The 56,810-nt window shown below is 71.1% G+C and carries 50 protein-coding genes and 2 tRNA genes (2 of these 52 cut by a window edge); 20 read left to right on the top strand and 32 right to left on the bottom strand.

Going from position 1 to position 56,810, the window contains the following annotated elements:
- On the top strand, window positions 1-669 hold the 3' portion of the coding sequence (locus ACZ6TB_RS40190; RefSeq protein ID WP_465564231.1) for an NUDIX hydrolase. The gene continues 204 nt to the left of window position 1, outside the view; the window shows 669 of its 873 coding nt (coding positions 205-873); the start codon falls outside the window, past its left edge; the stop codon is at window positions 667-669.
- On the opposite strand, the gene ACZ6TB_RS40185 is transcribed toward ACZ6TB_RS40190, so the two are convergent.
- The 4 genes from ACZ6TB_RS40185 to leuC form a co-directional block, all read right to left on the bottom strand.
- Window positions 626-1,072, bottom strand: coding sequence for a hypothetical protein (locus ACZ6TB_RS40185; protein WP_465564228.1), 447 nt, complete (start codon window positions 1,070-1,072; stop codon window positions 626-628). The two genes, ACZ6TB_RS40190 and ACZ6TB_RS40185, sit on opposite strands and share 44 nt — an antisense overlap.
- Before the next feature lie 110 nt (window positions 1,073-1,182).
- Window positions 1,183-1,977 carry an HU family DNA-binding protein gene (locus ACZ6TB_RS40180; protein WP_465564225.1) on the bottom strand — a complete coding sequence of 265 codons (795 nt, stop codon included), beginning with the start codon at window positions 1,975-1,977 and terminating at the stop codon, window positions 1,183-1,185.
- Between the two features lie 243 nt (window positions 1,978-2,220).
- On the bottom strand, window positions 2,221-2,808 hold the full coding sequence (gene leuD / locus ACZ6TB_RS40175) for a 3-isopropylmalate dehydratase small subunit (protein ID WP_465564222.1): 588 nt from the start codon (window positions 2,806-2,808) through the stop codon (window positions 2,221-2,223).
- Window positions 2,809-2,826: 18 nt separating this feature from the next.
- Window positions 2,827-4,272: a 3-isopropylmalate dehydratase large subunit gene (gene leuC, locus ACZ6TB_RS40170; protein ID WP_465564219.1), complete on the bottom strand. Its 1,446-nt coding sequence runs from the start codon at window positions 4,270-4,272 to the stop codon at window positions 2,827-2,829.
- A gap of 49 nt (window positions 4,273-4,321) precedes the next feature.
- Here leuC and ACZ6TB_RS40165 point away from each other — a divergent pair, with 49 nt between their 5' ends.
- From ACZ6TB_RS40165 to ACZ6TB_RS40150, 4 genes are read left to right on the top strand one after another with little or no spacing between them, the layout of a single operon-like run.
- On the top strand, window positions 4,322-5,008 hold the full coding sequence (locus tag ACZ6TB_RS40165; protein ID WP_465564216.1) for an IclR family transcriptional regulator: 687 nt from the start codon (window positions 4,322-4,324) through the stop codon (window positions 5,006-5,008).
- 4 nt (window positions 5,009-5,012) lie between these two features.
- Window positions 5,013-7,745, top strand: a complete 2,733-nt coding sequence (locus tag ACZ6TB_RS40160) for an AAA family ATPase (RefSeq protein WP_465564213.1) — start codon at window positions 5,013-5,015, stop codon at window positions 7,743-7,745.
- A 52-nt stretch (window positions 7,746-7,797) separates the two neighbouring features.
- Entirely contained in the window at window positions 7,798-8,586 is a 789-nt protein-coding gene (locus ACZ6TB_RS40155) for an alpha/beta hydrolase (RefSeq protein WP_465564211.1), read from the top strand.
- Entirely contained in the window at window positions 8,562-9,326 is a 765-nt protein-coding gene (locus tag ACZ6TB_RS40150) for an MBL fold metallo-hydrolase (protein WP_465564208.1), read from the top strand. Before ACZ6TB_RS40155 ends, ACZ6TB_RS40150 begins: the two co-directional genes overlap by 25 nt.
- On the opposite strand, the gene ACZ6TB_RS40145 is transcribed toward ACZ6TB_RS40150, so the two are convergent.
- The 8 genes from ACZ6TB_RS40145 to ACZ6TB_RS40110 all read right to left on the bottom strand — a co-directional run bounded on the left by ACZ6TB_RS40145 (window position 9,275) and on the right by ACZ6TB_RS40110 (window position 14,215).
- Window positions 9,275-9,958, bottom strand: coding sequence for an N-acyl homoserine lactonase family protein (locus ACZ6TB_RS40145; protein WP_465564317.1), 684 nt, complete (start codon window positions 9,956-9,958; stop codon window positions 9,275-9,277). The genes ACZ6TB_RS40150 and ACZ6TB_RS40145 overlap by 52 nt on opposite strands.
- Window positions 9,959-10,228: 270 nt before the next feature.
- Window positions 10,229-10,301: transfer RNA gene (locus ACZ6TB_RS40140), tRNA-Glu, on the bottom strand.
- A 101-nt stretch (window positions 10,302-10,402) separates the two neighbouring features.
- Window positions 10,403-10,474, bottom strand: a tRNA-Gln gene (locus ACZ6TB_RS40135).
- Between the two features lie 64 nt (window positions 10,475-10,538).
- A complete protein-coding gene (locus ACZ6TB_RS40130; RefSeq protein WP_465564205.1) occupies window positions 10,539-11,351 on the bottom strand; it encodes an NAD(P)H-binding protein in 813 nt (270 codons plus the stop codon).
- Window positions 11,348-12,142 carry a fumarylacetoacetate hydrolase family protein gene (locus ACZ6TB_RS40125; protein WP_465564203.1) on the bottom strand — a complete coding sequence of 265 codons (795 nt, stop codon included), beginning with the start codon at window positions 12,140-12,142 and terminating at the stop codon, window positions 11,348-11,350. Before ACZ6TB_RS40125 ends, ACZ6TB_RS40130 begins: the two co-directional genes overlap by 4 nt.
- A gap of 36 nt (window positions 12,143-12,178) precedes the next feature.
- Window positions 12,179-12,433 carry a helix-turn-helix transcriptional regulator gene (locus ACZ6TB_RS40120; RefSeq protein ID WP_465564200.1) on the bottom strand — a complete coding sequence of 85 codons (255 nt, stop codon included), beginning with the start codon at window positions 12,431-12,433 and terminating at the stop codon, window positions 12,179-12,181.
- 7 nt (window positions 12,434-12,440) lie between these two features.
- Window positions 12,441-13,283 carry an ABC transporter permease gene (locus tag ACZ6TB_RS40115; protein WP_465564197.1) on the bottom strand — a complete coding sequence of 281 codons (843 nt, stop codon included), beginning with the start codon at window positions 13,281-13,283 and terminating at the stop codon, window positions 12,441-12,443.
- The gene (locus tag ACZ6TB_RS40110; RefSeq protein ID WP_465564194.1) at window positions 13,280-14,215 is read right to left on the bottom strand and encodes an ABC transporter ATP-binding protein; all 936 of its coding nucleotides are present in this window, start codon (window positions 14,213-14,215) and stop codon (window positions 13,280-13,282) included. The genes ACZ6TB_RS40115 and ACZ6TB_RS40110 overlap by 4 nt, the downstream gene beginning before the upstream one ends.
- A gap of 47 nt (window positions 14,216-14,262) precedes the next feature.
- Between ACZ6TB_RS40110 and ACZ6TB_RS40105 the strand changes: the two genes are divergently transcribed.
- Both ACZ6TB_RS40105 and ACZ6TB_RS40100 read left to right on the top strand, forming a co-directional pair.
- Entirely contained in the window at window positions 14,263-15,024 is a 762-nt protein-coding gene (locus ACZ6TB_RS40105; RefSeq protein ID WP_465564192.1) for an alpha/beta fold hydrolase, read from the top strand.
- Window positions 15,025-15,065: 41 nt separating this feature from the next.
- The gene (locus ACZ6TB_RS40100) at window positions 15,066-16,007 is read left to right on the top strand and encodes a 3-methyladenine DNA glycosylase (protein WP_465564191.1); all 942 of its coding nucleotides are present in this window, start codon (window positions 15,066-15,068) and stop codon (window positions 16,005-16,007) included.
- On the opposite strand, the gene ACZ6TB_RS40095 is transcribed toward ACZ6TB_RS40100, so the two are convergent.
- From ACZ6TB_RS40095 to ACZ6TB_RS40085, 3 genes are all read right to left on the bottom strand, one after another.
- Window positions 15,994-16,155, bottom strand: a complete 162-nt coding sequence (locus ACZ6TB_RS40095; protein ID WP_465564189.1) for a hypothetical protein — start codon at window positions 16,153-16,155, stop codon at window positions 15,994-15,996. The genes ACZ6TB_RS40100 and ACZ6TB_RS40095 overlap by 14 nt on opposite strands.
- Window positions 16,156-16,280: 125 nt before the next feature.
- Entirely contained in the window at window positions 16,281-17,153 is an 873-nt protein-coding gene (locus tag ACZ6TB_RS40090) for an MBL fold metallo-hydrolase (protein WP_465564187.1), read from the bottom strand.
- 222 nt (window positions 17,154-17,375) lie between these two features.
- Window positions 17,376-18,278: a serine hydrolase gene (locus ACZ6TB_RS40085; protein ID WP_465564185.1), complete on the bottom strand. Its 903-nt coding sequence runs from the start codon at window positions 18,276-18,278 to the stop codon at window positions 17,376-17,378.
- Window positions 18,279-18,293: 15 nt separating this feature from the next.
- Between ACZ6TB_RS40085 and ACZ6TB_RS40080 the strand changes: the two genes are divergently transcribed.
- A complete protein-coding gene (locus ACZ6TB_RS40080) occupies window positions 18,294-19,250 on the top strand; it encodes a LysR family transcriptional regulator (RefSeq protein ID WP_465564182.1) in 957 nt (318 codons plus the stop codon).
- Between the two features lie 215 nt (window positions 19,251-19,465).
- Here ACZ6TB_RS40080 and arfB read toward each other — a convergent pair whose 3' ends face one another.
- Window positions 19,466-19,894, bottom strand: coding sequence for an alternative ribosome rescue aminoacyl-tRNA hydrolase ArfB (arfB, locus tag ACZ6TB_RS40075; protein WP_465564179.1), 429 nt, complete (start codon window positions 19,892-19,894; stop codon window positions 19,466-19,468).
- Window positions 19,895-19,954: 60 nt separating this feature from the next.
- Here arfB and ACZ6TB_RS40070 point away from each other — a divergent pair, with 60 nt between their 5' ends.
- The 5 genes from ACZ6TB_RS40070 (at window position 19,955) to ACZ6TB_RS40050 (ending at window position 25,224) form a co-directional block, all read left to right on the top strand.
- Entirely contained in the window at window positions 19,955-21,304 is a 1,350-nt protein-coding gene (locus tag ACZ6TB_RS40070; protein ID WP_465564176.1) for a M16 family metallopeptidase, read from the top strand.
- Window positions 21,301-22,644 carry a M16 family metallopeptidase gene (locus ACZ6TB_RS40065; protein WP_465564173.1) on the top strand — a complete coding sequence of 448 codons (1,344 nt, stop codon included), beginning with the start codon at window positions 21,301-21,303 and terminating at the stop codon, window positions 22,642-22,644. The genes ACZ6TB_RS40070 and ACZ6TB_RS40065 overlap by 4 nt, the downstream gene beginning before the upstream one ends.
- Before the next feature lie 18 nt (window positions 22,645-22,662).
- A complete protein-coding gene (locus ACZ6TB_RS40060) occupies window positions 22,663-23,649 on the top strand; it encodes an endonuclease/exonuclease/phosphatase family protein (protein WP_465564171.1) in 987 nt (328 codons plus the stop codon).
- Between the two features lie 73 nt (window positions 23,650-23,722).
- Window positions 23,723-24,703, top strand: a complete 981-nt coding sequence (locus ACZ6TB_RS40055; protein ID WP_465564315.1) for an endonuclease/exonuclease/phosphatase family protein — start codon at window positions 23,723-23,725, stop codon at window positions 24,701-24,703.
- An 8-nt stretch (window positions 24,704-24,711) separates the two neighbouring features.
- The gene (locus tag ACZ6TB_RS40050) at window positions 24,712-25,224 is read left to right on the top strand and encodes a GNAT family N-acetyltransferase (RefSeq protein ID WP_465564168.1); all 513 of its coding nucleotides are present in this window, start codon (window positions 24,712-24,714) and stop codon (window positions 25,222-25,224) included.
- On the opposite strand, the gene ACZ6TB_RS40045 is transcribed toward ACZ6TB_RS40050, so the two are convergent.
- A complete protein-coding gene (locus ACZ6TB_RS40045) occupies window positions 25,199-26,077 on the bottom strand; it encodes an arginase family protein (protein WP_465564165.1) in 879 nt (292 codons plus the stop codon). The two genes, ACZ6TB_RS40050 and ACZ6TB_RS40045, sit on opposite strands and share 26 nt — an antisense overlap.
- Before the next feature lie 193 nt (window positions 26,078-26,270).
- Here ACZ6TB_RS40045 and thrS point away from each other — a divergent pair, with 193 nt between their 5' ends.
- Window positions 26,271-27,503, top strand: a complete 1,233-nt coding sequence (gene thrS / locus ACZ6TB_RS40040) for a threonine--tRNA ligase (protein WP_465564162.1) — start codon at window positions 26,271-26,273, stop codon at window positions 27,501-27,503.
- Here the strand turns inward: thrS and cimA are convergent.
- Window positions 27,470-29,056: a citramalate synthase gene (gene cimA, locus ACZ6TB_RS40035; protein WP_465564159.1), complete on the bottom strand. Its 1,587-nt coding sequence runs from the start codon at window positions 29,054-29,056 to the stop codon at window positions 27,470-27,472. The genes thrS and cimA overlap by 34 nt on opposite strands.
- Window positions 29,057-29,251: 195 nt before the next feature.
- Here cimA and ACZ6TB_RS40030 point away from each other — a divergent pair, with 195 nt between their 5' ends.
- A complete protein-coding gene (locus tag ACZ6TB_RS40030; RefSeq protein ID WP_465564156.1) occupies window positions 29,252-30,001 on the top strand; it encodes a tyrosine-protein phosphatase in 750 nt (249 codons plus the stop codon).
- 6 nt (window positions 30,002-30,007) lie between these two features.
- Here the strand turns inward: ACZ6TB_RS40030 and ACZ6TB_RS40025 are convergent, their stop codons facing one another.
- From ACZ6TB_RS40025 to ACZ6TB_RS40015, 3 genes are all read right to left on the bottom strand, one after another.
- Complete coding sequence (locus tag ACZ6TB_RS40025; protein ID WP_465564153.1) at window positions 30,008-31,021, bottom strand: caspase family protein; 1,014 nt, start codon at window positions 31,019-31,021, stop codon at window positions 30,008-30,010.
- Between the two features lie 77 nt (window positions 31,022-31,098).
- Complete coding sequence (locus ACZ6TB_RS40020; protein WP_465564150.1) at window positions 31,099-32,196, bottom strand: branched-chain amino acid aminotransferase; 1,098 nt, start codon at window positions 32,194-32,196, stop codon at window positions 31,099-31,101.
- A 123-nt stretch (window positions 32,197-32,319) separates the two neighbouring features.
- The gene (locus ACZ6TB_RS40015; RefSeq protein WP_465564147.1) at window positions 32,320-33,351 is read right to left on the bottom strand and encodes a 3-isopropylmalate dehydrogenase; all 1,032 of its coding nucleotides are present in this window, start codon (window positions 33,349-33,351) and stop codon (window positions 32,320-32,322) included.
- Window positions 33,352-33,695: 344 nt separating this feature from the next.
- Here ACZ6TB_RS40015 and ACZ6TB_RS40010 point away from each other — a divergent pair, with 344 nt between their 5' ends.
- On the top strand, window positions 33,696-34,058 hold the full coding sequence (locus ACZ6TB_RS40010; protein ID WP_465564145.1) for a hypothetical protein: 363 nt from the start codon (window positions 33,696-33,698) through the stop codon (window positions 34,056-34,058).
- 7 nt (window positions 34,059-34,065) lie between these two features.
- On the opposite strand, the gene serA is transcribed toward ACZ6TB_RS40010, so the two are convergent.
- From serA to ACZ6TB_RS39980, 6 genes are all read right to left on the bottom strand, one after another.
- Complete coding sequence (gene serA / locus ACZ6TB_RS40005) at window positions 34,066-35,664, bottom strand: phosphoglycerate dehydrogenase (RefSeq protein WP_465564143.1); 1,599 nt, start codon at window positions 35,662-35,664, stop codon at window positions 34,066-34,068.
- 77 nt (window positions 35,665-35,741) lie between these two features.
- Complete coding sequence (mpgS, locus tag ACZ6TB_RS40000) at window positions 35,742-36,983, bottom strand: mannosyl-3-phosphoglycerate synthase (RefSeq protein ID WP_465564140.1); 1,242 nt, start codon at window positions 36,981-36,983, stop codon at window positions 35,742-35,744.
- Window positions 36,984-37,139: 156 nt separating this feature from the next.
- Window positions 37,140-38,153 (bottom strand): ketol-acid reductoisomerase, encoded by a 1,014-nt coding sequence (gene ilvC, locus ACZ6TB_RS39995; RefSeq protein ID WP_465564138.1) that lies wholly within the window; start codon window positions 38,151-38,153, stop codon window positions 37,140-37,142.
- A gap of 58 nt (window positions 38,154-38,211) precedes the next feature.
- Window positions 38,212-38,727, bottom strand: coding sequence for an acetolactate synthase small subunit (ilvN, locus tag ACZ6TB_RS39990; RefSeq protein ID WP_465564135.1), 516 nt, complete (start codon window positions 38,725-38,727; stop codon window positions 38,212-38,214).
- Window positions 38,727-40,553 carry an acetolactate synthase large subunit gene (locus ACZ6TB_RS39985; protein ID WP_465564134.1) on the bottom strand — a complete coding sequence of 609 codons (1,827 nt, stop codon included), beginning with the start codon at window positions 40,551-40,553 and terminating at the stop codon, window positions 38,727-38,729. The genes ilvN and ACZ6TB_RS39985 overlap by 1 nt, the downstream gene beginning before the upstream one ends.
- Window positions 40,554-40,710: 157 nt before the next feature.
- On the bottom strand, window positions 40,711-43,065 hold the full coding sequence (locus tag ACZ6TB_RS39980) for a putative bifunctional diguanylate cyclase/phosphodiesterase (protein WP_465564132.1): 2,355 nt from the start codon (window positions 43,063-43,065) through the stop codon (window positions 40,711-40,713).
- A gap of 111 nt (window positions 43,066-43,176) precedes the next feature.
- Here ACZ6TB_RS39980 and ilvD point away from each other — a divergent pair, with 111 nt between their 5' ends.
- The gene (ilvD, locus tag ACZ6TB_RS39975; RefSeq protein ID WP_465564129.1) at window positions 43,177-45,024 is read left to right on the top strand and encodes a dihydroxy-acid dehydratase; all 1,848 of its coding nucleotides are present in this window, start codon (window positions 43,177-43,179) and stop codon (window positions 45,022-45,024) included.
- A gap of 11 nt (window positions 45,025-45,035) precedes the next feature.
- Here ilvD and ACZ6TB_RS39970 read toward each other — a convergent pair whose 3' ends face one another.
- Window positions 45,036-45,608: a TetR family transcriptional regulator gene (locus tag ACZ6TB_RS39970; protein ID WP_465564313.1), complete on the bottom strand. Its 573-nt coding sequence runs from the start codon at window positions 45,606-45,608 to the stop codon at window positions 45,036-45,038.
- Window positions 45,609-45,687: 79 nt separating this feature from the next.
- Between ACZ6TB_RS39970 and ACZ6TB_RS39965 the strand changes: the two genes are divergently transcribed.
- Entirely contained in the window at window positions 45,688-46,569 is an 882-nt protein-coding gene (locus ACZ6TB_RS39965) for an SDR family oxidoreductase (protein ID WP_465564127.1), read from the top strand.
- A 94-nt stretch (window positions 46,570-46,663) separates the two neighbouring features.
- On the top strand, window positions 46,664-49,207 hold the full coding sequence (locus tag ACZ6TB_RS39960; RefSeq protein WP_465564124.1) for an MFS transporter: 2,544 nt from the start codon (window positions 46,664-46,666) through the stop codon (window positions 49,205-49,207).
- A gap of 664 nt (window positions 49,208-49,871) precedes the next feature.
- Here the strand turns inward: ACZ6TB_RS39960 and ACZ6TB_RS39955 are convergent.
- The 4 genes from ACZ6TB_RS39955 to ACZ6TB_RS39940 are packed head-to-tail and all read right to left on the bottom strand — an operon-like array spanning window position 49,872 to window position 55,500.
- The gene (locus tag ACZ6TB_RS39955) at window positions 49,872-52,334 is read right to left on the bottom strand and encodes a glycoside hydrolase family 2 protein (RefSeq protein WP_465564121.1); all 2,463 of its coding nucleotides are present in this window, start codon (window positions 52,332-52,334) and stop codon (window positions 49,872-49,874) included.
- On the bottom strand, window positions 52,334-53,188 hold the full coding sequence (locus tag ACZ6TB_RS39950; RefSeq protein WP_465564118.1) for a carbohydrate ABC transporter permease: 855 nt from the start codon (window positions 53,186-53,188) through the stop codon (window positions 52,334-52,336). Before ACZ6TB_RS39950 ends, ACZ6TB_RS39955 begins: the two co-directional genes overlap by 1 nt.
- Entirely contained in the window at window positions 53,185-54,165 is a 981-nt protein-coding gene (locus tag ACZ6TB_RS39945; protein ID WP_465564115.1) for a carbohydrate ABC transporter permease, read from the bottom strand. Before ACZ6TB_RS39945 ends, ACZ6TB_RS39950 begins: the two co-directional genes overlap by 4 nt.
- A gap of 60 nt (window positions 54,166-54,225) precedes the next feature.
- The gene (locus tag ACZ6TB_RS39940; RefSeq protein ID WP_465564112.1) at window positions 54,226-55,500 is read right to left on the bottom strand and encodes an ABC transporter substrate-binding protein; all 1,275 of its coding nucleotides are present in this window, start codon (window positions 55,498-55,500) and stop codon (window positions 54,226-54,228) included.
- Window positions 55,501-55,831: 331 nt separating this feature from the next.
- On the opposite strand from ACZ6TB_RS39940, the gene ACZ6TB_RS39935 reads away from it, so the two are divergent.
- Window positions 55,832-56,810: the 5' portion of a LacI family DNA-binding transcriptional regulator gene (locus ACZ6TB_RS39935; RefSeq protein WP_465564109.1), read on the top strand. Its footprint extends 32 nt past the window's final position; 979 of the gene's 1,011 nt are visible here — the first part of the coding sequence; its start codon is at window positions 55,832-55,834; the stop codon falls past the right edge of the window.

Raw genomic sequence — 56,810 nt, 5'->3', positions numbered from 1 at the left:
CCGCAGGTCGCCTACGGCCTGCCCGACGGCACCCCGAAGACCGTCGACTTCTGGCTGATGCGGCTGGCCACCGACGGCCCGGTGCAGGACACGTCCGAGGTCGACGAGCTCGCCTGGCTGCCGCCGGCCGAGGCCGCCGCCCGGCTCAGCTACGCCGACGAGCGCCGGGTGCTCGAGCAGGCGGCCGCGCTGCCGCCGGTCACCGCCGTGGTGGCCCTCGTGCGGCACGCGCACGCCGGCGAGCGCAAGGAGTGGAAGGGCAACGACGCGCTGCGCCCGATCGACGAGCGCGGCCGCGACCAGGCCGCGCGGATCGGCGGGGTGCTGGCGCTGCTGCGCCCCGATCGGCTGATCGCGGCCACCCCGTTGCGCTGCAAGCAGACGCTCGAGCCGCTGGCCGAGACCGTGGGCCGGCCGATCGTGCAGGACGGCGCGTTCGCCGAGCCGGCCGAGGCCGACGAGGCGCCGGCCAAGGCGAAACTGGCCGCGCAGCGGCTGCTCGACCTGCGCGGCGGCGGCGTCCCGGTGATCTGCAGCCAGGGCAAGATCATCCCGACGCTGCTGGCCACCCTGCGCGACGCCGATCCGGAGACCTACCGCACGCCCAAGGGCGACGGCTGGTTGCTCACCTGGGCCGGGAACCAGCTCTTGGACGCGTCCCGGCTCTAGCGGCCGTGCGGCCGGTCGAGCGGGCCGGCGCCGGGTCGGCCCGCCACAGGCCGAGCCGATCGCCGGTGAGCCAGCGGGCCCGCCACAGCTCGTCCTCGCGCGGCTCCCAGTCGCGGAAGGGCAGCAGCGCCACCCGCCAGCAGAGCACACACGTGAGATACCAGCCGTAGAGCGGGATCAGGCCGAGCCAGCCGTCCCGGGCCCGGTAGGACGCCCACGGCGCCAGCACGCGCACCGCGAGGCCGGACCAGGCGCAGGTGACGAGCCAGTCGAGCAACCCGTTTCCGGTCCACGACTCGGTCAGGTTCCCGAGCGTCCACCCCGGCACGACCGCGGCCGCGAACAGCAGGGCCGCGATCAGCGACCGGCCGACCAGCCCGCGCGGCGTCGCATCTCGCTCCATGCCCCGGACGGTAGGCTCCGGCGCCGTTTCCGCGCCGGGACACACGAAAGGCGTCCACCGTACGAGTGGACGCCTGTCGCTGCTGGCTACCTACGTCAGCGCCACCTACGTCAGCGGGTCTTGCGCGCCGACGGTGACGTGGCCCGGGCGCGGGCCGGAGTGGCGGCAGCCGCCGTCGTCGTCTTGCGAGCGGTGGTCTTCTTGGCCGCCGCCGCCGCCGTCTTGGTCGCGGTCGCCGCCTTCTTGGCGGGCGCCGCCTTCGTCGCCGTGGTCTTCTTTGCCGCGGTCGTCTTGGTGGCGGTGGCCGTCTTCTTGGCCGGAGCCGTCTTGGTGGCCGCCGTCTTGGCCGGTGCCGCCTTGGTCGCCGTGGTCTTCTTCGCCGCGGTCGTCTTCGTGGCGGCGGTCTTGGCCGGAGCCGCCTTGGTGGCCGTGGTCTTCTTGGCCGCGGCCGTCTTGGTGGCCGGAGCCGCCTTGGTCGCCGCCGCCTTGGTCGCCGCGGTCTTGGCCGGCGCCGCCTTGGTCGCCGTCGTCTTCTTCACGGCGGCGGTCTTGGTGGCGGTGGTGGCCTTGGCCGCCGTCGTCTTGGTGGCGGTGGCCGTCTTCTTGGCCGGGGCGGCCGCCTTGGCGACCTTTCCGGCCGCGACCATCTCCCGGAACGCAGTTCCGGGGCGGAACGCCGGCACCGATGTTTTCTTCACCTTGACGGTTTCGCCGGTCCTGGGATTCCGGGCGGTACGTGCGTTACGCACCCGCTTCTCGAACGAGCCGAAGCCGGTGATCGCCACCTTGTCGCCCTTGGTGACGGCGTTCTGCACCTCGCTGATGACCGCATCCAGCGCCGCTGTCGCCGTCTTCCGGTCTCCCAGTCGGGCGGCGAGCGCCTCGATGAGCTCGGCCTTGTTCACGGTTTTTCCTCCCGAACGTGAGAACTGATGCTTGCCTTGAGAGGCTCCGCATGTCGTGCACGCGGTCGCCACCGTCGCGAACAAGCATCATTGGCCCAATGCGAGCCATTCTGCGCGCACCGTATGCCCTCTGACCAGCAGACACAAACATTCGTGGGAAAAAAACCCTTGTGTTGCAACGAATTCGCCCCCACCGGGGACCCGATGGGGGCGAAAAACCGTGTGCTGACAGCGTTTTGCCGATCAGACGGTGACCGGCTTGAAAACCGGGCGACCTTCCTCGTACGAGGTGATGGTCTCCTCGTTCCGCAGGGTCAGTCCGATGTCGTCGAGGCCCTCCATCAGGCGCCAGCGGCTGAAATCGTCGATCGGGAACGACCAGGAGGCGTCGTCCACGCGCACCTGACGGGCCCCGAGGTCCACGGTGATCTGCTTCTCCGGCTCGCTCTCGGCCATGTCCCAGATCGCCTCGACCGCTTTCTGGTCGAGCTGGACCGGCAGCAGGCCCTCCTTGAGGGCGTTGCCGCGGAAGATGTCGCCGAATCGGGCCGCGATGACGACCTTGAAACCCCAGTCGCGCAGCGCCCAGACCGCGTGCTGCCGGGACGATCCGGTGCCGAAGTTGGGGCCGGCCACCAGGATCGTGGCCCCGGCGTGGGCCTGGTTGTTGAGCACGAACGACGGGTCGTCCCGCCACGCGCTGAACAGCCCGTCCTCGAAACCGGTGCGGGTGACCCGCTTCAGGTAGACGGCCGGGATGATCTGGTCGGTATCCACATCGGAGCGGCGCAGGGGCATGACCTTGCCGCTGTGGGTGACGAACTTGTCCATCTGTCTGTCTCTTCCGAATCAGAGGTCGGCCGGCGCGGCCAGGCGACCCACCACGGCGGTGGCGGCGGCGACCTGGGGCGAGACGAGGTGGGTGCGCCCGCCCTTGCCCTGCCGGCCCTCGAAGTTGCGGTTGGACGTGGAGGCGGCCCGCTGGCCGGGGCTGAGCGTGTCCGGGTTCATGCCCAGGCACATGGAACAGCCCGCGAAACGCCACTCGGCGCCCGCCTCGGTGAAGACCTTGTCGAGGCCCTCGGCCTCGGCGGCCTCGCGCACCTGGTACGACCCCGGCACGATCATCATGCGGACGTCGTCGTGCACCCGGTGGCCGCGCAGCACGGCGGCGGCGGCCCGCAGGTCCTCGAGGCGGCCGTTGGTGCAGGAGCCCACGAAGACCACGTCGACCGGGACGTCCCGGAACGGCGTGCCCGGCGTCAGATCCATGTACTCCAGCGCGCGGCGGGCCGCGTTGCGGTCGGTCTCCTCGATGAACTCCTCCGGGTCCGGCACAGCGCCGTTGAGCGGCGCGCCCTGGCCCGGGTTGGTGCCCCAGGTGATGAACGGGCTGACCGACGCCGCGTCCAGGATGATCTCGGTGTCGTACTCGGCGCCCTCGTCGGTGGCCAGGGTCTTCCAGTACGCGACCGCGGCGTCCCACTGCTCGCCCTGGGGCGCGTGCTCGCGGCCCTCGAGGTAGGCGAACGTGGTCTCGTCCGGCGCGATCATGCCGGCCTTGGCGCCCCACTCGATGCTCATGTTGCAGATGGTCATCCGGCCCTCCATGGAGAGCCCGCGGATGGCCTCGCCGCGGTACTCCACGATGTGGCCGTTGCCGCCGCCGGTGCCGGTCTGCGTGATCAGCGCGAGGATCAGGTCCTTCGCGCTCACGCCGGGGCCGAGCTCGCCGACCACGGTGACCGCCATCGTCTTCGGCTTGCCCTGCGGCAGCGTCTGGGTGGCGAGCACGTGCTCGACCTCACTGGTGCCGATGCCGAAGGCGAGCGCGCCGAACGCGCCGTGCGTGGCGGTGTGCGAGTCGCCGCAGACGATCGTCATGCCCGGCTGGGTGAGACCCAGCTGCGGGCCGATCACGTGCACGATGCCCTGCTGGACGTCGCCGAGGGGCCGGATCGGCACCCCGAACTCGGCGCAGTTCTTGCGCAGCGTCTCGATCTGCGTGCGGGACACCGTGTCGGCGATCGTCAGCAGCTCGCCGCGACGGGTGTTGAAGGCCGGATCCGCGTACCCGGTCGGAGTGTTGTGATCCTCGGTCGCGAGCGTGAGGTCGGTGCGCCGCACGGGCCGGCCGGCCAGGCGCAGGCCGTCGAAGGCCTGCGGGCTGGTCACCTCGTGGAGCAGGTGCAGGTCGATGTAGAGCAGGTCGGGCTCGCCATCGGCTGCACGCACGACATGGTCGTCCCAGACCTTTTCCGCCAAGGTCCGCGGCTTCGGAGTGACTCCCACCATCTGGACATCCTAAATTCTGGGAGGTATGTTTCGGCTTGTGGGACACAGTATGAGCGGTGTCGGCGTTCTCGACAAGGCGGTAGTCATCCTCGCGGCGTGTGTCGACGGCGCCAGCCTGGCTGAGTTGGTCGACCGTACGAAGCTTCCGCGGGCGACCGCACATCGCCTGGCCCAGGCCCTGGAGATCCACCGGATGCTGGTCCGGGACACCCAGGGACGCTGGCGGCCGGGCCCCCGTCTCGGCGAGCTGGCGAACGCCGCGCCGGACGTGTTGCTGACCGCGGCCGAGCCCCTTCTTTCCGCATTGCGGGACGCGACCGGCGAGAGCGCCCAGCTCTACCTGCGCCGCGCCGACGAGCGCATCTGCGTGGCCGCGGCCGAGCGCGCGAGCGGCCTGCGCGACACCGTCCCGGTCGGATCGGTGCTGCCGATGACGGCCGGCTCGGCCGCCCAGATCCTGCTCGCGTGGGAGCCGCCGGAGGCGGTCATGCCGCTGCTGCCGCGTTGCAAGTTCACCGGGCGCACGCTGGCCGAGGTGCGCCGCCGGGGCTGGGCGCAGAGCGTCGCCGAGCGCGAGCCCGGTGTGGCGAGTGTCTCGGCGCCGATCCGCGACCGCACCGGCCGGGTGATCGCCGCCATCTCGATAAGCGGTCCGATCGAGCGTCTGGGCCGGCGTCCCGGCGAGCGGCACGCGATGGCCGTGGTGCGCGCGGGTCAGCGCCTCTCGGGCTTGTAACTTCGTGCGACTCTTCGGGCGTGAGGCGGATTGCGCCGCGCTCGACGCGCTTCTGACCGGGGCGCGAGGCGGGCGCAGCGCGAGCCTGGTGCTGCGCGGCGAGGCCGGCGTCGGCAAGACCGCATTGCTGCGGTACGCGGAGAGCGCCGCGCCCGGGGCCCTGTGGGTGAGCGGAGTCGAGGCCGAGTCCGATTTCCCGTACGCGGCTCTGCACCGCCTGCTGATCCCGTTGCTCGCCGGCCGCGACCGTCTGCCGCCCGGTCAGCGCGTCGCCCTCGAGGTGGCGTGCGGCCTGGCCGACGGCCCGCCGCCCGACCTCTACCTGGTGAGCCTGGCCGCGCTCACCCTGCTCGCCGAGTCGCCGCGGCTGCTGGTCGCCGACGACTGCCAGTGGCTCGACCGGGAATCCCTGCGGGCGCTGGCGTTCGTGGCCCGCCGCCTGCACGCCGAGGGCCTGGTGCTGCTGTTCGGCCTGCGCACCGGCCCCGCCGCCGACCATGACGTCCCGGCTCTGCTCGCCGGCGTCGCCGAACGGGAGATCCTCGGCCTGGACCCCGAAGCCGCCGCCGCCCTGCTGACCGACGTCGTGGACACCCCGGTCGACCCTTCGCTGGCCGTGCACATCGCGCGGGCCACCGGCGGCAATCCGCTCGCGCTCACCGACCTCGGCCGCGAGCTCACCGCCGAACAACTCGGCGGCAGCGCGCCGCTGCCCGACCCGGCGCCGATCGGCAGCCGCCTGGAGGCGCACTACGCGGCCCGGATCCGGGCCTATCCGGCGGCGACGCGGACCTGGCTGCTGCTGGCCGCCGCCGACGCCGGCGGCGACCCCGGACATCTGGTCGCGGCCGGCGAGCTGCTCGGCGCCCGGCCGCCGGACGCCGCGCCGGCCGAGGCCGACCACCTGATCGACGGCTCGCCGGCGGTGACGTTCCGGCATCCGCTGGTGCGGTCGGCCGTCTACGGCCACGCGGCGCCCGCCGAACGCCGGGCCGCGCACCGGGCGCTGGCCGCCGTCATCACCGGCGGCGCCGAGGCCGACCGGCGCGCCTGGCACCTCGCGGCCGCCGCCGACGGGCCGGACGAGGCGGTCGCGGCCGAGCTGGAGCTGCGCGCCGACCGGGCCGCGGCCCGCGGCGGGCACACCGCCCGCGCCACGTTCCTGACCCGCTCGGCCGAGCTCACGCCGGAACCGGTGGCCCGGGCCGTACGCCAGGTGCGCGCGGCCGAGGCGGCGCTCGCGGCCGGGGCCTACGGCCGGGCGTTGCGGCTGCTCGACGCCGTCGACGTGCCGGGCCTGCCCGGGCCGGCGTGCGGCTCGGCGCTGATGACCCGGGCGCTGGCCGAGGTCAACACCGCCGTGCCGGACGGGCAGTGGCTCGGGGCGGCCCGCTGCCTGGCCGCGGCCGCCGCGTTCGGGGACGACCGGGACCGGGCCCGCCGCGCCGTCGTGCAGGCCATCGAGCACATCACCGGCGCCGAGCACCTCTCCTACGTGAGCGAGCCGGAGGTCGCGGCCACCGCCGCCACGCTGGCCGGCGAGCGCCCGTCGAGTCTGGACGAGCTGATCCTGGCCGGGTACGCGGCGTTCACGCTCGGCGGTTACTCCGACGGCGTTCCCGCGCTGCGCCGGGCGATCGACGCGATCGCCGATCCCGGCCTGCCCGAGGAGACGCTGCTGGCCCGCATCGTGGTCGGCGTCAACTTCTGCACCCTGGTCTGGGACGACGTGACCAAGCAGCGGTTGCTGGCCCGGGCCGGCGACGCCGCCCGGCGCACCGGCGCGCTGCACACCCTCGACCTCGTGCACTACCTGGCGGTGATGACCGAGACGGTGCTGGGCCGGCTGACCGAGGCCGACCGGCACGACGCGGCCGGCCAGCGGCTGCGCCGGGCGATCGGCATGACCGCCGACCAGGAACTGGTGTGGCGCCACCCGGAGCTGGTGCTGTGGCGGGCCGAACCGGGCGTCCGGGAGCCGGTGCGGGGCGCCCTCGACGTCTTCGAGACGCTCGGCCTCGGCGGCCTGCACGGGTGGACCCGGTTCAGCCTGGCGGTGCTGGACAACGCCGAGGGCCGGTACGCGGCGGCCGCTCAGGGTGTCGCGGGCCTGACCGAGCTGGGCCGTCCGGGCCGCTACGCCGTCGCGCTGCCCGACCTGGTCGAGGCCGCCCTGCGCGCGGGCGACCGGCGCACGGCCAAGCTCGCGCTGGCCGACCTGACCCTGGCCGCCGGCGCCTGCGACTCCCCGCGCGCCACCGGGCTCCTGGAACGTTCCCGGGCCCTGCTCGCCGACCGCAGCGAGGCCGAGGCCCACTACCGGCTCGCGATCGAGCAACTGGACGGCGGGCTCGGCCACGCCGACCTGGCCCGGGCCCGGCTGCTCTACGGCGAGTGGCTGCGCCGGCAGCGCCGCCGCCGGGACGCCCGGGACCAGCTCGCCGTCGCGCTCGCGATGTTCGAGGAGGTGCGGGCCGAGGCGTTCGCCGCACGGACCCGCAACGAGATGCTCGCCCTCGGCGGGACGGTGCGGGTCACCGTACGGGATCCCGATGAAACGGCCCTGACCCCGCAGGAGGCCGCCGTTGCCCGCCTGGCCCGGGATGGTGGCACCAACGCCGAGATCGCGGCCCACCTGTACCTGAGCGCGAGCACCGTCGACTATCACCTGCGCAAGGTGTACCGGAAGCTCGGCGTGCGGTCGCGGCGGCAGCTACGCGGGAGTTTGCACGAGTGACTACGCGTCACGCGTGATTCGGGTGTGGACGCGCTCCCCGCAGGATCGGGCCATGAAACCGATCGTTCTGGTGCACGGGTTCTGGGTGACCCCGCGCAGCTGGGAGAACTGGAAAGCCCACTACGAGGCCAAGGGCCACCAGGTCATCGCGCCTGCCTACCCGGGGTTCGAGGTCGAGGTCGAGGCCCTCAACGCCGACCCGGCGCCGGTCCTGAACGTCACCGTGCCGCAGATCATCGCCCATTTCGAGGAGTCGATCCGCGCCCTGCCCGAGCCGCCGGTCATCATCGGGCACTCGGCGGGCGGCGCGTTCACCCAGATCCTGCTGGACCACGGGCTCGGCGTGGCCGGCGTGGCCATGAACTCGGCGCCGACCGAGGGCGTCCGGGTGGTGCCGCTGTCCCAGCTGAAGTCCACGTTCCCGGTGCTGAAGAGCCCGGCCAACCGGCACAAGGCGATCCCGCTCACCTTCGAGGAGTGGAAGTACGCCTTCACCAACACGTTCGACGACGACGAGGCGCGGCGGCTGTACGAGCGCTACGCGATCCCGGCCAGCGGCGGCATCCTGTGGGGCGGCGTGCTGGCCAACTTCCAGCCCGGCCACCAGGACACGTGGGTGGACTACCACAACGACAACCGGGCGCCGCTGCTGTTCGTCTCCGGGTCCGAGGACCACATCATGCCGCCGGCGGTGCAGGAGTCGAACTGCAAGCACTACAAGTCGAACACCGTCACCGAGCGCCGGGAGTACGCCGGCTACGCCCACCTGCTGCCGGCGCAGAAGGGCTGGGAGCAGATCGCCGACGAGGTGCTCGAGTGGGCGCTGACACACGCGCGCTGAGGATCACCCACATCGGCGGCCCGACCACGCTCCTCGAGCTCGACGGGGTACGGCTGCTGGTCGATCCGACGTTCGACGCCCCCGGCCGGAGGTACTCGTTCGGCTGGGGGACGTCGTCGCGCAAGACCGCCGGCCCGGCCGTGCCGGCGTCCGCGCTGGGCCCGCTCGACGGGGTGCTGCTGACCCACGACCAGCACGCCGACAACCTGGACGACTCCGGGCGGGCCCTGCTGTCGTCGGTGCCGGTGGTGGTCACGACGCCGGTGGGGGCGCGGCGGCTCGGCGCCACCGGCCTCGCCCCCTGGGAGTCGACGAAGATCGGCCCGATCGAGATCACCGCGACGCCGTCGCGGCACGGGCCGGCCTGGGCGGTGCCGATCGTCGGGCCGACGACCGGTTTCGCCCTCTCGTCGGCCGTCTCGCCGGCCGGCAAGACCATCTGGATCTCCGGTGACACGGTCGTCTTCCCGGGCGTGCTCGAGGTGGCCGACCGGTTCGACGTGGACACCGCGATCCTGCACCTGGGCAAGGTGCAGTTCGGCCTCACCGGCCCGGCCCGCTTCACCATGACCGGCCGGGACGCCGTGCGGCTCTGCGCGCAGGTCAAGCCGCGCCGGATCGTGCCGGTGCACTACGAGGGCTGGTCGCACTTCCACGAGGGCCGGGCCGAGATCTCCGCGGCGTTCCCTCAGGGCGCGCTGACCTGGCTGGTGCCCGGGGTCCAGACCGCGTTGTCGTGAGCGAAGACGACCCGCTTGGGGTCGAACGCCAGAATCCGGTGCAGCCAGGCCGGATAGTGGCCGACGCCGGAGTGCTGGGCGAGCACGTCACCGGTGAAGAGCGTCGCGTTGTCGTGGCTCTGTCCGGCCACGACGATGGTGCCGTCGGCGCGGGTCACCACCACCGACTGGTGTCCCGCGGTGTGCCCCGGCGTCGGCAGGATCACGACGCCGGGCAGAATCTCGGCCTCGCCGTCCAGCTCCTCGTAACGCGCCCCCGGATGGTCGACCAGCTCGGGCAGCGTGTGATCGGCGCCGCGCGCGAGCGCGAGCTCGGCCCGCTGGGTGAACACCGGCCGCCCGGCCAGCAGCGGATTGCCGCCGCAGTGGTCGAAGTGCAGATGGCAGTTCACCACGTAGTCGATCTCGTCCAGCTTGGCCCCCGATTCGACGAGAGCCGTCGCAAGCGGCACCCGCCGGGGCCGGTAGTGCGCGTCGACCTCGGGGTGGCGTCCCATCCCGGTGTCGACGAGCAGCCGACCGAGCGGATGGTCGATCAGATAGCCCAGCACCGGCTCGACCCTGGGCTGCCCCGTGCCGGTCTCACCCGCCGGCCGAATGAAGTACCCAAGGTCGACTCGACGCACATTGATATCCGTCACCCCGCGAGTATTCGCCCCCGACGCCCCCCGCGCGACCACCGACCCGCGAGCGCCCCGACCCAGCGCGACCACTGACCCGCGAGCGCCCGACGCAGCGCGACCACCGACCCGCCGGAGGCACGCCCCCAGCGCAACCACCGACCCGCCGGAGGCACGCCCCCAGCGCGACCACCGAACCGTGGGGGTCCGGGGGCTCGGCCCCCGGGCAGAAATGCGAAATGACCCCACCCACGCAGTCCGTGGGCAGGGTCATCCTGAATGTAGCCCCGAAGGGATTCGAACCCTCGCTACCGCCTTGAGAGGGCGGCGTCCTAGGCCGCTAGACGACGGGGCCAGGACTTGCTTTGCACTACTTTCTTCGCTTCGCTCTCGCTCAGCGGCGGGCCGAACTCTATCAGAAGTCCAGCACCACCATCCTCTGCGGGAACGGTAGCGCTGGGGTACCAGGACTCGAACCTAGACTAACTGAACCAGAATCAGTCGGGCTGCCAATTACCCCATACCCCATTTGGCCCGGCTTGCCGCGCCGAAAGAGAACTCTACCTGACCGGTCCGGGCCCAACAAATCGGGTTACCCGTTCTTGAACAGATCCGCGTGCGCGCGCACCCACTCCAGGAACGTTGTCGCAGGTCGGCCCGTCAATTCGGCCACCGTCGGGACGGCCGCCTGGGGGTGCTCGAGAAGCATCTGCTGGCCGTCGACGTACCAGGCCGCATGATCGCCGAGGTCGGCGGTGAGTTCCTCGATCGCCTCGTCGCGCGGTAACTCGACGTAACGAAGCTCACGCCCCAGGGCCACCCCGATGATCTCCACCTTGCGGCGGCGGCTGAGCGCCTCGGGACCGGTCAGCTCGAGCGAGCACCCATCGAACCCGTCGGCGAGAAGCACCCGGGCGGCGACCGCGGCGACGTCCTCCATCGCGATCGGGGCGTTGGTCGCCTCGGCGAAGACGTCGAGCACCTCGTCGCCGGCGCGGATCTGCCGCGCCCACAGCGTCGCGTTGCTCATGAACTCGCCCGGCTCGAGGTGGGTGAAGGGCACGCCGCTGGCCTCGACCGCGTCCTCCACCGCCTGCCACGGACCGCCTTTCGGCCCGGCCAGGTCGACGATGCGGCCGATCCCGGCCTCGGCGGCCAGCCGGCACGCCTCGGTCACCGTCGGCAGGTGCGGGGCCAGATAAAGCACATCCACGCCGGCGTACGCCTCGGGGAGCGTCGACGGGCGGCCCAGGAACCCGTGGGCGACTTCGACCCCGTCCGGCAGCGCGGCCTTGACGGGGTCGACGGTCAGCGCCCGCACATCGGGGGCGCCCAGGGCCAGCAACTCGTCCACGACCATCCGGCCGATGTTCCCCGTGGCGCCGGTGACCAGGATCTTCGTCACTCCAGCGACACCACCGGGTTGCGCAGCTCGCCGATGCCCTGGATGGCGATCGAGCAGGTGTCGCCGGCGGTGAGCTCACTCACCCCGGCGGGTGTGCCGGTGAGGATGATGTCGCCGGGCAGCAGCGTCATGACGTGCGACACGTACGAGACCAGGGTCGGGATGTCGAACACCATGTCCTTGGTGCGGCCGATCTGGCGCACCTCCATGGTGTCGGGGTTGCGGCCCACCTCGCAGCGGATCTCGAGGTCGCTCACGTCGAGGTCGGTGACGATCCACGGGCCGATCGGGCAGAACGAGTCGAAGCCCTTGCCCCGGGTCCACGTCTTGTCGGCCCGCTGGAGGTCCCGCGCGGTGACGTCGTTGCCGATCGTGTAACCGAAGATCGCCCGCTCGGCGCCGGCCCGGTCGACCCGGCGGGCGCCGGTCGCGCCGATCACCACGGCCAGCTCGGCCTCCTCCTCGACCCGCTGCGACTGCGGGGGCAGCCGGATCGCGTCGTTCGGCCCGATCACCGAGGTGGAGGGCTTGATGAAGATCAGCGGCTCCTTGGGGACCTCGTTGCCGAACTCGGCGGCGTGGTCGGCGTAGTTGCGGCCGATGCCGATCACCTTGCTGGAGAAGATCGGCGCGAGCAGGCGTACGTCGGCGAGCGCCCAGCGCTGACCGGTGAACTGGACCTTCTCGAACGGCAGGGAGCCGATCTCGGCGATCGTGAGACCGGTCGAGCCGTCACCCTCGACGACGCCGAACGAGACACCGCCAGCATGGACAAAACGGGCGAAACGCACGGAAGAATCCCATCTCCTAGAAACCTCTCCCGAAATCTACGCCGGTCTCGAGGCGCCGTTCGACTCCGCGCCCAGCCGTGGGAACGGATCGAGCGAGAAGACGACCTCGACCGGGACCTCGAAGTACGAGCAGATCCGCAATGCCAGGTGAAGGCTGGGGCTGAACTCGCCGCGCTCCAGGTAGCCCACCGTCTGGTAGTGGACGCCCAGGGCGTCGGCGAGTTGCCGCCGTGAGATGCCGCGCTCGGCGCGCAGCATCGCGATCCGGTTGTACGTGACCTCGCTGCTCATAGGTTCCTCAACGGTTGACCGACGCCAACGCGCGCTCGCGACGCGCCGCGACCGCCGAGCCGGACTCGCGGCGGGCCATGCGCCGCAGGATCACCGGCGCCAGGGTCAGCCCCAGCACCGTCCAGAAGGCGAGCACGCCGAACGTCTCGAGATGCCGCCAGGAATGCGTGAGCTCCACCGAGGCCAGCGAGTCGGGCAGGAACACCGAGCGCATGCCCAACCCCAGCCAGTACATCGGGAACACCTGCGCGATCCCTTGCAGCCAGCCGGGCATCGCGGTGATCGGGTAGAAGATGCCGGAGATCGCCACCAGCCCGAAGATCGGCAGGACCAGGAGGCCGATGTTGCGCGGGTTCTCGAACAGCGAGCCGAGCACGGCGCCGATCGGCATCGTGGACAGGAACGCCAGCGGTACTAGCCAGGCCAGCACCAGCCAGCCGGTCGCGCTCACGTGCAGGCCGTCGACCAGCAGGACCCCGGGCACCAGCTGGATGATCAGGCTGAGCAGGGTCATCCCGCCGACCAGCACCGCCTTGCCGATCAGGTAACCGCTCATCCCGTGCGGCGTGGCCTTGGCCCGCAGCAGCGTGCCGTCCTCGCGCTCGACGATGAGCTGCTGCGAGACGGTCATGAGGCCACCGAAGGCGAGCCCCATCCCGAGGATGCTGGGCAGCGTCCGGGCCCCGAGCGAGAACGTGGTGCCGGGCACGTGGGCGTCCCGCATGAAAAAGATCGTTCCGAGCAGCAGAACGGCGGGGAAGAGGTACGTCCACAGATCGGTCGAGTTGGTCAGCGTCTGCCTCAGCTCGATCCCGCCGCGGGCGAGCCCGGCGCGCAGGGCGTTGATCATTGGGTGCCCCCCTCGGTGGTCAGGACCAGCTTCATGTACGTGTCCTCCAGGCTGTTGCGCCGCACCTCGAGGTCACCGATGTCCTCGCCGTACTGCACGAAGAGCTGCCGGACGAACGAGGTCGCGTCCTGGGCGGAGTGGACGAACCGCTGCCCGTCGCGGGTCCAGCGGATCTCGGCGTCGCCGGCCACCCGCCGGGCCAGCTCGTCGGCCGAGCCGTTCGCGATGATCAGTCCGCCGGACAGGATCACGATGCGGTCGGCCAGCTTCTCCGCCTCGTCGAGGTCGTGGGTGGTGAGCAGGATCGTGGTGTCGTCCACATCGGTCAGCCGGTGGACCAGGTCGTGGAACTCGCGCCGCGCCGCCGGGTCGAAGCCGACCGTGGGCTCGTCGAGGAAGAGCAGCTCGGGCCGGCCGACGATGCCGATCGCCACGTCGAGCCGCCGGCGCTGGCCGCCGGAGAGCCGCATGACCCGCTGGTTCGCCTGCTCGGTGAGGCCGACGACGTCGAGCAGGTCGTCGACCGGCCACGGGCGGGCGATCCGGTCGGTCGAATACCGCGCGTAATAGGTGCCCAGGTGCTTGAGCAGCTCGCGGACCCGCCACTTGCCATGGTCGCGCCAGGACTGCAGCACCACGCCGACGCGGGCCCGCCAGCGCTCGCCGGCCGCCGCCGGGTCGACGCCGAGCACGCGGACCTCGCCGGCCGACCGCATGCGGAAGCCCTCGAGGATCTCGATGGTGGTGGTCTTGCCCGCCCCGTTGGGCCCGAGCAGCGCGAGCACCTCGCCGCGCCGGGCCGTGAAGCTGACGCCGGAGAGCACGTCCTTGGCGCCGTAACGCATCCGCAGATCACGGACGTCGATGACCTGCTCATCGGCCGGCGCGCCGGCGCCGACGTCGAGAGCCCCCGTCAAAGTCATTCCTCCCATGTCCAGCACGGTATCAAAGTCGTAGTAGATGTACTACATTCTTTCGCATGGCTTCTGTCGATGTTGTTACCACGGGTCGCGGGCCCGGACTGGTCGTCATCCCGGGCACCACGCGGCGCGCCCGGCACTACGCGGCAATGGCGGCGGCGCTGTCGGACGCGTACACGGTGCATGTGATCGAAAGACGAGGGCGCGGCCGGAGCCCGGCGGTGGACGCGTCCTACGGGCTCGAGCTCGAGGTCGCCGACGCGCTCGACGTGCTCTCCGCGACCGGCGCCCGGCAGCTCTTCGGGCACAGCTACGGCGGGCTGGTGGCGATGCACACGGCGCTGCGGGCCGACCTCGATCGGGTGATCGCCTACGAGCCGGCGATCAGCATCGACGGCTCGCTGCCCTGGCAATGGCTGCCCCGGTTCGAGGAGCTTCTGGCGGCGGGCCACGACGCGCGGGCGATGGTCCACTATCTGCACGCGCTCGACCTCATGCCGAGCGGGCCGGCGATGACCGCGATCGTCTGGGCGATGCAGCACTTCACGGCCGAGGGGCGGGCGATTCGCGAGCTGCTGCCGACCGTCGGGCCCGAGCTCGGGATCGTGCACTCGTTCGACTCGGACGGCAGCCGCTACGCCGCGATCACCGCCCCGGCGCTGCTCCTCGGCGGGGGGCGCTCCCCGGCGTACCTCCAAGATGTTTTGCATGTTCTGGCGGAGAGAATGCCGCACGCGAAGGCCATCGTGACGCCCGAATTCGACCATAACGCCCCGGACTTGGGCGGCCCCGCGGCCGTGGCGGACCTCATTCGCGCCTAACGGTGATCGTGTTGATCGCATCGGCTGGATACGCTGATGCGATGGGGATCAAGCAGGTGAGGGCGCTCACCACGACGCTGCCCTCGGTCACCTGGATTCCCCTCGCTCGCGCCCACGCCGAGCGGGCCGACGGGATGACCGCGGGCCACCGCGATCGTCGCGCCACCGGCGAGAAGCACGCGATCGAGGATTTTCTCTACGACTACTACGGCACCCGGCCGGCCCAGCTGCGCCGCTGGCACCCCGGCATCGGCACCGGCTTGTCGCCCGCGCCGTCCGGGGTCGCCGAGCACGCCGGCTGGAAGTTCTACCTGACCTATCCGGACGGCGTGGTCACGCTCGACCAGGACGCGTTCCTGCACGCCCGCGGCGAGAGCGTCCGCTACATCCACGGCCTGCTCACGGCCACGTCGTCCCGCCCGGTCTTCTCCGGCTGCTTCGGCCTGCACGAGTGGGCGATGGTCTACCGCGCCCCCGAGCACCGCCACTCGCTGCCGCTGCGCCTGGGCCAGGCCGAGACCGACCGCGTGGTCGAGCAGCACCCGATCCGCTGCACGCACTACGACGCGTTCCGCTTCTTCACCCCCGAGGCCGTCGGCCTGAACCGCCTGCAGCCCACCCGGGCGACGCAGGTGGACCTCGACCAGCCCGGCTGCCTGCACGCCGCGATGGACGTGCACAAGTGGGCGCAGAAGCTGGGCCCGGCCGTGCCCGGCGCGCTGGCCCTGGACTGTTTCGCGCTGGCCTCCGACATCCGCCTGCTGGACATGCAGGCGAGCCCGTACGACCTGTCCTCGTACGGCTTCGAGCCGGTGAAGATCGAAACCCCCGAGGGCAAGGCGGAGTACGTCGCCCGGCAGCGCGAGTTCGCCCGCCGGGCGGCCGCGTTGCGGACCCGCCTGATCCGGGTGTGCGAGGAGCTGCTCGGCCCCGAGGGCACGGCCCGTAGCCGCGAGGCCGTGGCCCCCTTCAACCGGCGCTGAGCCGTCCGGGCCCGATCTCAGCCGCGGCTCGCTCGATCATCGCCCGGCGCGCCGCCCGGGCCGCCGGGTCGATCGGCTCCCCGGTCCGGCCATCGAGCTGTTCGCGCGGGATGTCGGCGTGCCCAGCCTGCCGGGTGGTGTCCCGCATCAGGTGAATTCGTCGGCTGGGGACAACTCGCGGAAGTTGTCGTACCGGGGCCCTAATCTCGGCCCCACCCAGTCGAGGGTGGGGTGAGGTGAGGCGAGGTGCCCCATCACCGCCCGACCGGGCGATCAGAACGTGTACGGCGTCGCGTATTCGGGCCGCAAGACCCGCGACCGCGGCGACACCGCCCGCACCTGAGCGACGAACCCGTCCAGCTTGGCGGCGTCGCCCGGGGTCTGCGCGGGTGGGTTGGTCAGCGGGCGCTCGAAGTTGTCCCAATGCACCGGCACCACGACCGGCGGATGGTCGAGCGCGGCCAGCAGCCGCGGCACGTAGTCGTGCGTCGCGGTCGAGCCCGGCACCGCGATCATCGCCACGTCCGGGCGGAGGCCGCGCAGGTTGCGCTCGACGAAATCGCTCGCGCCCATGAAGAAGACCGAGGCGCCGCCGGCAATGGTGACCTGATACGCCAGGGTGTCGCCCTCGGGTAGGTCGGCGATCGTGGCCGGCGTCGAGGGCACCGACACGCGGACGCCCGGAAACGCCAGCGAATAGGCGGCGTTGCGGCTGTGCAGCGCCGAGATCACCTCGACGGAATAGGCCCCGAAATCGAGCACCTCCCCGCCCTTGACCGGACTCAACTGCGCGGCCGGAACATCAAGGGCGATCCCGAGGTGGTACGCGGTGAGCGTCCCGATCACGCGGGCGCCCGTGGTGCGGGCGATGTGCGGCACGTCGTTGAAGTGGTCCCAATGAGTGTGCGTGACGAGGACCGTCTCCGGCGTGCCGGCCCGGGCGGCGATCGCGGCGGTGTCGACGGTCAGCGGCGTCGCCGGGTCGAACGCGCCGGTGAACAGCCCGGTCGGGTAGCGGCTCAGGAACGGGTCGATCAGCAGTGTGCGGCCGGCCACGTCGACGCGCCAGCCCGACGTGCCCAGCCAGCGGAACGCCGCCCTGGTGGCCGGGCCCTTCCGCGCGGCCCGGGCGGATGCGGCGGGCAAGGCCGGGACCGCTGCGATCGCGGTGCCGGCCGCGGCCGTACGAAGAAAGCCCCTTCGCCCGATTTTTTGTGACATTTTGGTGTTCCTCCCCGTCGGTGGTCGCGGCCCAGACAACCAGCCGTTCGTCGACGACGTCCAAGACCGGTCGTGCGGGGTGGCGATACGCGAACGGATATCGGCCCAGCTCACGCCGGGCGGCGAACGACGGCGAAGTGCCCCAGGTCACTCGCCGCGCAGCGCCTCGACCGCGGCCCGGGCGGCCCGTCCGAGCAGCACGTCGACGTCGAGCCGGGTGGCGGCGAGATCCCGCGTGCGTACGAAGACCGCCACCGCGTACCGCCCGCCGCCGGGATATTCCGCCACGCCCGCCTCCATGTGCAGGCCGGGCAGCGTGCCGGTCTTGCCCGAGACCCGCACCCCGGGCGGGAATCCGGCCGCGAGCCGGGTCCACGCCATCTGCCGGCCCATCAGCTCCCGGACCATCGCGCAGGCCGCGGGCGGCCCGGCGGCGTCCCGCCAGATCAGCGCGAGCAGCCGGGTGATCTCGGCCGGCGTGCTCGACGTCGTCCGCCGCGGGTCGAACACGCGTAGCGCCTCCACCTGGTCGGCGGCGAGGGTCGGGAAGATCCGGGCGAACTCGGCGGCATCCCGCGCGCCCACGTCGGCGAACATCGACGCGAGCATCTCGCGCGGGCCACCATCGATGCGCGTACGGGTGAGGCCGAGCTCGGCGGCGAGGATCGGCACCACGTCCGGGCCGATCCGGCGCAGCAGCACGTCGGCGGCCGTGTTGTCGCTGACCGACATGCTGAAGTAGGCAAGGTCGCGGAGCGAGAGCTCGACGTCGTCGGCGCAGCCGCCGGTGCCCCAGCCGCCGAGGCGGTCGCCGGCCCGCAACAGCACGCGCTCGGCCGGGTCGATCGTGCCGGCGACGACCTGGCGCGCGTACTCCAGCACCAGGAGGATCTTGAAGATGGAGCTGATCACCACCGGCTCGTCCGGGCGGACGCCGATCGACCGGTCGTCGTCGACGTCCCGGGCGTGCAGCCACCCCTCGACGCCGCCGGTTTCAAATACGTCGCCGGTTCTGAAAACATCGCCGGTTTTGAAAACATCGCTCAGCACCGTGCGAGCCTAGGCGTGGATCTCTTCCGTCATCTGCGGTACTTCCTGGCGGTCGCCGACGAGCTGCACTTCAGCCGGGCGGCCGAGGCGCTGGGCATCGCACAGCCGCCGCTGAGCCAGGCGATCCGGCGGCTGGAGCGGGAGCTGGCGGTCGAGCTGTTCGAGCGGCAGCCCCGCGGCATCGCGCTCACCGCGGCCGGCCAGGCGCTGCGCGACGAGGCGGCCGCCCTGCTGGCCGCCGAGCAACGGATGCGCACGCTGATGCGAACCATCCGCGACGGTGGACTGGGGACGCTACGGGCCGGCGTGCCCTCCGACACGCCGGCGCCGGTGGTCGGCGCGCTGCTCGACCGGCTGGCCGCCGACGCGCCCGGCCTCGAGGTCGACCTCCAGGAGCTGACCACCGCCGAGCAGCTGGACTCGCTGGCCGCGGCCCGGCTCGACGTCGGCCTGGTGCAGCACCCGATCGACCTCGTCGACCTGCGCTCCGCCCCGGCCGGCCGCACGCCGCTGGGTGTCGTGCTCCCGCGGGTCGCGCCGCTGGCCCGCTCCCCCGAGATCGACCCGGCCGACCTGGCCGGGCACGGCCTCGTGCTGTTCCCCCGGGCCGCCGCACCCGCCTGGTACGACCGCATCGTGGCCATCCTGGCCGAGCATGGCTTCCGCCCGTCCCGGGTCCGGCACGCCCGCAGCCCCGAGCTGCTCTTCGGCATGGTCCTGGCCGGCCAAGGCGTCGCCGTCGAGCGCGAGGCGGTGGCCCGCCGCGAGCCGCGCGTGGTGTGGCGCCCGCTCTCGGGCGAGCCGCTGGTGCATACGCTCTCCGCGGTCTGGCCGCGCCGCACCGCCCACCCGGCGGCGGCCCGCTTCGCCGAGCTGGCAACCGAGATCCTCGCCGCCCCGTCCGCCACCGAGCGCCTCACCGAGGGCCCGGCCCCGTGGTCGGTCGTCTTCGACGCGGCCCGCCGCCGCTAGCGGGCGCCGACCGTCAAGGAGCGCGCGCATAGGTGAGCAGAGCTGACAGCCACCGGCACGTATAGGTGAGCAGAGCTGGCAGCCACCGGCACGTATAGGTGAGCAGAGCTGGCAGCCAGCGCTACCGCCGCGCGTATGGGTAAGCAGAGCTGCCGCCGCGCGTATAGGTGAGCAGAGCTACCGCCGCGCGTATAGGTAAGCAGAGCAAAGGGGCGTCAGTCGTTCGGGGAAGCGCGCCGGTTGCGCTTCGTCTCGCCGCGGCGCTTCTTCTCGGCGATGCGGCGCTCGACCGACCCCTTCGACGGCCGCGTCGCCCGGCGGGCCCTCGGCGGCGCGGCGACGGCCGAGGCGACCAGCCCGGCCAGGCGCTCGGCCGCGGCCTCGCGGTTGCGCAGCTGGGAGCGGAACTCCGAGGCCGTGATGGTCAGCACGCCGTGGACCAGGCGGTGACCGAGACGGGCCACCGCGCGCTCCTTGAGCATCGGCGGGAGCACGGTCGAACCGGTCAGGTCCCAGGACAGCTCGACCCGGGAGTCGGTGGTGTTGACGCCCTGGCCGCCGGGGCCGCCGGCGCGGGAGAAGCGCCACGCCAGCTCGGCCGCCGGGATCGTCAGGCGGTCGTTGACGCGGAGATCCTCAAGCACGCCCAAAGCATGCACTCTTACCGGCGACGCCGCCACGGGGTTAGGGGGCAGTATGGGTGGGTGACGTCACCCAGCGCGCCGGTCACCACCGGCTATCCGTGGCCTATCGAAACCACGCGACTGGCTAACGGCCTCCGGGTCGTGGTCAGCGAGGACCGGAGCTCACCGGTCGTCTGCGTCAACCTGTGGTACGACGTGGGCTCCCGGCACGAACCGGCGGGACAGACCGGGTTCGCGCACCTCTTCGAGCATTTGATGTTCGAGGGCTCGGCCCACGTGAAGAAGACCGAGCACATGCGCCTGGTGCAGGGCAACGGCGGCTCGCTCAACGCGACCACGAACCCGGACCGGACCAACTACTTCGAGACCATGCCGTCCGAGCATCTCGAGCTGGCGCTGTGGCTGGAGGCCGACCGGATGGGCGGCCTGGTTCCGGCGCTCACCCAGGAGACCCTGGACAACCAGCGCGAGGTGGTCAAGAACGAGCGCCGGCAGCGGTACGAGAACGTTCCGTACGGCGATGCCTGGCTCCGGCTCCTGGAGCTGCTCTATCCGGCCGGCCATCCCTACCACCACGCCACGATCGGGTCGATGGAGGACCTGAACGCGGCGAGCCTGGAGACGTTCAAGGCGTTCCATCAGCAGTACTACGCGCCGAACAACTGTGTGCTCACGGTTGCCGGCGACGCGAGCTTCGACGAGGTGCGCAAGCTCGCCGAGAAGTACTTCGGGGCGCTCGCGCCGGTCTCGGACATCCCGCCCGCGCCCCACGGCCACCTCGCCGGCCCGGCCACCACCGCCGTGCGCGAGACGGTCACGGCCGCGGTGCCCGCGCCCCGCCTCTACCTCTCGCACCGCACTCACCCCTTCGGGACCAAGGGGTACGACGCGGTCACGGTGCTGGCCACGGTTCTCGGCAACGGCCGGGGCAGCCGGCTCTACCAGCGCCTGGCCGACGGCAAGCGGATCGCCCAGCCCGACTACATCGGCTCGTACGGGGTCGACCTCGCGCACGCCCCGGCGCCGCTGATCATCACGGCGACGGCCAAGGACGGCGTGCCCGTCGACGAGCTCGAGGCGGGCCTGGCCGAGGTGGTCGGCAGCCTGGTGACCGAGCCGGTGACCGAGGAGGAGCTGGGCCGGGCCAAGGCGATGCTGACCACCGCGTGGTGGCGCTCGCTGTCCACGGTGGGCGGCCGGGCCGACACGCTCGGGCGGTATGCCACCCAGTTCGGCGATCCGGCCACGGTCGCGTACCGGCTGCCGCAGTGGCTGGCGGTCACGGCCGACGACGTCACCGAGGCCGCGGCGTACGCCCTGAAGCCCGAGTCCCGGGTCACGCTCACGTATCTCCCGGAAGGCAAGGAAGCTAAGGAAGGCAAGGACGCGAAGGAAGGTAAGGACGCATGACGCTGGTTGCCAACCGCCCCGAGGCGGGCGCCGCCCGCCCGTACGAGTTCCCGGAGATCCGCCGGGTGAGCGTGGCCGGCGGCACCGTGGTCGCCGCCCACCTGCCCGGCCAGCTTCTGGCCAGCTCGATGCTGATGCTCGACGCCGGCGCCGTGCACGAGAGCGACGGCCGCGAGGGCACCGCCACCGTGCTCGCCAAGTCGCTGGAGGAGGGCACCAAGTCGCGCGACTCGGCCGCCTACGCGCTCGCGCTGGAGGGCCTCGGCGCCGAGCTGTCCGCGTCGGTCGACTGGGACACGTTCCGGGTCGGCGTCTCGGCGCCGGTCCCGCTGCTGCTCGACGCCGTGCGGCTGGCCGCCGAGGCCACCCGCACCCCGCGCCTCGACCCCGCCGACGTGACCCGGGTGCGCGACGACGAGGTGACCGCGCTGCGGATGGACTGGGCCCAGCCCGGCCCCCGCGCCGACGCCGCCCTGCGCGCCGACCTGTTCAGCGAGCCGAGGTACGGCCGCCCGCTGCACGGTGATCCGACGTCGGTGGCCGCGGTGAGCGTCGACGACGTGCTCGCCTTCCACCGGGAGTGGCTGGTGCGCCCGGGCGTGCTGCTGGTCGCCGGCGACCTCGACACGCTCGACCTGACCGCGCTCGGCGAGGCCGCCTTCGCCGGGTCCGCGGGCGAGCCGCTGCCGGTCGGCGGCCCGCTCGGCGTGCCGGTCCGCGAGGGCCGCCGCACGATCCTGATCGACCGGCCGGGCTCGGTGCAGTCCACGCTGCGGATCGGGCACCGGGCGCCGGAGCGGGCCACGCCCGACTACGTGCCGATGACGCTCGCCGCCACGGTGCTGGGCGGCGCGTTCACCTCCCGGCTCAACCATCTGATCCGCGAGGTGAAGGGCTACACGTACGGCATCCGCGGCAGTTACGCGATGACCCGGCGCTTCGGCCGCTTCGAGGTGGCCGCGGGCGTGCAGACGGCGGTGACCGTGCCGGCGATCACCGACACGATCGGCGAGATCGCCCGCACCCAGCTCGACGGCGTCACCGAGGACGAGCTCGCGGTCGCCCGTTCGTGGCGGGCCGGGCAGCTCTCGGTCGAGATGCAGACGCCGGGCGCGATCGTGGGGGCGCTCAGCACGCTGGTGCTGCACGGCCTGCCCGACGACTACTACCCCACGCTGCGCAAGCAGTACCTGGAATCGACCGTCGAGCAGGTGTCGGCGGCCGCCGCGCGGTACCTGCACCCGAAGGGCCTGACCTTGGTGGTGGAGGGCGACGCCGCGGCGATCCGCGACGAGCTCACCGCGGCCGAGATCGGCGAGCTGGTGGACTCGGAACTGTAGTCCGACACCGGGAACTTCATGACGATCACGAGTACGCCGTCCGCGGTCAAACCCGTTCGCCGGGCGACCCGGACGGCGTTGCTCACGCTGCTGACGCTGCCCGGGCTGGTCTGGGCCCTGGTGCGTCTCTTCGGGGCCGAGCACGGCGAAGCCGTCCAACTGATCGCCTTCACGCCGTACGCGCTGATCTGGTCGATCGTGCCGTTGCTGCTCGCCCTGCTGGCCCGGAAATGGCTGGTGGCGACCGTGGCGTCGACGACGGTCGTCCTGCTCGCGGTGTGCGTGCTGCCGCGGGCGCTCCCGGATCACGATCGGGGGCCGGCCTCGGGCGTCCGCCTCACCGTCATGACCATCAACATGTACGTGGGGGGAGCCGACCCGGCGGCGATCGTGCGCCTGGTCCGCGAGCACGACGTGGCCGTCCTCGCCGTGCAGGAGTTCACGCCCGACGCCCGCGAGGGGCTCACCGCCGCCGGCCTCGACGCGCTGCTGCCCTACCACGCGCTCGCCGACGAGGCCGGCACCACGGGCTCGGGCCTCTATGCGCGCTACCCCATGTCGGGAACCGGCTCGCATCGAGGCCGCGGCGGCAACATGCAGGCGTACGCCACCATTCACCCCGTGCGAACAAGAGCCGTCGCCGTCGAGTCGGCGCATCCCCTCGCACCGTTCGCGACCTCGGCGTTGGCCGACTGGCGCGACGACCTGGCGGCCGAGCCCGCTCCGCACGAGGAGCCCACGATTCTGCTCGGCGACTTCAACTCGACCCTCGACCACGCGCCCGTGCGCACGCTGATCGGCAAGGGCTACCGGGACGCCGCCGACGCGACCGGCACGGGGCTGCTCGGCACCTGGGGACCGTACGCGGGCCGGCACCTGCCGCCGATCACGCTCGACCACGTTCTGGTCGACAAGCGCATCGGCGTACGGGATGTGCGGGTCGAGCCGGTCGCCCGCAGCGACCATCGCTCGGTGATCGCGGAACTTGCCGTGCCCGCGTCGTGAGGGCCTTGTGGAGGCCTTGTGCGCGAGGCGGAATCACGGACTGAGCGCGGCTAGCCTCGCGGTCATGATGATCATGAGCGTGGGGACCGGCCGCCGGAGAGGAAGACTCGCGGTGACCCTGCTGATCTGGCTTCTGATCGTGCCCGGCCTGCTCTGGGCGGCGATCCGGCTCGGCGGATGGGAGCGCGGCTGGCTCGTGGCCCTGCTCGCCTACACGCCGTTCGTCGCGGCCTGGTCGCTGCTGCCGGCGGTCCTCGCGCTGGCCACCCGGCGCTGGACGGCCGCCGCCGCGGCCCTGCTGGTGGTCGCGTCGTTCGCGCTCTTCGTGCTGCCGCGGGCGTTCCCGGGCGGGCGCGGCCCGGCGAGCGGCATCCGGCTCACGGTGATGACCAGCAACATGCTCTTCGGCAGCGCCGACCCGGAGACGATCGTGCGACTGGTGAAGGACCACGACGTCGAGGTGCTGGCGCTCCAGGAGTTCACGCCGGAGGGGCGGGACGCTCTCGATCGGGCCGGGCTCGGCGCGCTGCTGCCCTACGCGTCGCTCGACCCGGTGGAGAACTCGCCCGCGGGCTCGGCGGTCTTCTCGCGCTACCCGGTCGGCGAGGCCGGGGTCCGTCTCAACGAGGGTGGCTTCCGGCAGGCGTACGGGATGATCCACCCACCCGGCGCGACGCCGCTGCTCGTGGAGTCCGCCCACCCCCTCGCGCCCTCCCGGCCCGAGAACAACGGCCTGTGGCGCCGGGATCTCGCCGCCCAGCCGCCGCCCGATCCGGCCGGGCCGCCGCGCATCCTGCTCGGCGACTTCAACTCCACACTGGACCACGCGCCGCTGCGGAAGCTGATCGCCCGCGGATACCGGGACGCGGCCGCGGCGACCGGGCAGGGGCTGACCCCGACCTGGCCGTTCTACGAGCATCCCGGCATTCCCCCGGCGACCATCGATCATGTGCTGCTGGACAAGCGGATCGGCGTACGGACGATGAGCGCGCACCAGATCCCGCACACCGACCACCGGGCAGTGGTCTGCGATTTGACCATTCCTTCGGCATGATGACCCCCGTGACAACCACGCGCCTGATCGCCCCGAGCGACGCACCGGAACTCGCCGCCCTGCTCGCCGCGAACCGGGAGTTCCTCAGCCCGTGGGAGCCGTTCCGGGCCGAGGACTACTTCACCGCCGAGGGGCAGCGCGCCTATCTCGAGGACATGCTGCGGCAGCACGACGCCGGCACCCACGTCCCGCACGTCATCGTCGAGGACGACCGGATCGTCGGCCGGATCACGTTCAGCGGCATCGTGCGCGGCCCGTTCCTGTCGGCCAGCCTCGGCTACTGGGTGGCCAAGGCGGCGAACGGCCGCGGCGTGGCGTCGGCCGCCGTCGCCCGGATGACCCGTCTCGCCTTCCACGACCTCGGCCTGCACCGGGTCCAGGCCGAGACCCTGGTGCACAACGTCCCGTCGCAGAGGGTCCTGGAGCGCAACGGTTTCCGCCGGTACGGCCTGGCGCCGCGCTACCTGCGCATCGACGGCGAGTGGCGCGACCACATCATGTACCAGCTGCTGGCCGAGTGACGCCGGCCAGGAAGCGCACGATCGAGCGGGCCGCGTGCCGGTCGGGATCGAGATCGGTGTTGTAGACGCTCACGCTCAGCCCCCGGCAGTTCGGGGATCGGAGGGCCCGTTCGACGATCGCCGTGAGCTCGTCCCAGGCCAGTCCGCCGGGCATGGCCGGGTCGCTCGCCGCGTCGCACGCCCCGAAGTCGCTGCCGCGCAGCACGTCGAGGTCGACGTGGACCCACCAGGCGGGCGTCTGCCGGGTGAGGTGGTCGGCGACTTCGCCGGCGAGGTCGGGCAGGAGGCGGTGCACCTCGCCGGCGGAATGCAGCCGAACCCGCCCGGCGATGGTGGGCACCCCGATCGTGTCGCGAAAGGCCCGGTCGCGCGGGCCGAGCAGCACCACCGCGCCGGGGTCGAGGGCAGCGTCGTCGCCGGCGAGCCCGAGCAGCAGGGCGATCTCCATGTTGGCGGCCTCACCGTCCGGCGAGGACTCCATCGGGGTCGCGTCCTCGTGGCCGTCCAGGTGAAGCAGGCCCGCGGCGCCGCACTCGTCCCGCAACGCCGGGACGGCGCCGAGCAGCACGGCACAGTCCGCGCCGTAGAGCACCGGGAGACGACCGGCGCGCAGGGAGTCGCGGACCCGGTCGTGGACGTCGGCGACCATCGCCAGCAGCGCCGCCTCGTTGAGAAAACCGCCCGGCCCCCGGGTCGACGCCGGTTCCGGCCCGGTGATGTCGGGGGTCACGGTCGCGCCCGGCAGCGCGGCCGCCAGTCCCGCCTCGCGCAGGGCGGCCGGCGCATCCGCCTGTCCGTGACGCCGCCCCGAGCCGTCGAAGCACACCCCGATCAGATCGACCTCGCTGCCCATCCTTCGAGCCTAATTCGGATGCCGGCGAACGGCTCGCGACCTACTCTTGGCCGCATGATGCGCAGGTTCGCCACGACGACGCCGGGATGTCCCGGCGTTGATCGGCTCTGACCTGTCGACCCCGGGCGAGATGCCCGGGGTCGCGTCGTCGATTGCCCGAGGGTCTCGCCCATTCCCGCGAGGAGACCCTCTGATGAACATCGACCACCGCAAGCTCGGCCGCGAGCTCGACCTCTTCGACTCCGACCCGCTGATCGGCGCCGGGCTGCCGTTCTGGCTGCCGGCCGGCGCCGCCGCGCGCTACGAGGTGGAGTCCTACCTCCACGAGCTCGAGCGTCGGGCCGGCTACCAGCACGTCTACTCGCCCGCCCTGGGCAAGAGGCAGATGTTCGAGCTGTCCGGCCATTGGAAGAACTTCGCCGACGACATGTTCCCGCCGATGGTGCTCGGCGGCGACGAGCTCGTCCTGCGGCCCAGCCTCTGCCCGCACCACGCCCTGATCTTCAAGTCCCGGCAGCGGTCGTACCGGGACCTGCCGCTGCGGATCGCCGAGATCGGGCCGATGTTCCGGGCCGAGCGGTCGGGGGTGCTCGGCGGCCTGTCCCGGGTGCGGTCGATCCAGCTCAACGACGCGCACAACTTCTGCGCCCTCGACCAGGTCGGCGACGAGGTGGCGGCGATCCTGCGGCTGATGCGGCGGGCGCACGCGGCGCTCGGCATGTCGCCGTCGTCGATCCAGCTCTCGCTGCGCGGCGATGCCGGCAAGTACGCCGGGAACGACGAGATGTGGGCGCGGGCGTCGGAGCTGCTGCGGGCCGCGCTCGACCGATCCGGAATGTCCTATGAGGAGGTGCCGGGCGAGGCCGCCTTCTACGGTCCGAAGATCGACATCCAGATCCGGGACGCGGCCGGGCGCGAGTGGAGCATCTCGACCATCCAGGTCGACTTCCACCAGCCGGAGCAGTTCGATCTCTCGTACGTCGCGGCCGACGGCGGCCGGGAGCGACCGGTGATGGTGCATCGCAGCCTGGTCGGCTCGATGGAACGGCTCTTCGGGCACCTGATCGAGTTGCACGAGGGCGCGTTCCCGGTCTGGTACGCGCCGGTGCAGCTCGACGTGCTGCCGATCTCGGCCGACCAGTCGGCGGCGGCGTCCCGGTTCCGCGAGGCGGCGATCGAGGCCGGGCTGCGGGCCGAGGCGCACCATGACGGGTCGATCGGGGCACGGATCCGGCAGGCGGCCGAGCGGAAGATCCCGTACGTGGCCGTGATCGGCGCCCGCGAGGAGGCGGACGGGCTGGTCGCGCTCCGGATGCGCGACGGACGTCAGGTCCCGCCGATGCCGGAGGCGGAGGCGCTCGCGATGATCGCCTCCGCCGTCGAAGCGGGTCGTCAGGCCGGCGCGGAGGTGCGGGCCAGGCCGTAGGTCAGGGCATCGACGAGCGCGACCCAGCTGGCCTCGACGATGTTCTCGTGCACGCCGACCGTGGTCCAGTCGCGAGCGCCGTCGCCGGTTTCCAGGAGCACCCGGGTGACCGCGTTGGTGCCGTGGCTACCCTCGAGGATGCGCACCTTGTAGTCGGTCAGCTCGACGGTCCCGAGCTGCGGGTAGTGCGAGGTCAGCGCTACCCGCAGGGCCTCGTCGAGGGCGTTCACCGGGCCGTTGCCCTCGGCGGTGGCGATGACCCGCTCGCCGCGGACGCGCACCTTGACGGTCGCCTCGGAGACCACCGAGCCGTCCTCGCGGTGCTCGACCAGCACCCGGTACGACTCGAGCGCGAACGGGCGGACGTAGCCCTCGCCCGGCAGCTCGCCCCGCACCAGCAGCTCGAAGGAGGCGTCCGCCGCCTCGAACGACCAGCCGCCGGCCTCGAGGTCCTTCACCTTCTGGGTGATGGTGGTCAGCGTGTCCGGGTGGCCGGCCAGTTCCAGTCCGAGCTCCCTGCTCTTGAGCTCGATGCTGGCCCGGCCGGCCATCTCCGTCACCAGGATCCGCATGTCGTTGCCCACAACCGCGGGTTCGATGTGGTTGTAGAGCAGCGGATCCACCTTGATCGCACTCGCGTGCAGCCCGGCCTTGTGAGCGAAGGCGGCGGCCCCGACGTAGGCCTGGTGGGTGTCGGGGGCGATATTGGCGATCTCGGCGAGCGCGGTCGAGACCCGCGTCGCCTTCTCCAGGCAGCCGTCCGGTAGGACCGGCAACCCGAGCTTCAGCTGTACGTTGCTGACCGTCGCGAAGAGGTCGGCGTTGCCGGGGCGCTCGCCGTACCCGTTCGCGGTGCACTGGAAGTGCTTCACGCCGGCCTCGACCGCGGCGATGGTGTTGGCCACCGCGCACGAGGTGTCGTTCTGGCAGTGGATGCCGAGGCGGTCGGCGCTCACCCCGGCGCGCTCGACGACCTCCTCGATCGCCTTGGTGATCATCGACGGGAGCATGCCGCCGTTGGTGTCGCACATGACGACCCGCTCGGCGCCGGCCTCGAGGGCGGTCCGCACGACGCTCGCCGTGTAGGCCGGGTCGTAGCGGAACCCGTCGAAGAAGTGCTCGCAGTCGAGGAAGACGCGGCGGCCGTTCTCGACGAAGTAGCTCACGGTGTCGCGGACCATCGCCAGGTTCTCGTCGCCGGTCGTGCGCAGCGCCCGCTCGACGTGCCGGATGTCCGACTTGGCGACCAGGCAGACGACCGGGGTCTCGGCGTCGAGCAGCGCCTGGACCTGCTGGTCCTTGGCCACGTCGACGCCGGCCTTGCGGGTCGAGCCGAACGCCACGAGCAGCGCGTTCTTGAGATCGAGCTCGGTCTTGGCGCGCGCGAAGAACTCGGTGTCCTTGGGCATGGCGCCGGGCCAGCCGCCCTCGATGAAGCCCACGCCGAACTCGTCCAGCAGCCGCGCGACCGCCAGCTTGTCGGCGACCGAGTAGCTGATCCCCTCGCGCTGGGCGCCGTCGCGCAGCGTGGTGTCGAAGACCTGGTAGTCCATTGGCGCGTTCCCTTCGAAGAATTCTGCGACCCAACAAAAAGACCCCCCGCGGTCGCGGGAGGTCTGCGCATCGGCGAGGAGTCAGCCGAGGCGCTAGGTGCCAATAATGAGCACGAGACGGGTCACGGAATGAAGCATGCCACTAACGGCCGCCGCGGGAAGCCTTGTTCCACCTTTCGAGACTATGGTCGGGGCGTGGTAACCGACTCGTACCCCCGGAATCTCGGTTTCTCGGCCACCTACAACTTCCGTGACGTGGGCGGCTACGAGGGTCTCGACGGTCGCCGGGTGCGCTGGCGCCGGCTCTTCCGCTCGGACGCGCTGCACCGGCTCGGCGAGGCCGACAACGAGGCGTTCGCGCAGCTCGGCGTCCGGACGGTGATCGACCTGCGGCGGCCGCCCGAGGTCGAGAAGTTCGGCCGGGTGGCCGAGAGCTACGGCTTCGACTACCGCAATCTGGTGCTCAACCACACCGACTGGGAGGGCCTCGACCACCCCGAGGACGAGGGACGCGACCGCTGGCTCGCCGACCGCTACCTGAACTTCGCCGAGGACGGCCGCGAGGCGCTGCTGGCCTCGCTTCAGGTGATCGCCGACCCGGTCAACGCCCCGGTGATCGTGCACTGCATGGCCGGCAAGGACCGCACCGGCACGGTGTGCGCGCTGACGCTGGCCCTGCTCGGCGTGTCCGACGAGGACATCGCCGCCGACTACGCCCTCACCACGTCGGCGATGCGCCCGCTGACCGAGTACCTGCTGAAGAAGAACCCCGAGGCGGTCCGCGGCAACGAGCACATGTTCGACTCCCCACCCGACGCGATGCTGATGTTCCTCGACGACCTGCGCGCCCTGCACGGCTCGATCGGGGACTACGTCCGCGAGATAGGCCTCACCGACACCGAGGTCGCGTCGATGAGGGCCCACCTGCTCGAGCCGCCTAGCTGATCCCGCTCAGCACGTCCAGCGCTCGGTCATACGTGGGCCGGTAGCTCGCCGTCCCGCCCCCGGGCGCGGAGTAGAACGCAGGAGCCGCGAATCGACGCCGGCAGCATGGCGAGCAGGGCTGGATAGTCGCGCTGCCCGGCCGTGAGGGACGCGAGTGGGATGCCCCGGGAGTGGTTGTCCCGTGCGAGCGTGTCCGACACCATGTTGGTCACGATGACCACGGCAATCGTCACCCCGGCCACGACGAGCGCGGTCGACAGCGCCCACAACGGCACCGTCCGGACCTTGGCCATCGCCGGCCGTAGCCCGGTCCAGGCCATCCGCCCGAGCCCGCTCGCCACCACACCGGTGGTCGCCGCGAGATTGCGCACCGGGTGGGCTTTCCGCAGGTGCCGGGCGCCTCTCCGGTCGGGCTGCTTCGGCGGCGGCGCCGGTGAAGATCGGGGGCGCGGCCGACGTGTCGCTCGCCAGGCGGCGGCCCTCGAAGGCGTACTCCATCGCGGTGGATGCCGTGATCACCACCCGGCCGCGGCCGGCGTCGATTTCGGGCTGGCGGAACTGGTCCCCCACGTCCACGCCGCCGGCGGCCCGGCTCACCACGCCTCGCTCGAAAGCGCCGCCGTAGCAGCAGTCGAGGAGCAGGACCACGGTCCGGGCACGGCTGCGCTGCATCATCCGGTTGACCCAGGCGGCCTCCACGGCCGTGGAGCCCAGCAGGTCGGGACGAGTGTTGGTGGCAGCCAGGAACAGCTCGCCGCTGTCGTTCTTGAGGCCGTGACAGGAGAAGTGGAGCAGTACGAGATCGGTGCTGCGGCGGTCGGCGAGCAGGTGCTCCACGCGCTCGAGGGTCTGCGACGACGTCGCGTTGTGCAGCACCTCGACGTCGAAGTCGCCCAGCTCGGGGTCGCCGAGCACCTCAGCGAGCGCCTCGGCATCGGCGGCCGGCGACGAAAGCCGCTGCAGCGCCGGGTTGTCGTAGCGGTCCACCGCCACGACCAGCGAAAGACGCCGACCGCTCACCGAATGAGCATCTCGCCCCGAGGGCCGGCCTGTCGTTTGCCCGGTCGGGGATCCGTCAGGCCGGAGAGGAAACCCGCCTAGAGAACGCGGTGCACCCAGCCGAACGGGTCGTCGGCGCGGCCGCGCTGGATGTCGACCAGTTCCTTGCGCAGGGCCATCGTGACGTCGCCGGCGCTGCCGTCGGCGACGGTGAACTCCTCGCTCGGCGACTTCACCGTGCCGATCGGCGTGATGACCGCCGCCGTGCCGCAGGCGAAAGCCTCCCGGATGCGGCCCGACTTCGCGCCTTCGCGCCACTCGTCGATGCCGACCGGGCGCTCCTCGACCCGGCGGCCGGCCCGGCCGGCCAGCTTGATGACCGAGTCGCGGGTGATGCCGGGCAGGATCGTGCCGGTCAGCGGCGGGGTCACCAGGCCGCCGTCGTCGAGCACGAAGAACACGTTCATGCCGCCGAGTTCGTCGATGTACTTGCGTTCCACCGCGTCGAGGTAGACGACCTGGTCGCAGCCGTTCTCGATGGCCTCGGCCTGCGCCGACAGGCCCGCCGCGTAGTTGCCGCCGCACTTGGCCGCGCCGGTGCCGCCGGGGGCCGCGCGGGTGAAGTCGGGGCTGACCCAGACCGACACCGGCTTGACGCCGCCCGAGAAGTACGCGCCGACCGGCGAGGCGATCACCAGGTAGAGGTACTCGAGCGACGGGCGCACCCCGAGGAAGACCTCGCTCGCGTACGCGAAGGGCCGCAGATAGAGGCTGCCCTCCTCGCTCTGCGGGATCCAGTCCCGGTCGATCCGGATGATCTCGCGCAGCGACTGGAGGAACGTCGTCTGCGGGACCGCCGGCATCGCCATCCGCGCCGCCGAGTCGGCGAACCGGGCCGCGTTGGCGTCGGGGCGGAACATGGCCACGCCACCGTCGGCCATCTTGTAGGCCTTGAGACCCTCGAAAATCTCCTGCGCGTAGTGCAGCACCGCCGAGGCCGGGTCGATCGCGATCGGCGCGCGGGCCTCCACACGGGCGTCGTACCAGCCCTTACCGTCGGCGTACCGAACGGTAACCATGTGGTCGGTGAAGATGCGGCCGAAACCCGGGTTGGCCAGCAGCGCCGTGCGCTCGGACTCGCCTACCGGCGCGGGGTTCGGACGGATCTCGAAATCGAGGTTGTCACCACCACTCATGGTTCGCCAGACCTGCTTTCTGCAAGGAAAGAAATGGGCATGCGTGTACTCCGCATGCGCGCACCACGAAGATACCCCGAACGTCCGTTAAGACAACGGGGGTGAAGTGACCCGGGAGTAGGTCTAGAGCGCGGCCGCGACCCGGTCGCCGACCTCGGCCGTGCGCAGCGAGGCGCCGGCGGCGCGGGAGGCCACCTCGGCGGCGACCGCGTCGGATACCCGGCGGGCCTCGTCCTGGTGACCGAGGTGCTCGAGCAGCAGGGAGGCGGAGAGGATGGCGGCCGCCGGGTCGGCGATGCCCTTGCCCGCGATGTCCGGCGCGGAGCCGTGCACGGGCTCGAACGTCGAGGGGAACCTGCGCTCCGGGTTGACGGAGCCGCTGGCGGCCATGCCGATGCCGCCGGTAACGGCCGCGGCGATGTCGGTGATGATGTCACCGAAGAGGTTGTCGGTCACGATCACGTCGTACCGCTGCGGGTTGCTGACCATGAACATGCAGGCCGCGTCGACGTGCTGGTATTCCGTGGTGACCTCGGGGAACTCGGCGGCGACGGCGGCGAACGTGCGCGCCCAGAGGCTGCCGGCCTTGGTCAGGACATTGGTCTTGTGCACCAGGGTGAGGTGGCGGCGCTCGCGGCGCTGGGCGCGGGCGAAGGCGTCCCGGACGACCCGCTCGACGCCGTGCCGGGTATTCAGGCTCTCCTCGGTGGCGATCTCGGCGGGAGTGTCCTTGTGCAGGACGCCGCCGGCGCCGACGTAGAGACCCTCGGTGCCCTCGCGGACCACGACCATGTCGATCTCACCGGGCTTCACGCCGGCCAGCGGGCTGGTGGTGCCGGGCCAGAGCTTGGAGGGGCGCAGGTTCACGTACTGGTCGAAGTCGAACCGGAGCTTGAGCAGCAGGCCGCGCTCGAGGACGCCCGGCGGCACGCTCGGGTCGCCGATCGCGCCGAGCAGGATGGCGTCGTGGCCGGCCAGCTCGTCCTCCACCGACTGGGGCAGGACCTCGCCGGTGCGGTTGTAGAAGCGGGCGCCCAGGTCGTAGTCCTGGAACTCGGCGCCGGGCAGCACGGCCTCGATCACCTTCCGCGCCTGGGCGGTCACCTCGGTCCCGATGCCGTCGCCGGCCACCACCGCGATCCGCGCCACGCTCACGTCTGCTCCCTACACCGCACGATGAAGACCTCGACCAGGCTAGCCCGGCGTCCCGATCTTCGGTAAGGCGGTCCCAGGAAGTGAACACCCGCAGATGGGAAGAACCCCGCACCGCGGCAATTCGGTGCGGGGTTCTTGCGACGATGACGCGTGGCTCGGTCCCGCCGGATTCACACAGCCGAACGACGCGCAGCGGCGGACGCATCACCCGAAGACGAGCCCACCGGCGGGCCGTGCGGCAGGGACAACGCTAGCGATGCGGACTAATGACGCGCAAGACGCATCCCCCGCGTGTCGGCCGCTTCGTTCCCGCGTGCCGCGCTCGGTGATGGCACCATGCGCCGGTGAGTTTCGACCTAGTGGTGTGGGCGATGGACAAGACGGACCCGCCGGACGCGGTGCGGGCCGCCAACGCGCGATGTGCGCGCGGAGAGCACCCGCAGCGCCCGGCCGACCCTCGGGTCGTGGCCTTCTACGACGCCCTGACCAGCGATTATCCCGACCGCGGGCCGCACGCCTCGGCGCCCGGCTCGCCGTGGGCGCACGCGCCGCTGCACGCCGCGGCCGACCACATCGAGATGCGGCTGGACGAGGACTGCCCGGACGTGGTGCTCGAGACGATCGAGCGGCTGGCCGGCGAGCTGAACCTCGACCTGCTCGACCTGCAGGACGGCACGGTCTACCCACCGCCGGCCCGGGTGCGCTGAAAAACGGCTAGAAAGCGCGCAGATCGACCAGGCTCCCGCGGGCCGAGCCGATCGCCTCGGCCACCGCCGTGAGCAGGTCGGCGTCGATCGAGGAGTCCAGGGTCAGCGTCATCAGCGCCTCGCCGCCGGCCTCGCGGCGGGCCACCTGCATGGCCGCGATGTTCACCCCGGACTCGCCGAGCAGCGAGCCGATCGCCCCGATCACGCCGGGCCGGTCGGCGTACCGGAAGAACAGCAGCACCCCGTCGGCATTGAGGTCGAGGTCGAAGCCGTCGAGGCCGGTGAGCTTGCTGATCTCGCGGGTGCCGGTCACGGTGAGGGTGCCGGCCACGCTGACCGTCCGGCCGTCGGGCAGCGCGCCGCGTACGGTGACCAGGTTTTGATGATCGCAAGGCTCGTCGCTGACCGAGAGCTCCACGTCGACGCCCCGGTCGGCGGCGAGCTGCGGCGCGTTCACGTACGTCACCCGCTCGTCGACCACCGACGCGAACAGCCCCTTCGTGGCCGCCAGCTTGAGCACGCCGACGTCGTGCGACACGATCTCGCCCCGCACCTCGACCGTCACGCTCGCCGCCACGCCGCCGGCCACCGCGGTGAACACCCGGCCCAGCCGCTCGGCCAGCGACAGCAGCGGCCGTACGTCCTCGTCCACCACCCCGCCGGCCTGCACGTTCACCGCGTCCGGCACGAACTCGCCCTGCAGAGCCAGCTTGACGCTGCGGGCCACCGCGAGGCCCGCCTTGTCCTGCGCCTCGGCCGTCGAGGCACCCAGGTGCGGGGTGACCACCACGTTGTCGAAGGAGAACAGCGGCGAGTCGGTGGTCGGCTCGGTGACGAAGACGTCCAGCCCGGCGCCGGCCACCCGTCCCTCGGCCAGCGCGATCGCGAGCGCCTGCTCGTCGATGAGCCCGCCGCGGGCCGCGTTCACGATCCGCACCCCCGGCTTGACCAGCCCCAACTCCTTCTCGCCGATCAACCCGAAGGTCTCGGGCGTACGCGGAAGGTGCACCGAGATGAAGTCGCTCTCCCGCAGCAGCTCCTCGAGCCCGACCAGCCGCACCCCGAGCTGGGCGGCCCGGGCCGGCTGGACGTACGGGTCGTAGGCGATCAGCCGGGTGCCGAACGACGCCATCCGCTGCGCGAACAGCACTCCGATCCGGCCGAGCCCGACCACGCCGACCGTTTTGCCCTGCACCTCGACGCCGGTGTAGCGGGACCGCTTCCACTCGCCGCGCTTGAGCGACGTGCTGGCGCTGGCGGTGTGCCGGGCGACGGCGAGCAGCAGCGCGATCGCCTGCTCGGCGGCCGACACGATGTTGCTGGTCGGCGCGTTGACCACCATGACGCCGCGGGCGGTGGCGGCGGGCACGTCCACGTTGTCGAGGCCGACGCCGGCCCGGGCGATCACCTTGAGCGTCGGCGCGGCCGCGACGACCTCGGCGTCGACCCGGGTGGCGCTGCGGACGATCAGCGCGTCGGCCTCGGCGACCTCGGCGAGCAGGGCGGCTCGATCGGTGCCGTCGACATGCCGTACGTCGAAGTCATAGGCGAGCACATCGATGGCGGACGGGGCGAGTTCCTCGGCGATCAGAACGACGGGAGTCAATCTGCCTCCATCCGGTTCGCGGCACCTCGTATGTTCCCGCCGACTCCGGTCGTCGCGTCACGTGTTTGTGAGCGGCGTCACATCACGCGGCGCGGAATGGCCCCCCGATCGATCGGTGGCGCGGGCGAGAGGCCGGCGGTCGCCCGGCCGTCCGGCTGGCGGAAGCTGAGCGCCTCGGCGTCCAGGGCGTCGTAGAGCAGGTCGAGGTCGAGCGTGCCGACCGGCGGGTAGATCCGTTCCCGCGGCGGCTCCTGCCCGATGCCGAGCGCCCCCTGTTCGATCATGAAATCGAGAATTGCCTGCCGTACGGCCGGAAGCGTCACCGCCGAGTGATAGAGCACGTTGAGGGCCTGCATGCGCATCCCCTGCACGTGCTCCTCGCCCTTGTTGTCGTGGAAATGCGGGTTGCGGGTCTCGATCTGCAGGACCGGCACCGAGCTCGCCATGACGTCGGCGTCGGTGCTCTCCAGCACGCCGCCGAACTGCTCGAACAGATCGAGGTACTCGTACGGCTCGACCGCGAACCCGCCGGCCAGGCGTAGCTTGAGACCGAGGTCGAGGGTCATCGCGTGCTCGCCCGCGTTGCCGGTGGCGATCACCTCGGTGCCGAAGCCGGAGTACTCGGCGAGGAACCGGTTGAGCCACTCGTTGGTGATCTGCGAGCTGCGGCCCTTGCGGTTGAAGAACAGCCGGTTGTCGCGCAGCTTGGGCTTCGAGTGCCAGGAGATGCGGACCATCGCGTACGGCGAGTCGGCCAGGTGCAGCCCGGCGGCGTAGGCCTTGCAGTACTCGTGGACCGACCCGGGCACGTAGTTGTCGGCGTCGACGTAGCCGACGTACCGGCGGCCGGTCATCGCGGCCAGCGCCATGCCGATCAACATGGCCTCGCCCTTGCCCGCCCGCACCAGGCCGCCGTCGTCGATGAGCTCGGGCATGCCCGCCGCCTTGAACGCGCCGGCCACGCCCGGGTCGCGCTGGTGGACCGTGACGGCCGATCGCCCGGCCAGCCGGCAGAACTGCTCGACCGTTTGCGCCTCGATCTCATAACGGTCGACCGGGGCTCGGTCGCTGTTCGACACCAGCACTATGAGGCAGTCGTGCGGAATGCCGGAGAGCACGCCCTCGATGACGCCGCGCGCCTCATTCATGCAGGGCACGACTATTACCATTTGCGATTCGACGGCGAGTAGCTCAGCGGGGGCCACAATGCGGCTGCCGGCCCCGGCCGACGCGCCCGAGTCCAGCTCGATGACCCGCTGCAGCTCATGAATCCGGACCGCGCCGAAGCGCTCACTCCGAAAAGAATCAGCCAGTCGCATGCGGCGAAGATACCCGCCGAACACCATCTTCAAGTGCCCGAACGACGCACAATTCTATTTCGGCGCCGACCAGGTAAGCGGCACGTAACGTGGACGTTTCGAATATGCGACAGCGCCCGGCCCTTTATCGGAAACCGGGCGCTGTCCGCGCTTGAATCAGGCCGTCTCGGTGATCGGCCGGTCGACCCAGCTCATCATGCCGCGCAGCTTGCGGCCGGTGACCTCGATCGGGTGGTTGGCGCCCTGCTCGCGGTACTTGGTCAGCAGCGGGCGGCCGTTGTCGTCGTCCTCGATCAGCTGGCGGGTGAACTCGCCGGACTGGATGTCGCCCAGGATCCGCTTCATCTCCGCCTTGGTCTCCGCGTTGATCACCCGCGGGCCGCTGACGTAGTCGCCGAACTCGGCCGTGTCCGAGACGCTGTAGCGCATCCGGGAGATGCCGCCCTCGTACATGAGGTCGACGATCAGCTTGAGCTCGTGCAGGCACTCGAAGTAGGCGATCTCGGGGGCGTAGCCGGCCTCGGTGAGCACCTCGAAGCCGGTCTGCACGAGCGCCGCGGTGCCGCCGCAGAGCACGGCCTGCTCGCCGAACAGGTCGGTCTCGGTCTCCTCCTTGAAGGTGGTCTTGATGACGCCGGCCCGGGAGCCGCCGATCGCCTTCGCGTAGGAGAGCGCGAGCGCGAGGCCCTCGCCGGTCGGGTCCTGCTCGACGGCGACCAGGCACGGCACGCCCTTGCCGTCCACGTACTGGCGGCGGACCAGGTGGCCGGGGCCCTTGGGGGCGACCATCGCCACGGTCACGTCGGCCGGGGGCTTGATGAGCTCGAACCGGATGTTGAGGCCGTGGCCGAAGAAGAGGGCCTTGCCGGCGGTCAGGTTCGGCGCGATCGACTCGGTGTAGATCTTGCGCTGCGCGGTGTCCGGCGCGAGCACCATGATCACGTCGGCCCAGGCCGAGGCCTCGGCCGGGGTCTTGACCTCGAGGCCCTGCTCCTCGGCCTTCGCCCGGCTCTTCGAGCCCTCCTGGAGGCCGACGACCACCTCGACGCCGGAGTCGCGCAGCGACAGCGAGTGGGCGTGGCCCTGGCTGCCGTAGCCGATCACGGCGACCTTCTTGCCCTGGATGATCGACAGGTCGGCGTCGTCGTCGTAGAAAACTTCCGCGGTCATTTGAATCCTTGAGACTTCAGGCCGCCTAAGGGCGGCGGGTGGGGCGGTCGGATGGGAATCAGGCGGCGCGGAGCGCCGGGCCGGTCGTGATGGAGCGCGAGCCGCGGCCGACGGCCACCAGACCCGACTGCACCATCTCCTTGATGCCGTACGGCTCGAGGTCGCGCAGCAGCGCATCCAGTTTGTCGGGGTTACCCGTCGCCTCGATCGTGAGGGTGTCCGGGGCGACGTCGATCACCTTCGCCCGGAACAGCTCCACCGTCTCGAGGACCTGGCTTCGCTGCGCACGGTCGGCACGCACCTTGACCAGCAGGAGCTCGCGCTGGACCGACTGCTGCGGGTCCAGCTCGACGATCTTGAGAACGTTCACCAGCTTGTTGAGCTGCTTGGTCACCTGCTCCAGGGGTGAGGAGTCGGCGTTGACCACGATCGTGATGCGGGAGACGTCCGGGTTCTCCGTCTCGCCCACCGCCAGAGAGTCGATGTTGAAGCTGCGCCGGGAGAACAGTCCGCTCACCCGGGCGAGCACGCCGGGCTTGTTCTCGACCAGCACGGACAGCGTGTGCTTGTTCATTACAGGTCGTCCTCGTCGAAGCTGGGGCGCACGTCCCGGGCGAACATGATCTCGTCGTTGCTGGTGCCGGCGGCGACCATGGGCCAGACCATGGCGTCCTTGCCGACCGTGAAGTCGATGACCACGGGCGCGTCGTTGATCTCCATGGCCTGCTTGATGATCTTGTCGACGTCGGCCTTGGACTCGCAGCGCAGCCCGATGCAGCCGAGCGCCTCGGCCAGCTTCACGAAGTCGGGGATGCGGTGCTTGTGGGTGCCCAGCTCGGTGTTGGAGTAGCGGCCCTCGTAGAACAGCGTCTGCCACTGCCGGACCATGCCGAGGTTGCCGTTGTTGATGACCGCGATCTTGACCGGGATGCCCTCGAGCGCGCAGGTGGCGAGCTCCTGGTTGGTCATCTGGAAGCAGCCGTCGCCGTCGATCGCCCAGACCGCCGCGTCCGGCCGGCCGACCTTGGCGCCCATCGCGGCCGGGACCGCGTAGCCCATGGTCCCGGCGCCGCCCGAGTTCAGCCAGGTGCCCGGCTTCTCGTACTTGATGAACTGCGAGGCCCACATCTGGTGCTGCCCGACGCCGGCCACGTAGATCGCGTCCGGGCCGACCAGCTCGCCGATCCGCTCGATCACGTACTGCGGGGCGAGCGAGCCGTCGGTCGGCTCCTCGTAGCCCAGCGGGTAGCGCTCGCGCAGCTCGTTCAGCTGGGCCCACCACGACTCGTACTGCGCGGCGCCGCCGGCCGTGGCCGAGACCGCCGCGATCAGCTCGTCGATCACGTGCCGGGCGTCGCCGACGATCGGCACGTCCGCGTGCCGGTTCTTGCCGATCTCGGCCGGGTCGATGTCGGCGTGCACGATCTTGGCGTCCGGCGCGAACGAGTCGAGCTTGCCGGTCACCCGGTCGTCGAAGCGCGCGCCCAGCGTGATCAGCAGGTCGGACTTCTGCAGCGCGTAGACCGCCGGGACCGTGCCGTGCATGCCGGGCATGCCCAGGTGCTGCGGGTGCGAGTCGGGGAACGCGCCGAGCGCCATCAGCGTGGTGACGACCGGGATGCCGGTCAGCTCGGCCAGCTTGCGCAGCCCGTCGGTGGCGCCGGCCTTGAGCACGCCGCCGCCCACGTACAGCACCGGGCGCCGGGCCCCGGCGATCAGCCGGGCCGCCTCGCGGATCTGCTTGCCGTGCGGGTGCAGGGTGGGCCGGTAGCCGGGCAGGTCGAGCTGCGGCGGCCAGGCGAACGTGGTCTGCGCCTGGAGCACGTCCTTCGGGACGTCGACCAGGACCGGGCCGGGCCGGCCGGTGAGCGCCAGATGGAACGCCTCGGCCAGGATCCGCGGCAGCTCCTCGGCGTTCTGCACCAGGAAGTTGTGCTTGGTGATCGGCAGCGTGATGCCCTGGATGTCCGCCTCCTGGAAGGCGTCCGTGCCGATCGCGGGCCGGGCCACCTGGCCGGTGATCGCGACGATCGGCACCGAGTCCATGTAGGCGTCGGCAATCGGCGTCACCAGGTTGGTCGCGCCCGGGCCGCTGGTCGCGATGCAGACGCCGACCTTGCCGGTGGCCTGCGCGTAGCCGGTGGCGGCGTGCCCGGCGCCCTGCTCGTGGCGGACCAGGATGTGCCGCACCTTCGAGTCGTAGAGCGGGTCGTACGCCGGCAGGATCGCCCCGCCCGGGATGCCGAACGCGACCTCGACCCCGAGCGCCTCGAGCGACCGAACGAGAGCGCCGGCGCCGGAGGTCGGCACCGGAGTGGCTACCGCCGGAGCGGCGCTGGCGGCCGCGGCGCCGGCCGGATTGGCTCGGTTGGCGAGGGTCTCGGGAGTGGGTCTCGTCATGGCTATCGAACCTTCTCGGGATGGTCGTCCGTGGTACTTGAGCACCTGCACTTGAGCAACAAAAAAGGCCCTCGTGCCTTAAGCACGGGACCTAGCGCACTCTCAGAGAATCTGGGAGTGCGCTCACATAAGTACTCGGGACGCGAAGCACATGCGACTAAGGTTGCCCCATCTCACTCGGCGAGTCAACTGATCCCACATTTTGATCACTCGCCAGTGCCCCGAACGCGGGATCGCTCGGCAGAACGGCCCTGAGCTGCTTCATTCCCGGCCCGAGCGGGACGACCTGACTGCGCGGCGCGCCGCTGACCGGCGGGTCGTTGCGGGGCGCGGGCAGGGCCCTCGGGCTCCCGCCGCGCAGCGTCTGCAGCTGCGCCTCGAGGTGCTCGGCCGGCACGCCCCAGCCGAAGAGCGAGCCCTGACCGAGCCGGCAGCCGGCCTCCTCGACCGCGGCCCGCTGCGCCGGGGTGCCGATGCCCTCGGCCAGCACCTCGAGCCCGAGCCGGTGGCCCAGCCGCACCACGACGTCGACCAGCGGGGCGGCGGTGCCGGTGCGGGACTCGGGCTCGGCCACCAGCGCGTGGTCGATCTTGAGGATGTCGACCGGGAGGGTGCGCAGCTGCCCCAGCGACGAGTACCCGGCGCCGAAGTCGTCGAGCGCCACGCGTACGCCCGTCGCCCGCAGCTCGGCGAGGCGGCTGACCAGCTCTTCCATGTCGGTGGCCACGGCGTGCTCGGTGACCTCGAGCACCAGGCGCTGGGCCGGCACGCCGTGCTCGGCCAGCACGTCGGCGACCTGGCCCGCGTAGTCGGCCGCGTGCAGCTCCTTGGGCGACAGGTTGACCGAGACCCAGACGTCGTGCCCCTTGGCCAGCCAGTCGGCGAGCTGCTCGCAGGCCTGGGCGAGCACCCACGAGCCGATCCGGTTGATCAGGCCGGACTCCTCGGCCACCGGGATGAACTCGTCCGGCCGCACCGCGCCGAGCGTCGGATGGTGCCAGCGCAGCAGGGCCTCGGCGCCGACCGGCCGCATCGACGGCAGCGCCACCACCGGCTGGAAGACCAGGCGGAACTCCTCGCGGTCGATCGCGTGCCGCAGCTCGCTCTCCAGCGTTCCCCGGCGGCGCAGCAACTCGTCGTAGCGGGCCTGGTAGCGCTCGACCCGGTTCTTCCCGCGCTGCTTGGCGTAGCGCAGGGCGAGGTCGGCGTCCCGGATCAGCTCATCGGTGTCGGCGACGCCGATGCTGGCCGAGAGAAAGACGGAGATCCCATCGACCTCGTACGGCTCACCCAGCACCGCCAGGAGCCGGTGCGCCGTGAGCATCGCCTCGTCCGCCGTGCCGTGCATGAGCAGCGCGAACTCGTCGCCGCCGAGCCGGGCCGCGACGTCGCCCTCGAGCAGGTTGCGCCGCAGCCGCTCGCCGACCTCGACCAGCACCGCGTCGCCGACCTCGTGCCCGCGCATGTCGTTGACCGTCTTGAAGCCGTCGAGGTCGACGCCGACCAGCACCAGCGGCTCGTCGGGGCACTGGCATTCCTGCAGCGCCTGCTGGAGGCCGCGCCGGTTGGCCAGCCCGGTGAGCGGGTCGGTGTGCGCGAGGTCGCGGAAGTGCGCCTCGCTCTGCCGCAGCCGGAGCGTGTAGCGCCGCACGTCGCGCAGGGCCAGCCACTGCCGGCCGACCAGCGCGAAGCCCTCGACGCTGGCGCCCAGGAACGCGTACAGGCCGAACGAGCCGCCCCGCGACAGGTGGAACCCGAGCGCGACGACCATCGCGACCATCGGGACCACCGCGTACGCCGTGCCGCGCTCGCTCAGGTCGCCGACCACCTCGACCGGCCGGTCGGCCGTCCGCACCGCGTGGGCGATCAGGAACAGCCCGGCCGGCAGCAGCAGCGAACCGGTCAGCACCCAGCCGTCGCGGGCCTGGCAGATGCCGCCGCCGACGGCGACCGTGGCCGCCGCCACCAGCGTCACGCCGGTGGCCACCCGCACCGTGGTCAGCCGGGGCCGGTGGGCGTGCAGCGCGAGCACGACGGTGAGACCCAGGGAGATCACCATCAGCGCGGTCGGGATCAGCAGCGAGGGACAGGCCATCGGGGTCGCGTCGCCGAGCAGGTGGGTGGGCTCGCTGAGCAGCGCCCAGCCGACGAACCAGACGGCGGCGGCGATGACCACGCCGTCGAGCAGATGGCGCACGGCCGCGCCGGGGCTCTCGGCCGCGCCCGGGAGCAGCGCGGTGCCCACCAGCAGCGCCAGCGTGCCGATCGCGGTGCCGATGCCGACGGCCGAGCCGAGGCCCATCCGCGGCGGCGGCGCGTCGTTGAGTAGGGCGCTGAGCGTGCCCGCCAGCGCCGCCGCGGTGGCCACCGCGCCGCCGAGGGCCAGGATTACGTGCGCGCGCCGGGCCGCGCCGGTGTGCCGCCGGCCCGAGTTGCCCAGCACGGCGACGGCGGGGACGGAGACCAGAAGGCCCACGACCCCGGCTAGCTCCACGCCGGACGGTGACTGCACGGGAACACTGTGCCGGATCTCGATGTGTTTGGGGAGACCTGAGGGACCCTCGAATCCCGGCTTGTGGACGTCACTGGCGGGCGCCCCTTACCGCGGTGGCACTATGAGGGGATGCCTGACCTGCGCTCCCGGACCTCGACCCACGGTCGGACCATGGCCGGCGCGCGTGCTTTGTGGCGCGCCACCGGCATGACCGACGACGATTTCGGCAAGCCCATCGTGGCGATTGCCAACAGCTACACCCAGTTCGTACCGGGGCACGTGCACCTCAAGGACCTCGGCGGCATCGTCGCCGACGCGATCGCCGAGGCCGGTGGGGTCGGGCGCGAGTTCAACACCATCGCGGTCGACGACGGCATCGCCATGGGCCACGGCGGCATGCTCTACTCGCTGCCCAGCCGCGAGCTGATCGCCGACGCGGTGGAGTACATGGTGAACGCGCACTGCGCCGACGCCCTGGTCTGCATCTCGAACTGCGACAAGATCACTCCCGGCATGCTGATCGCCGCCCTCCGGCTCAACATCCCGACGGTCTTCGTCTCCGGCGGCCCGATGGAGGCCGGCAAGACGGTCGCCATCGAGGGCATCGTGCACGAGAAGCTCGACCTGATCGACGCGATGAGCGCCTCGGCCAACGAGAACGTGACCGACGAGCAGCTCGGCACGATCGAGCGCTCGGCCTGCCCGACCTGCGGCTCGTGCTCCGGCATGTTCACGGCCAACTCGATGAACTGCCTCACCGAGGCGATCGGCCTGGCGCTGCCCGGCAACGGCTCGACGCTGGCCACGCACGCCTCCCGCCGGGCGCTCTTCGAGAAGGCCGGCTCGCTGATCGTCGAGATCGCCAAGGACTACTACGAGAAGAACGACGAGTCGGTGCTGCCGCGCTCGATCGCGAGCCGGTCCGCCTTCGAGAACGCGGTGGCCCTCGACGTGGCCATGGGCGGCTCCACCAACACGGTGCTGCACCTGCTGGCCGCGGCCCGCGAGGCCGAGCTCGACTTCAGCGTGGCCGACATCGACGCGATCTCGCGCCGGGTGCCCTGCCTCGCCAAGGTCGCTCCGAACAGCGTGAAGTACCACATGGAGGACGTGCACCGGGCCGGCGGCATCCCCGCCCTGCTCGGCGAGCTGCACCGCGGCGGCGCGCTGCGCGATGACGTCCGGTCGGTGCACTCGCCCTCGCTGACCACCTGGCTCGACAAGTGGGACATCCGGGGCGGCTCGCCGGCTCCGGAGGCGCTCGAGCTCTTCCACGCGGCGCCCGGCGGGGTCCGCACCACGCAGCCGTTCAGCACCGAGAACCGCTGGGCGACGCTGGACACCGACGGCGAGAACGGCTGCATCCGGTCGGTCGATCACGCGTACACGGTCGATGGGGGTCTCGCGATTCTCTTCGGCAACCTCGCACCGGACGGCTGCGTCGTGAAGACCGCGGGCGTCGACGAGTCGCTCTGGAAGTTCACCGGCCCGGCCCGCGTCTTCGAGTCGCAGGACGCGGCGGTCGAGGGCATCCTCGGCAAGCAGGTTGTCGAGGGCGACGTCGTGGTGATCCGCTACGAGGGTCCCCGGGGCGGCCCCGGCATGCAGGAGATGCTCTACCCGACCAGCTTCCTGAAGGGCCGCGGCCTCGGCAAGGCGTGCGCGCTGATCACCGACGGCCGCTTCTCCGGCGGCACGAGCGGCCTCTCGATCGGCCACGTCTCCCCCGAGGCGGCGTCCGGCGGCCTGATCGCCCTGGTCGAGACCGGCGACGAGATCACCATCGACATCCCGGGCCGCAGCATCACACTCAACGTCGACGACGAGACGCTGGCCCAGCGCCGGCACGAGCAGGAGCGGCGGCCGAAGCCGTATTCGCCGGTCGACCGCACCCGCCCGGTGTCGGCCGCCCTGCGCGCCTACGCCTCGATGGCCACGAGCGCCAGCGACGGCGCCTACCGCCGCGTCCCCGAGTAGGACGTCACCTTTCAGCGGGCGGCGATGACGGCCGGAAGCCGTTCCATCGTCGCCCGCATGAGTTCGCCCAGGCCCGCCTCCTCGCCCTCGCTCACGTACCGCTCGAAGGCGACCCGGAACACCATGGCCCCGGTCTCGGCGGCCAGGCTCGCGTCCGGCTCAGGCACGCCCCGGCGCCGCAGCCCCTCGGCCAGCGTCACGGCCAGCGACGCCATCTTGCTCAGCTCGCGCTCCAGCAGCTCCGGGGTCGCGTAGATCAGCGCCTGCCGCTGCCGCGAGTGCTCGCGGAACCCGCCCAGCATCTCCGCCGCCGCGTCGAGGGCGGCCCCGATCGCGGTCATCGGCCCGGCCCCGGCGGGCGCGGCGTCGAGCGCGGCCGCCATCCGTTCCCGCAGCTCGTCGGACCCGGCGAACAGCACCTCGCGCTTGTCGGCGAAGTAGCGGAAGAACGTGCGTGCGGTGAGCCCGGCCTCGCTCGCGATGTCGGCGACCGTGGTCTGCTCGTAGCCGCGCTCGGCGTACAGCTTCATCGCCGCTTCCCGGAGACGGCCGACCGCGTCTCCCTCCCATCTGCCCACGACCATGATTCTAGTCATGTCACACCATGACATGACCGTGCTAGCGTGGTGATGTCATCAAGTGACATCGCAGGAGGGTTCCATCATGCGCATCTTCGTTACCGGCGCATCCGGCTGGATCGGCACGGCGAGCGTCGGCGAGCTGCTGAAGGCCGGCCACCGGGTCGTGGGCCTGGCCCGCTCGGACGCCTCGGCCGCCAAGCTGGAGGCCGCCGGGGCCGAGGTCCGGCGCGGCGATCTGGACGACCTCGACGGCCTGCGGGCCGCCGCGACCGACTCCGACGGCGTGATCCACCTCGGCTACAAGCACGACTTCACGCCCGAGGGCATGGCCGGCGCGGCCGCGACCGACCGGGCCGTGATCGACACCGTCGGCGACGCCCTCGCCGGCACCGGCAAGCCGTTCCTGATCGCGTCCGGCGCCTTGGGCACGGTGGCCGGCCGCACCGCCACCGAGAACGACCGCCCGGACGGCGCCGGCCATCCCCGCATCGCGAGCGCGCAGGCCACCCTGGCCCTGGCCGACCGGGGTGTGCGGTCCGCGATCATCCGCTTCGCGCCGACCGTGCACGGCCGGGGCGACCACGGGTTCATGGCCGCCCTCGTCGACATCGCCCGCCGCACCGGCGTCAGCGGCTACCCGGGCGACGGCGCCAACCGCTGGCCGGCCGTGCACGTCCTCGACGCCGGCGCCCTGGTGCGGCTCGTGGTCGAGCAGGCCACGCCGGGCTCGATCTGGCACGCCACGGCCGAGGAGGGCGTCGCCACCCGCGACATCGCCGAGGCCATCGGGCGCTCGCTCGACCTGCCGGTGAAGTCGGTGCCGAACGAACATTTCGACTGGCTGGCCATGTTCTTCCCGATGGACCTGCCGGTCTCCAGCGAGATCACCCGGGCCACGCTCGGATGGTCGCCGGCGCAACCGGGCCTGATCGCCGACCTCGACGCCGGCTCCTACACCGCTTGATTCGCCGATCCCACCACCTCGCGGCACGATGCATCGTTGCGAGGTAGTGGGATCCAGCGATTCACGGCAACTCGGTCATCGGCAAATCCTCGAGGTGCTCGCCGGGCTGATGCTCGGCATGTTCCTCGCCGCGCTCGACCAGACCATCGTGGCCTCGGCGATCCGGACCATCGGCGACGATCTGCACGGGCTGTCGATGCAGGCGTGGGTCACCACGGCGTACCTCATCACCGCGACGATCTCGACTCCGCTGTACGGGAAGCTGTCCGACATCTACGGGCGCAAGCGCTTCTTCCTGGCCGCCATCACGATCTTCGTGCTCGGCTCGGCCGCGTGCTCGTTCGCGACGTCGATGTACATGCTGGCCGGCTTCCGCGCGGTGCAGGGCCTCGGCGCCGGCGGCCTGTTCTCGCTCGCGCTGGCGATCATCGCGGACATCGTGCCGGTCCGCGACCGCCCCCGCTACCAGGGCTACTTCCTCGCCGTCTTCGGCATGTCCAGCGTCCTCGGCCCGGTGATCGGCGGCTTCTTCGCCGGCGCCGACGAGATCCTCGGCATCGCCGGCTGGCGCTGGGTCTTCCTGGTCAACGTGCCGATCGGCGCCGTGGCGCTGGTCGTGGTCGCCCGGGTGCTGCGCCTCTCGCACACCCCGCGCAACCATCGCATCGACTGGTGGGGCGCCCTGACGATCTGCATCTGCCTGGTGCCGCTGCTGACGGTGGCGGAGCAGGGGCGCTCGTGGGGCTGGGGCTCGGCCGGCTCGCTGATCTGTTACGCCGTCGGCGCGTTCGGACTGGTGATGTTCCTGCTCACCGAGGCGGTGATGCGCGAGGAGGCGCTGATCCCGCTGCGGTTCTTCCGCAACCCGACCTTCGCGCTGACCTCGGCCGGCGGCTTCGTGGTGGGCATGGGCATGTTCGGCGGGCTTGCGCTCCTGCCGCTTTACCTGCAGATCGTACGGGGTGCCACGCCGACCCGATCCGGGCTGCAGCTCCTGCCCCTGACCGCCGGCATCATGCTGGGCTCGCTCGTCTCCGGTCAGCTGATCAGCCGCACCGGTCGCTACAAGCCCTATCCGGTCATCGGCGCCGGCCTGATGATCGCCGGCCTGATCCTGCTCGCCTCGCTCGGGGTCGACACGCCCTTCTGGCGTACGGGAACCTTCATGGGGATCTTCGGTCTCGGTCTTGGTTTCGTCCTCCAGCCGATCACCCTCGCCGTGCAGAACGCGATGGCCCCGTCCGAGATCGGCGTCGCCACCGCGTCGGCCACGTTCTTCCGCCAGATGGGCGCGACCGCCGGCACCGCCATCTTCCTGTCGATCCTGTTCGGCACCGCAGGCGACCGCATCGGCGCCGCGATCCGCAAATCACACGTCCTGACCGACCCCGCCGTAGCCGCGAGTCCCGCCGACAAAGCCCTGCTGGCCGGCGCCTCGTCGACCTCGCTGGACGACACGTCCTTCCTGTCCCACGTGTCGAGGGCCTTGGCCCGCCCGTTCCAGGCCGGCTTCTCCACCGCGATGGACCACATCTTCCTGATCGCCGCCGCCGTCCTCGTGATAGCCCTGATCCTTTTCCTGTTCCTGCCGCACGTCCCGCTACGAGCCGCGCCCGCCGAGGCGCCCCAGTCCATCCACGCGGAGCCGACCGTGACTGATCTTCCTTCCTCGCCCGCCTCCGCCCCTTCGCCCGCGTCCGCCCCGTCGCCCGCTTCCTTCCCGTCCGCCGCCTCTCCGCCCGCGTCCGCCGCCTCTCCGCCCGCGTCCGCCGCCTCTCCGCCCGCGTCCGCCGCCTCTCCGCCCGCGTCCGCTGCTTCGCCCTCCTTGCCCGCGCCTTCTGTTGTCTCGGGGTCCGCGGCGGCGGGCGGTCCCGTGATCAGCGGTCGCATCGACGGCCCAGGCGGCGAACCGCTGGCCGGCGCCACCGCCACCGTGGCCGAGTTCGGCGGGGGACAAATCGCCCACGCCGCAACCGGCCCCGACGGCGAGTTTCGCTTACCGCTCCCCGAGGGCGGCGCGTTCATGCTGATCTGCGCGGCCGATGACCACCAGCCCGCCGCCGTCCTGGTCAACGTCGGCGTAGGCGAGATCCGCCGCGTCCTCTCCCTGGCCGGCGCCGGCCGCATCGAGGGCCGCATCACCGACCGCCAGGACCGCCCGGTGCCCGGCGCCGCCGTAACCCTGACCGACCTGGGCGGAACCGTGGTAGCCACCGCCACCACCACCCTCGACGGCCGCTACCGGTTGTCCGGCCTGGACCAGGCCGACTACATGCTGACCGCAACCGCCGAACACGCCCGCCCCGCGACCCGCATCATCTCTCCCGGCCGTTCCCGCCAGGCCGACCTGGTCCTGACAATCGGCGCCACCCTTTCCGGGAACGTGCGGGCAGCCCGCTCGGGCCGCCCGGTCCCCGAGGCATCAGTGGTAGCCGTAGACCAGTCCGGCGCCGTAGCCGGCTCCACGATCACCGACCCGGACGGCCACTACGAGCTCCGAGACCTCCCGCCCGGCGTCTACACGGTCGCCGCGAGCGGCCACGCCCCCGTAGCGACCAGAATCGAGCTGACCACCGACCAGAACGGCCACGACATCCTGCTGGGCGCAAGCCCAGTCCCGTCGGGCGCACGGGCCTGATCGGGGCGCTTTGCTCTGCTTACCTATACGCGCACCGGCCCGCCGTGTGCAGCACCCCCGACTCGCGCGGGTAAGCAATCGACGGAGACGCCGTACCGGGGCGGCAGCTCGCCGCGACGGCCGGTTGTGGGTAGCCGCAGGAAAGTGTCATACCCGGGCCGTATCGTCTCCCCACCCAGTGAACGGGGTGGGGAAGAGTTACCGGCGCATCGATGCCTGCCGCAACCGCGACGGCGATGGACCCTGAGCTTGTGGACAGCCGGCAGAAAACGTCGTACCCGGGCCGTAACGTCACCCCACCCACTGAACGGGGTGGGGTTGGGTAACTGCGCCGTTTCGGTAGCTGGGGCGCGGGTTCGCGGACGGCAGGTCCAGCACGCGGACGACGAGTTCGGCGGGCGAACGGCCGGCGCTGCGCCAACGGCGGGCGGCGCGAACGGCCGGCGCGGCGCCAACGGCGGGCCGGCGCCAACGGTGGGGCGGCAGGCAAGACAGCCGGCGCGGCAGACAAGACAGCCGGCGCGGCAGACAAGACAGCGGCGCGGCAGGCAGACGACCGATCCGGTGCGGCAGAGACAGGGTCCACCAGCTGAGCGACCGCAAAACCCGAATCGCCCTGCTCACCCGTTGGCGACGACAGGTGAGCAGGGCGACTTCGGGCCCTCTACTGCGAAATATCGTTCACGCAGCGGAGGACCGGGCGAGCGACCAAAGCCGAAGAATCCAGCACCCCGTCGGCGACCACCGTGAACGTCACCGATTCGCCCGGCAGCAGGGTCACGGCGGCGCGGTCGGTTGAGGCCGATGGGTTGACGCGGTCCGGGAACAGGGTCAGCGAGCGCAGCACCGTCGACGCCGTGACGGTGACCTTTGTGGACCCACGATCCGAAGCCACCGACGTGGTGAACGACGCGGGTGGCCACGCCATGTCCTTGTCGGGCGCGAAGAACCACAGCGCGCGGTCGTCGCCCGCGTCGGCGACTATCAGCTCGGCGGTGGGGTCGCCGGGGGTGGCGATGTCGGCGGGCAGGGGCACGGTGGCGGCCGCGCCGGGGGCCACCTCGACGGACAGGGTCGCGGCGGCCAGGATCTTGCCGGTCAGGTCGCGACGGGTCACGGTGGCGGACACCGGCCACGGTGACGGGCCGTCGTTGACGGCGATCAGCGCGGGAGCGCCCGCGGGGGTGAAGACGGCGCCGGGGGCCACCGGCGACAACGGGCCGCCGGGCGTCAAGGCGGCGCCGGTGCGGGGCTGGAGCGTGAGCAGGCGATCGGCGTACGCGTCACGCATCGCGTACCACAGCGGCTTCTTGCGGCCATCGCCGTCGACCGCGGCCCATGACGTGACGGGCCAGCAGTCGTTGAGCTGCCACATGATGCTGCCCATACACAGTGGACGCAAAGAACGGAAGTGCTCTATCCCGTACGCGACGGCCCGCGCCTGGTTCAGCTGGGTCAGGTAGTGCCAGTCGTCGAAATCGTGCGGTTCCGGCATGTGGTTGGCCAAGCCGCGAGAGAGCTTCTCGTCGCCGCCGGTTGCCTTCTGGTGGTGGGCCATGCCGGGCGAGTCGGGGGCGAGCGGCGAGTCGGAGATGGCCCGGGTCAGGGTCGCGTAGGTGGGCGGCGCCTGGAAGCCGAACTCGGCGACGAAGCGCGGCCGGTAAGCGGCGTACTTCGTGTAGTCGTCGGTGTTCCACACGTCCCAGATGTGGGTCGTGCCCGAGGCCGGGTCGTTCGGGGGCCGGCGCGGGGTGCCCGAGTACGGGCTGCCCGGCCAGTAGGGCCGGGACGGGTCGAGCTCGGCCACGATCCGCGGTAGCAGGTCGTAGTAGTAGCCGGAACCCCAGGAGCGGCCGGCGAGCGGCTGCTTCCAGTCCCAGTCCTCGTGGCCCCACAGGTTCTCGTTGTTGCCGGTCCACAGCACGAGGCTCGGGTGCGAGCTGAGCCGGACGACGTTGTGGCGGGCTTCGGCCTCGATCTCGGAGGCGAACGGCTCCTCCTCCGGGTACGCGGCGCAGGCGAACAGGAAGTCCTGCCCGACCAGGAAGCCCATCTCGTCGGCCAGCGCGTAGAACTCGTCCGACTCGTAGCGGCCGCCGCCCCAGACCCGCAGGTAGTTGACGTTGGCGTCGGCCGCCTGGGAGAAGCGCGAGCGAAGACGAGAAAGCGTGACCCGGTCGGCGAAGACGTCGTCGGGGATCCAGTTGACGCCCCGGACGAAGACCGGGATGTCGTTGACGATCAGCGTGAACGCGTCGTCGGCGGTGTCGACCCGCACCGAGCGGAAGCCGACCTTCCGGGACCACGTGTCGAGCACCTCCCCGGAGGAGGAGGAGGCGACCGAGACGTCCAGGTCGTACAGGGCCGCGGAGCCGTAGCCCCGCGGCCACCACAGCGACGGATCGTCGACGGTGAGGATCAGCAGCGCCTCGATGCCGTCGACCGTGGCCTGGGCGCGGCGCCCGGCCACGGAGGCGGTGATCGTGACGGGGTCGGACGAGGCCCGCTCGAGCCGCACCCGCACCTCGACCCGTCCGACATCGCCGGCCACCGTCACCTGCGGGCTGACCGACGCGAGCCGGGCCACCGACCAGGAGTGCAGGCCGATCGGCTGCCAGATGCCGGACGTGACCAGGGTCGGACCCCAGTCCCAGCCGAAGTTGCAGGCCTGCTTGCGGATGAAATTGAACGGTTCACCGTACGCGTTGGGCCGCGCGCCGAGCCGACGCTGCTGCTCCTCGGCGTACGCGTACGGGCTGCTGAATTTGACCGTCAAAGAGTTCTCGCCCTCGCGCAGCAGCGACCTGACGTCGAAGCGATAGCCCCGATGCATGTTGGCCGTCTCGCCGACCAGCGTGCCGTTCAGCGAGAGGGAAGCCACCGTGTCGAGGCCGTCGCAGACCAGGTCGACGCGCGGAGCATCCGCACCACCGGCGAACGATGTCGAATACTCCCACTCGGTGCGCCCGATCCAGGACGTCGACGACTCGTTCGCGTCCAGGTACGGGTCCGCGATGAGGCCCGCCGCCAGCAGATCGGTGTGCACGCAACCGGGCACGGTCGCCGGAAGGCCGGACACGTCGGCACCCGAAAGTGTCCAGCCTTCGTGCAGAGGTCGATAACTCATCAGCTCTTTACAGCACCTTCCATGATTCCCCGGACGATCTGCCGGCCGCCGATCAACAGCAGAACGATCAACGGAACGGTAGCCGCGAACGCGCCCGCCAGCACCCGGCGGTAGATCACGTAGTTGCCGCTGGCGAGGTCGCTCAGGGCCACCATCGAGGTCGGGAAGTCGGTGCCGTTCAGCGTGATCAGCGGCCACTGGAAATCATTCCAGGCCATCACGAAGGTCAGCAGCCCGAGCACCGCGAGCGCCGGGCGGATCGCCGGCAGCACGATGCTCCAGTAGACGCGCATGGTCATCGCGCCGTCGATGCGGGCCGACTCGACCAGCTCGTCCGGCACGGCGTGCGCGATGAACTGCCGCATGTAGAACACGCCGAACGCGCTGACCAGGCCGGGCGCGATGACGGCGAGCAGCGTGCCGTTCCAGCCGAGCTTGCCCATCAGGATGTACAGCGCCACGACGCCGAGCTGGTTGGGCACGGTCAGGGTCAGGATCACCACGACCATCAGCCAGTTGCGGCCCGGGAAGTGCAGCTTCGCGAAGGCGAACCCGGCCAGCGAGCAGAAGAACAGCGTGGACAGGGTGATCACGCTCGACACGATCACGCTGTTGATCAGGGAGGCCGTGAAGTAGACCTCCTGCATCGTGAAGACCTCGTTGAGGTTGTGCAGGAGCTGGCTGCCCGGCACGACCGACGGCGGGATCTGCGAGACCGCGGCATCCGTGCTCGTCGCGATCACGAACATCCAGTAGACGGGGAAGGCCGAGAAGATCAAGACCAGGGCGAGGCCGAGGTACGTCTTCCAGCTGCCGCGTGTGTCCTGCGGCGCCCGGGTCACGAACGTCGTCACCGGTCCCCTCCGATGCGCTTGGTGAGCGTGCTGTTGATCAGGGCCACGATCAGGATGACGGCGAACAGTGCCCAGGACATGGCGGCCGCGTACCCCAGGTTGAGGTCCTTCCAGCCGACCTTGTAGATCAGCTGGGCGATGGTCTGGAACTGGTGGGCCGAGCCGCCGGTCGCCGACTGCGGGTTCTCGTCGAACATCATCGGCTCGTTGAACAGCTGCAACCCCCCGATCGTCGACAGGATCACGGTGAACACCACGACCGGTTGGATCATGGGCACGGTGATCCGCCACAGCTGCCGCCACGGGCCGGCGCCGTCGACGGCGGCCGCCTCGTACACGTCCTTGGGAATCGACTGCATGGCCGAGAGGTAGAGCAACGCGTTGTAGCCGATCCACTTCCAGTTGACCATCGTGGCGATCGCGATCCAGCTGCTCCACTTGTCGGCCCGCCAGTCGAGCGGCTGCTCCTTGCCGAAGCCGACGAGCGAGAGGAGCCAGTTCGCCATGCCGTTGTCACGCGAGAAGAAGACGGCGAAGACCAGCGTCGAGGCGACGACCGGCGTGAGGTACGGCAGCAGGATCCCGATCCGCCACCACGTCTGCCCCCGCAGCTTGCGGTTCAGCAGGTTGGCGATGATCAGCGCGGCCAGCAGCTGCGGGATCGTGGAGAGCAGGAAGATGCCGAACGTGTTGTAGAGCGCGTTCCAGAAGTCGGAGTCGGCGAACAGCTTCGTGAAGTTCGCGAAGCCCGCCCAGCCGTCCTTGTCCGGGTCGTCGAGCCGCCACGTGCGCAGCGACACGATCGCGTTGAACACGATCGGGAACAGCCCGAAAATCGCGAAAAGAACGAAGAACGGAGCGATGAAGACGTACGGGGTGTACTTCGTGTCGAACCGATAGAGGGCGAGCTTGGCCCGGTTCGTCTTGCGCGGCGGCGCCGCATGTTGCGGCGGCGGCCTGAGCTGCGTGAGGGACACGGCCACTCCTAGGTAAGGGCGGGGCGGCTCGTTCGCCGCCCCGCCGCTATGACTTTCGAATCAGGAGTTGCTGGCCTTCTCGGCCTGCTTGACCGCTTCGGCCCACGCGGCGTCGGGCTTGATCCGGCCCTGCTGCACCTGGGTGATCACGTTCTCCACCGCGACCCGGGTGGGGCCGTTCTTCTTGCCCAGGTACTGCGGCTTCAGGCTCTCCGCGGTGGCCGCGAAGATCTGGCCGGTCGGAGCGTTGCTCATGAACTCCTTCTTGTAGCTCAGCACCGCCGGGTCCTTGTACAGCGCGGGCTGCGAGGGCAGGTTGCCGACGGTCTTGAAGACCTCGATCTGCTGCTCCGGCTGCACCATCCACTTGACGAAGTCGGCCGCCGCGTCGATGTTCTTGCCCTGGCTCGGGATGGTCCACCACGAGCCGCCCCAGTTACCGGCGCCGCCCGGGATCGCGGCGATGTCCCACTTGCCCTTCTGGTCGGGCGCGGTGTCCTGGATGTGGCCGAGCATCCACGCCGGGCAGGCGAGGACGGCGAACTGGTCCTTCTTGAAGCCCTGGTCCCAGTTGGGCTGGAAGCTGGCGAGGTTGGCCGAGATGCCGGCCTGGATCGCCTTCATGCTGACGTCGAACGCGACCTTGGGGCCGCCGTCCATCTGCAGCTGCTCCTGCTCGTTGTAGAAGCCGACCGGCTGCTGCGCGAGCACGGGGTTGAACATGTTCGTGCCGGAGTCGACGAACTTCTTGCCGGTCTTGGCCGTGTACTGCTTGCCGACGTTGATGAAGTCGTCCCAGGTCGACCAGAGCTTGCTGACCGAGTCACGGTCGGTGGGCAGGCCGGCCTTCTTGAACAGGTCCGAGCGGTAGCACATGGCCAGGCCGCCGACGTCGGTGCCGAGGCCGATCTGCTTGCCGTCGGTCGACATCGACTGCTTCCACTTCCAGGGCAGGTACTTCGACTCGTACTCCGCGCCGCCCTTGTCCATGAAGTTCACGAACTTGTCGGCCTGGCTGCGGAACTGAACGATGAAGCCCTCGTCGACGGCCGAGATGTCCGGGGCGCCGGTGCCGGCCACGATCTTCTTCTGCAGGTCCTCGTGCTGGGCGTTGAACTCGCCCGAGTTGAGCACGATCTTGACGTTGGGGTGCGCGGCCTCGTACTCGGTCTTGAGCTTGTCGAGACCCATGTCGCCCCAGAAGGCCACCTTGAGGGTCACCGTGCCGGCGGTCTTGTCGCTGCCGCCGCCCTCGAGGCTCTGCCCGCTACATCCCGAGAGGGCCAGGGCTGCCGCGGCGGCCCCCGCGATCGTCGCTTTGCCAAGCCGTTTCATTGCGCCTCCATGGCGGAGTGAATTTACTGAACCGGGTAAGTTGTGGTGACGCTAAGCCCCACCTCGATGACTGTCAATAGCGTGTTACGAGGTTGATTTCCCATCGTTGTCAGTGCCGGTTAAGTAGGACGAACCGGACTTCTGGGTGGATCGGTGTTTACAATCGACGCTGTGTGCCGTAACACTTAACCGATCAAGCGTTCAGCTCGACGCCTGATCACCCCGCCGTGGGGCCGCGTGAGAGCGCTCTACCGATTTCGCCTGCCGGTAAGCTTCAGCCGGAAACGGGGTCTGTCGTGACCGGCAGGACAGACCCTCAGAGGGAGACCGAGTGAAGCGGCCCACGATCGCCGATATCGCGCGGCGAGCGGGCGTGTCCAAGGGCGCCGTCTCGTACGCGCTCAATGGACAGCCCGGAGTCTCCGAAGCGACGCGGCAACGCATCGTCGCCATCGCGCAGGAGATCGGGTTCAACCCGAACAGCGCGGCCCGCGCCCTGTCCGGCGCGAGCGCCCGGGCCGTCGGCCTGACCCTGTGCCGACCGGCGCGGATCCTCGGCATCGAGCCCTGGTTCATGGGCCTGATCAGTGGTTTCGAGGCGGAGCTGTCGGCCCGGTCGTACGCGTTGACCCTCCAGGTCGTCGCGTCGCCCGAGCTCGAGTGCGAGGTCTATCGCCGCTGGTGGGGCGAGCGCCGGATCGACGGCGTGATCGTCACCGACCTCCGCGAGAACGACATCCGCATCCCGGTGCTCCAGCAGCTGCAACTGCCGGCGGTGGTGATCGGCGGGCCGGGCGACACCGGCAAGATCGCGCAGATCTGGTCGGACGACGCGGGCGCGATCACCGAGGCCGTACGGTATCTGGTCGCCCTCGGCCACCGACGGATCGCCCGGGTCAGCGGCCTGCCCGGGCTGTTGCACACCCAGGCCCGCACCCGGGCCTTCAACGACACCTGCGACTCGCTCGGGCTCGAGGCCCTGACCGTCCCCTCGGACTACACCGGCGAGGAGGGCAGCCGCGCCACGCGCCGGTTGCTGATCGACACCGATCGTCCGACAGCGATCATCTACGACAACGACGTGATGGCGGTCGCGGGCCTCGCCGTGGCGCAGGAGATGGGCCTCACCGTGCCCGGCGATCTGTCCATCGTGGCCTGGGACGACTCTCCACTGTGCAGCCTCGTGCATCCGCCGCTGACGGCCCTGACCCGAGACATCGCCGAGTACGGCGCGCACGCCGCCCGCGAGCTCCTGGCGTCCATCGACGGCAAGGAGGTCGGCAACGTCGAGGCCGGCACCGCCCACCTGA

Source organism: Actinoplanes sp. NPDC051537, from assembly GCF_055586105.1.
The sequence above is the reverse complement of the archived record's forward strand: the minus strand, read 5'-3'. Positions and strand labels throughout refer to the sequence as shown.

What these genes read in the sequence shown, in the direction of transcription:
- ACZ6TB_RS40185 (WP_465564228.1), bottom strand. Translation starts at nt 1,072, where the DNA reads ATGGAGCGAGATGCGACGCCGCGCGGGCTGGTCGGCCGGTCGCTGATC.
- leuD (WP_465564222.1), bottom strand. Translation starts at nt 2,808, where the DNA reads ATGGACAAGTTCGTCACCCACAGCGGCAAGGTCATGCCCCTGCGCCGC.
- leuC (WP_465564219.1), bottom strand. Translation starts at nt 4,272, where the DNA reads ATGGTGGGAGTCACTCCGAAGCCGCGGACCTTGGCGGAAAAGGTCTGG.
- ACZ6TB_RS40165 (WP_465564216.1), top strand. Translation starts at nt 4,322, where the DNA reads ATGAGCGGTGTCGGCGTTCTCGACAAGGCGGTAGTCATCCTCGCGGCG.
- ACZ6TB_RS40155 (WP_465564211.1), top strand. Translation starts at nt 7,798, where the DNA reads ATGAAACCGATCGTTCTGGTGCACGGGTTCTGGGTGACCCCGCGCAGC.
- ACZ6TB_RS40120 (WP_465564200.1), bottom strand. Translation starts at nt 12,433, where the DNA reads ATGAGCAGCGAGGTCACGTACAACCGGATCGCGATGCTGCGCGCCGAG.
- ACZ6TB_RS40115 (WP_465564197.1), bottom strand. Translation starts at nt 13,283, where the DNA reads ATGATCAACGCCCTGCGCGCCGGGCTCGCCCGCGGCGGGATCGAGCTG.
- ACZ6TB_RS40110 (WP_465564194.1), bottom strand. Translation starts at nt 14,215, where the DNA reads ATGGGAGGAATGACTTTGACGGGGGCTCTCGACGTCGGCGCCGGCGCG.
- ACZ6TB_RS40105 (WP_465564192.1), top strand. Translation starts at nt 14,263, where the DNA reads ATGGCTTCTGTCGATGTTGTTACCACGGGTCGCGGGCCCGGACTGGTC.
- ACZ6TB_RS40100 (WP_465564191.1), top strand. Translation starts at nt 15,066, where the DNA reads ATGGGGATCAAGCAGGTGAGGGCGCTCACCACGACGCTGCCCTCGGTC.
- ACZ6TB_RS40095 (WP_465564189.1), bottom strand. Translation starts at nt 16,155, where the DNA reads ATGCGGGACACCACCCGGCAGGCTGGGCACGCCGACATCCCGCGCGAA.
- ACZ6TB_RS40065 (WP_465564173.1), top strand. Translation starts at nt 21,301, where the DNA reads ATGACGCTGGTTGCCAACCGCCCCGAGGCGGGCGCCGCCCGCCCGTAC.
- ACZ6TB_RS40060 (WP_465564171.1), top strand. Translation starts at nt 22,663, where the DNA reads ATGACGATCACGAGTACGCCGTCCGCGGTCAAACCCGTTCGCCGGGCG.
- ACZ6TB_RS40055 (WP_465564315.1), top strand. Translation starts at nt 23,723, where the DNA reads ATGAGCGTGGGGACCGGCCGCCGGAGAGGAAGACTCGCGGTGACCCTG.
- ACZ6TB_RS40045 (WP_465564165.1), bottom strand. Translation starts at nt 26,077, where the DNA reads ATGGGCAGCGAGGTCGATCTGATCGGGGTGTGCTTCGACGGCTCGGGG.
- thrS (WP_465564162.1), top strand. Translation starts at nt 26,271, where the DNA reads ATGAACATCGACCACCGCAAGCTCGGCCGCGAGCTCGACCTCTTCGAC.
- cimA (WP_465564159.1), bottom strand. Translation starts at nt 29,056, where the DNA reads ATGGACTACCAGGTCTTCGACACCACGCTGCGCGACGGCGCCCAGCGC.
- ACZ6TB_RS40020 (WP_465564150.1), bottom strand. Translation starts at nt 32,196, where the DNA reads ATGAGTGGTGGTGACAACCTCGATTTCGAGATCCGTCCGAACCCCGCG.
- mpgS (WP_465564140.1), bottom strand. Translation starts at nt 36,983, where the DNA reads ATGCGACTGGCTGATTCTTTTCGGAGTGAGCGCTTCGGCGCGGTCCGG.
- ilvC (WP_465564138.1), bottom strand. Translation starts at nt 38,153, where the DNA reads ATGACCGCGGAAGTTTTCTACGACGACGACGCCGACCTGTCGATCATC.
- ilvN (WP_465564135.1), bottom strand. Translation starts at nt 38,727, where the DNA reads ATGAACAAGCACACGCTGTCCGTGCTGGTCGAGAACAAGCCCGGCGTG.
- ACZ6TB_RS39985 (WP_465564134.1), bottom strand. Translation starts at nt 40,553, where the DNA reads ATGACGAGACCCACTCCCGAGACCCTCGCCAACCGAGCCAATCCGGCC.
- ilvD (WP_465564129.1), top strand. Translation starts at nt 43,177, where the DNA reads ATGCCTGACCTGCGCTCCCGGACCTCGACCCACGGTCGGACCATGGCC.
- ACZ6TB_RS39970 (WP_465564313.1), bottom strand. Translation starts at nt 45,608, where the DNA reads ATGGTCGTGGGCAGATGGGAGGGAGACGCGGTCGGCCGTCTCCGGGAA.
- ACZ6TB_RS39965 (WP_465564127.1), top strand. Translation starts at nt 45,688, where the DNA reads ATGCGCATCTTCGTTACCGGCGCATCCGGCTGGATCGGCACGGCGAGC.
- ACZ6TB_RS39955 (WP_465564121.1), bottom strand. Translation starts at nt 52,334, where the DNA reads ATGAGTTATCGACCTCTGCACGAAGGCTGGACACTTTCGGGTGCCGAC.
- ACZ6TB_RS39940 (WP_465564112.1), bottom strand. Translation starts at nt 55,500, where the DNA reads ATGAAACGGCTTGGCAAAGCGACGATCGCGGGGGCCGCCGCGGCAGCC.